This window comes from Cedecea selenatireducens (genome assembly GCF_042138895.1).
GTDB lineage: Bacteria > Pseudomonadota > Gammaproteobacteria > Enterobacterales > Enterobacteriaceae > Cedecea > Cedecea selenatireducens.
Genome location: NZ_JBHIKW010000008.1, coordinates 1 through 56,969, shown reverse-complemented (window position 1 = coordinate 56,969; position 56,969 = coordinate 1). Strand labels below are relative to the sequence as shown.

Genomic DNA, 56,969 nt, shown 5'->3' with positions numbered 1-56,969 from the left:
GCGTCGCGCAGGAAATCAATGATGTTCAAAGGCTGCCGGAAAATACCCGGCTGAAAATCAAACGCCCGGTCAAGGTCCAGCCCGTGGCGCGCGTCTGGTACCAGGCGCAGCAAAAACAGGTGCAGTATGCCTGCCCTACTCCGCTGATCGTGTTATGCCGACAGGAAAGCGGTGAAACACCGCCCGATTTAGGGGAACTGCTGAATTATGACGCGGAAAATATTCGCCATCGCTACAAGCCGGAAGCGCAGCCGCTGAGACTGATTATCCCGCGGCTGCACCTTTACAGTGAAAGGTAAAACTTACGACTTCATGCTGCCGACCATATCCTCCGGGCGAACCCAGGCATCGAACTCTTCTTCGGTCAGGTAACCGAGCTTGAGCGCCGATGCCTTAAGGGTCAGTCCCTCTTTATGGGCTTTTTTGGCAATTTCTGCCGCTTTGTCATAGCCGATATGGGTGTTGAGCGCGGTCACCAACATCAGCGACTCGTTCAGCAACTGGCTGATGCGGTCACGGTTAGGCTCGATGCCCACCGCACAATGTTCGTTGAAGCTTTCCATGCCATCGGCCAGCAGGCGAACGGACTGCAGGAAGTTATGGATAACCATCGGGCGGTAAACGTTCAGCTCGAAGTTACCGGACGCGCCGCCGATGTTCACCGCCACGTCATTGCCCAGCACCTGGCAGCACAGCATGGTCACGGCTTCGCACTGGGTCGGGTTCACTTTCCCCGGCATGATGGAGCTGCCCGGCTCGTTCTCAGGGATAGATAGCTCGCCGATACCGCAGCGCGGCCCGGAAGCCAGCCAGCGAACGTCGTTTGCGATTTTCATCATCGAAGAGGCCAGCCCCTTCAGCGCGCCATGCGCGTGTACCAGCGCATCGCAGGTGGCGAGCGCTTCAAACTTGTTTGGCGCAGTGACGAACGGCTGCTTCGTGAAGTCAGCCAGCTCTTTTGCCACGCGAACGGCATACTCAGGATGGGTGTTCAGCCCGGTCCCCACCGCCGTGCCGCCCAGCGCCAGCTCCGCCAGATGCGGCAGGCTGTGGTCGATATGCTTCAGGTTATGCTCAAGCATCGCCACCCAGCCGGAGATCTCTTGCCCAAGCGTCAGCGGCGTGGCGTCCTGCAGGTGGGTACGGCCGATTTTGACGATATCCTTAAAGGCATCCGCCTTTTTCGCCAGCGTTTGTTTGAGCACGTTTAGCTGCGGCAGCAGATGCTCGCGTACCGCGATAATGGCCGCCACGTGCATGGCGGTCGGGAAAACGTCGTTCGAACTCTGACTTTTGTTAACGTCGTCGTTCGGGTGCACCAGTCGCTCCATCCCACGCACGCCGCCCAGAATTTCACTGGCACGGTTCGCCAGCACCTCATTCATGTTCATGTTGCTTTGGGTGCCAGAGCCGGTCTGCCAGATAGCCAGCGGGAACTCACCGGGATGCTTCCCGGCCAGCACTTCATCGGCGGCGGCGATAATGGCCGTGCCGCGCTCTGCGGGCAGCAGGCCAAGGTCAACGTTGACTTTGGCCGCCGCACGCTTGGTGAGCGCCAGCGCCCGAATCAGCTCGGTCGGCATTTTCTCGGTAGAGATGCGGAAGTGCTCAAGTGAACGCTGAGTCTGCGCCCCCCACAGTTTATCTGCAGGTACGTCGATCGGGCCCATTGAGTCTTTTTCACTGCGACTGGATGTCATGCCTTTCTCCTTTGCGATAAAAAAAGCCGCCGTTTTACGGCGGCTCGAGTATTACTTAACGCATCGAGAACACTGTGAGAGCTGAATTTTCTGGAAGAAGTCGTTGCCTTTGTCATCCACCAGGATAAACGCCGGGAAATCTTCCACTTCAATTTTCCAGATGGCTTCCATACCCAGTTCCGGGTACTCCACACACTCCAGGCTCTTGATGCTGTTTTGCGCCAGCACCGCCGCCGGCCCCCCAATACTGCCCAGGTAGAAACCACCGTGTTTGTGACAGGCGTCCGTCACCTGCTGGCTGCGGTTGCCTTTTGCCAGCATTACCATGCTGCCGCCGTTGGCCTGCAGCTGATCCACGTAGGAGTCCATGCGGCCCGCGGTCGTCGGCCCTAAGGAGCCGGAAGCGTAACCGTCCGGCGTTTTGGCCGGGCCTGCGTAATAAATAGGGTGGTCTTTCACGTACTGCGGCAGATCTTCCCCGTTATCGAGACGTTCTTTCAGTTTAGCGTGAGCGATGTCACGCGCCACAATAATGGTGCCGGTTAACGACAGACGGGTGGACACCGGGAAGTCGGACAGCTGGGCGAGGATCTCTTTCATCGGGCGGTTCAGGTTAACCTTAACGGCTTCCCCTTCCCCCGCCTGACGCAGCTCTTCCGGAATGTATTTGCCCGGGTTGTGCTCCAGCTTCTCAAGCCAGATGCCGTCTTTGTTGATTTTTGCCTTGATGTTGCGGTCTGCAGAGCATGACACGCCCATGCCGACCGGGCAGGACGCTCCGTGGCGCGGCAGGCGAACGACACGGATATCGTGCGCGAAGTATTTGCCGCCGAACTGCGCACCCAGGCCAAGGTTCTGGGCTTCTTTCAGCAACTCTTCTTCCAACTGCACATCGCGGAACGCCTGGCCGTATTCGTTACCTTCGGTTGGCAGACCGTCGTAGTACTTGGTTGAGGCCAGTTTCACTGTTTTCAGCGTGGCTTCGGCAGACGTACCGCCGATAACAAACGCCACGTGGTACGGCGGACAGGCCGCGGTGCCCAGAGTGCGCATCTTCTCAACCAGGTAGTCTTTCAGCTTCGCCGGCGTTATCAGCGCCTTGGTTTCCTGATAGAGGTAGGTTTTGTTGGCCGAACCGCCGCCTTTGGCGATGCACAGGAACTTATATTCATCCCCGTCCACGCTGTAGAGGTCAATCTGTGCCGGCAGATTGGTGCCGGTGTTCACCTCTTTATACATATCCAGCGCAGCGTTCTGGGAATAGCGCAGGTTATCTTCAATAAAGGTGTTGTAAACGCCGCGAGACAGCGCTTCTTCGTCGCCGCCGCCGGTCCAGACTCGCTGGCCTTTTTTGCCCATGATGATGGCGGTGCCGGTGTCCTGGCAGGTTGGCAGAATGCCTTTGGCGGCAATGTCGGAGTTACGCAGGAACTGCAGCGCAACATACTTATCGTTTTCGCTGGCCTCCGGATCGCTCAGAATGTCCGCCACCTGCTGTTGATGCGCCGGGCGCAGCATAAACGAAGCGTCGTGGAAGGCGTGCTGGGCGAGCAGCGTCAGGGCCTGAGGGTCAACCTTGAGGATTTGCTGGCCGTCAAACTCGGCGACGGAAACATGGTCGGAGCTCAGGAGGTAATATTCGGTCGGGTCTTTCTGGAGCGGGAAAGGCTCCTGGTAATGGAAGGGTTTATTCGACATATTTTTCTCACTTGCGACAACAGTAACGTTAATTTTTATATTTCAGCGCAGGATCTTACGCTGCATTCCAAAAACAATTCATAACATGCTACACAATTTTTTAACAGAAACTGAGACTAATACGACTTTTTGTTGCCCTGGTTACTTCACGGCGGATAATTGGTTTAATAACTGAAACTTCGACTCAATGATGACAGGGACCTGAGATGCAAAAATTGATCAATGCGGTACAAAATTATGCCTGGGGAAGTGAAACGGCGTTAACGGAACTGTACGGCATCGCCAACCCGCAGCATAAGCCCATGGCCGAACTGTGGATGGGCGCTCACCCAAAGAGTAGCTCAAAAGTGCTCGATGCTAACGGGCAACAGCACGCATTGCGCGATGTAATTGACGCTGACCAGCCAGCATTGCTGGGGAAAGCCGTTGCCGGGCGTTTTGGCGAGCTGCCTTTCCTGTTCAAAGTGCTTTGCGCCGCCCAGCCGCTATCGATTCAGGTTCACCCGAATAAAAAAGCTTCTGAAATCGGTTTTGCTAAAGAAAACGCCGCCGGTATTCCGTTAGATGCCGCAGAGCGCAACTACAAAGACCCCAACCACAAGCCCGAGCTGGTGTTTGCCCTTACGCCATTCCTCGCGATGAACGCCTTCCGCGAGTTCTCCGACATTATGTCGCTGCTGCAGCCGGTTTCCGGTGCGCATCCGCTGATTGCTCATTTCCTGCAGAAGCCCGGCGCAGAAAGCCTGGCACAGCTGTTCGCCGGCCTGCTGAATATGCAGGGTGAAGAGAAATCCCTGGCACTTGGCGTACTGAAAGCTGCCCTGAATAACCAGCAGGGTGAGCCGTGGGAAACCATTCGCGTGATTTCCGAATTTTACCCGGACGACAGCGGCCTCTTCTCTCCGCTGCTGCTGAATGTAGTTAAGCTTGAACCCGGCGAAGCGATGTTCCTGTTCGCCGAAACGCCACATGCCTATCTGAACGGCGTGGCGCTGGAAGTAATGGCCAACTCTGACAACGTGCTGCGTGCCGGGTTAACGCCGAAGTACATTGATATTCCTGAGCTGGTTGCCAACGTTAAATTTGAGCCAAAACCGGCCAGCCAGCTGCTGACTCAGCCACAGAAAAACGGCAGCGAGCTGGACTTCCCTATCCCTGTGGACGACTTTGCCTTCTCGCTGCATGACCTGAGCACGCAGGAAGCCACGCTCGCTCAGCAAAGCGCGGCCATTGTGTTCTGCGTTGAAGGTGAAGCCGTGCTAACCAAAGACGCCCAGCGTCTGGTGTTGAAGCCGGGTGAGTCAGCCTTTATTAGCGCCGCAGAATCCCCGATTGCCGTCAGCGGCGTAGGCCGGGTAGCGCGAGTGTTTAATAAACTTTAACTTACTGATCTTTTTAGCGCGTATTGCTAAGCTAGTAAGCACGTTAACGAAAGCGCCTGTTATCAGGCGTTTTTCTTTCGCCCGGTGGGGGACGGCTACCGGCTTCTAAACATGGATAATGACACGATGAAAAAATCTCTGGTTGCGGTTGGGGTAATTGTTGCGCTGGGCGTGGTGTGGACCGGCGGAGCCTGGTTTACGGGCAAACAGCTCGAAGGCCGTATGGCCGAAATGATTGATAACGCCAATGCGGAAATCAAAAATTCTGCGCCGGAATCAGGCCTGGTCCTCAGCTATCAGGACTATAAGCGTGGGCTTTTCCACAGTACGGTGCAGCTGGTTGTTAAGCAGGTAGCCGGCACGAAAAATGCGCTGCTCACGCCGGAACAAAGCGTGTTGTTCAACGAAACCATCGACCATGGTCCTTTCCCGTTCGCCCAGTTGAAGAAATTCAACCCGATCCCGAGCATGGCGTCTATCCACACCGAGCTTGTGAATAACGAGACGACCAAACATCTCTTTACGCTGACCAAAGATAAGCCGCTGATTAGCGTGGACACCCGTGTAGGCTACGGCGGCGCAACCTCCTCCGACATCGCGCTGGCGGCCATTGACGCCACGGAAGGGGAAAACAAACTCAGCTTCAGCGGCGGCAAATTGACGGCCGACGTTGACGGTTCAGGCAATGAAATCGCGATTTCTGGCACCGCAGACAGCGGGTTGGTTAATACCGTTAACGAATACGGCCAGCGCGTACAAATCTCCTTCAACGGCATTAAAACCGACGGCGACAGCAAACGCAGCCTGTTTGACCAGCGCGTTGGCTCGCAAAAAGCAACCGTTGATAAGCTCTCAATGGTGGTTGACGGTAAAGAGATTGCCGTCGTGGAAGGCTTCAACCTGAACGCAAAATCTGACGTTCAGGACGATAAAAAGCACTTTGCCGGGCAGTTCGACTACAGCCTGGACGCGCTGAAAGTGCAGAACCAGAACATGGGCAGCGGCAAGCTGACGCTTAAGCTCGGCAATATTGATGCCGCCGCGCTGCGCGAGTTTACGCAGAAATATAACGCCGGCGTACAACAGCTGATGGCAGACCCCGCCCTGCAGCAAAACCCTGAGCTCTACCAGCAGAAATCGGTCGAGCTTATCAGCGCCAACCTGCCGCTGCTGCTGAAGGGCAATCCGACCATTACCGTCGCCCCGCTAAGCTGGAAGAACGCGAAAGGTGAATCAACCTTCAACCTGTCGCTGTTCATGAAAGATCCGCAGGGCGTCACCGGCCCGGCCAATACGCCGGAAGAGCAACTGGACCGCTATGTGAAGTCTCTCGATGCGAAGCTGACGATCCCGATGCCGATGGCAACGGAAATGATGTCTCAGGTGGCGCAGCTTGAGGGCTATAACGCCGAAGAGTCACAGAAACTCGCCAGCCAGCAGATCAAAGGCCTGGCCGCGATGGGCCAGATGTTCCGCGTCACCAAAGTGGACGGCGATAACATCACCACCAGCCTGCAGTATGGTAATGGCAAAGCCGCCCTGAACGGCGAGCAGATGTCGCTGGGTGAGCTGTTCAGCATGTTCGCTCTGCCGGCAGGTATGGGTGGCCCGGCGCTGCAGGATAACGACAGTGATGCCGTGCCCCAGCCGCAGGACGACGCGCCTGGGGATGATGCTTCTCCGGACGCCGAACCGGCTCCTCAGCAGTAACTCTTGCAAAAACCCCGCCAGCAGGCGGGGTTTTTAGTTTCTGGCGGCCATCAGGCACGATCCGCTCAAGCTGTTCCTGAAAAGTTAGTTTTTAATGGTAATCAGGCGCGCGGGCATAATCTGGTTGCTGAAAACGATGTCGCTTTCCTGGACCCGCTGAAGAATCCGCTGCGCCGCGCTGCGGCCAATTTCCCGCGCGGGCGTTGTCACCCAGGTCATCGGCACGTCGTCTAACTCATCTTCGGTGACCTCGGCAAAGGCCGCCAGCGCGATATGCCTGTCGTAATAGCTGTCGACGCTGCCGCCCCCCATCTGCCAGCCTGCTCTGGTGAGGCCGAACCACGCCCCCATGGCCACGGTGCTGTTGTGGCAGACAACCGCGCTGAGGGTCGGGAAATTATGCAGCAGCTCGGTAATCGCGTCCGCCGCCTGCTTCTGGCTCGGCTCGCACTCGAGGATCCAGTCGCTATGAAAAGGCAGTCCGTGCTGCATCAGCGTGGCGCAGAAACCGCCCAGCCGTTCAGCACGAGTCAGAGAGGAGCTGCGCCCGCCTAGCCAGGCAATACGCTGATGCCCGCGCTTAATCAGATGCTCGGTCACCAGCTGCGCCGCCTGCATATTATCCGGCCGGATAATATCCACTTCATCCAGATAGCTCGCCCGTGAGGCAAACACCAGCGGCAGTTTATTCTGCGCCGCCATTTCCCGCAGGTCGGCACCCTGTCCTGCTGCCCCGGCAATAATAATACCGTCCACGCCCTGCGATACCAGCATGTCAAAACAGCGCTGCATATGCTGGCCGTTGCTTCCGCTTTGGGTCAGAAATAAAAGCTGCCCCTGCTGCTCCAGCGCTTCCGTCAGCCCGGCGGTGAGCTCCGCGTAAAAAGGATTGCAAAGGTCGCGCACGATAAGGCCAATCACGCCGCTCTGCCCGCCGCGAAGCGACACGGCCTGGCGATTACGCACAAACCCTAACTTTTCGATGGCCTCATTTACCCGCTGACCGGTGGCGGTTGAAATTCTGCCCTTGCCGCTGAGCACCAGCGATACCGTGGTCACCGATACGCCTGCAGCCTCGGCAACCTCGTTGATAGTGATTCTTTTGGTCAGCGTCGACATCGTCAGGTCAGATCCTCCGTGAATCGATAAATATAAAGATAAAACGTTTTACTTATGCTGGCATATTCAACTTCATTATGCGCGGTAATTCTGAGATCGTCCTCACGATAAAATTGGGTAAAACGTTTTATCATCACCAAACTTTAGTTACTCAACATCTCATTTTAACCGGGTTAAGGAGTCGTGATGGCGGCTAATACACCACAAAAAAAATCGCTGTGGGAATTTTTTCAAAACCTTGGCAAAACCTTTATGTTGCCGGTGGCGCTGCTCTCTTTCTGCGGCATCATGCTGGGGATCGGCAGCTCGCTGAGCAGCCATGACGTCGTCACGGAGATCCCGTGGCTGGGTAATCCGGTGCTGCAGCTGATCTTCACCTGGATGAGCAAAATGGGCTCGTTCGCCTTCAGCTTCCTGCCGGTGATGTTCTGTATTGCGATTCCGCTGGGCCTGGCGCGTGAGAACAAAGGCGTTGCGGCCTTTGCCGGTTTTGTCGGCTATATGGTGATGAACCTGGCGGTTAACTTCTGGCTCACCGCTAAAGGCATCCTGCCCACAACCGACGCCGCCATCCTGAAAGCCAACAATATTCAAAGCGTGCTCGGCGTTCAGTCAATTGATACCGGTATTCTCGGTGCGGTCATTGCCGGGATCATCGTTTATCTGCTGCACGAGCGTTTCCACAACATTCGCCTGCCGGACGCGCTGGCCTTCTTCGGCGGCACCCGCTTTGTGCCGATCGTTACGACCCTGGTGATGGGGCTGGTTGGCCTGGTCATCCCGCTGATTTGGCCAATTTTTGCCGCCGGGATCAACGCCCTGGGCTACATGATCCACAGCGCAGGCATCTTTGGCCCGATGATCTTCGGCACCGGCGAACGCCTGCTGCTGCCTTTTGGCCTGCAGCACATTCTGGTGGCCCTGATTCGCTTCACCGAGGCGGGCGGCACCATGGACGTTTGCGGCCATACCGTGAGCGGCGCGCTGACCATCTTCCAGGCGCAGCTTAGCTGCCCGACCACCCACGGTTTCTCTGAGAGCGCAACGCAGTTCCTGTCACAGGGTAAAATGCCGGCGTTCCTCGGCGGCCTGCCTGGCGCTGCGCTGGCGATGTACCACTGCGCCCGTCCAGAAAACCGTCATAAAATTAAAGGGCTGCTGATCTCCGGCGTGATTGCCTGCGTCGTGGGCGGTACCACAGAGCCGATCGAGTTCCTGTTCCTGTTCGTGGCACCTGTGCTGTACCTCATCCATGCAGTGCTGACGGGTATTGGCTTTACCATGATGTCCGTGCTGGGCGTCACCATCGGTAACACCGACGGCAACATTATCGACTTCTTCGTCTTCGGCGTGCTGCACGGCCTGTCCACCAAATGGTATATGGTGCCGGTTGTGGCCGCGGTGTGGTTTGCTGGCTACTATGCTATCTTCCGCTTCGCCATCACCCGCTTCAATATCAAAACCCCTGGTCGTGATATTGAAACCACCACCGCAGAAAAACCCGTTGGCGGCCACACGGGCAAATCCGGCTATAACGTGCCGGCTATTCTGGCGGCGCTGGGCGGCAGCGACAACATTTCGACGCTGGATAACTGCATCACCCGTCTGCGCCTGTCGGTCAAAGATATGTCGCTGGTGGATACCGCAGCCCTGAAGGCCAACCGCGCCATCGGCGTCGTCAAGCTTAACGAGCACAACCTGCAGGTGGTCATCGGGCCACAGGTTCAGTCGGTCAAAGATGAGATGGTCGGCCTGATGCGAACCGTCGAGGCTTAATTCACAAACGGGCGCTGCGGCGCCCTTTTTGCCGTGAGGTTTTATGTTTGATTTTTCTGTTCCGGTAGACCGCCACGGGACCTGGTGCACCCAGTGGGATTACGTGGCCGATCGCTTCGGCGCCGCCGACCTGCTGCCCTTTACTATCTCCGATATGGACTTCCCTACCGCGCCCTGCATCCTTGAAGCCCTGCAAAAACGGCTGGCTCACGGCGTGCTCGGCTACAGCCGCTGGAAGAACGACGATTTTCTCTCCGCTATCGCCCACTGGTATCAGCAACGCTTCGGCTGCACCATCGACCCTGAAAGCGTAGTCTACGGGCCTTCCGTGATTTACATGGTTTCACAGCTCATTCGCCAGTGGTCACAGCCGGGCGACGGCGTACTTATTCATACCCCGGCCTACGATGCGTTCTACAAGGCAATTGAAGGCAACAAGCGTCAGGTATTGAGCGCTTCGCTGCAAAAAACGGCGGACGGCTGGCAGTGTGATATGGCGGAGCTGGAGGCGTTGCTCGCCCGCCCTGAATGCAAAGTTATGCTGCTGTGCAGCCCGCACAACCCAACCGGCAAGGTCTGGACTCGCGCAGAGCTGGAGCTGATGGCTGAACTCTGCGAACGCCACGGCGTGCGCGTTATCAGCGACGAAATCCATATGGATATGGTGTGGGGCGAAAATCAGCATATTCCGTGGTGCGACATCGGCCGCGGCGGCTGGGCGCTGTTCACTTCGGGCTCTAAAAGCTTCAACATCCCGGCGCTCACCGGCGCCTACGGGCTGATAAATGATGCAGAAGATCGCCAGCAGTATCTGAGCGTGCTCAAAGGGCAGGACGGCCTCTCTTCTCCGGCGGTGCTGGCAATCGTCGCCCATATTGCCGCCTACCGCGAAGGCGAATCCTGGCTTGATGCGCTGCGAGACTATCTGCAGGATAATTTGCAGTTCGTGGCCGACAGGTTGAACCAGGCATTCCCGGCGCTTAACTGGCAGCCGCCGCAGTCCACCTATCTGGCCTGGGTCGATTTACGCCCGCTGGGGCTGGACGATCGCGCCCTGCAGAAAGCGCTTATTGAGCAGCAAAAAGTCGCCATCATGCCCGGCTACACCTACGGCGTTGAAGGCAATGGCTTTATTCGCCTGAACGCCGGGTGCCCGCGCGTCAAGCTTGAGGCCGGCGTCGAGCGGCTTATCGCCGGGATCCAGTCCCTGCTGTAGCCATTAAGGGGAGCCTGCTCCCCTTCTCCACCCTGCTCATTCATCCTTTCGTCATCTTTCCGACACCTAACCGACACACTATCTTCACCCGCTCACCTTAAGCTCTTGTCCATTAAAAACAGGAGCAAATCATGCACGTTTTTTCCGGTGAAATTCCCTTCGGTCATGCTGTCCATTCCTTCCATGTTGCCCCAAATACTCCGGCGATTAGCCTGACGGGCACCACGCTGCGTACCGGGCATCTTTATTGTTATCTGTACGACAGCCGCCAGCAGCTGCGGGCCTCCGTGATGCTGCAAAAGCCTGAAAAAGTGCTGACGGTTTGCCCTGACCGGGCCTCCGTGGGCGCGCTGCCAGGGGAACTCCCGCCGGGAGAGTGGCAGCTGCATGTCTATAACGTCATCGGGGAAAGCCGCTCGCCGCAGCCGATGAGCTACCGGCTGGACGTCAGCTTTGACGCGCTGGCCGCCCCGGTAGACTTTGACAAGCTGGGCGTGCTGCGCCCCGATCATCAGGTGATTTTTGACTACCAGCGCACGCTGAGCGACCGCCCGGGCTGGTACCGTGGCGACCTCCACGGCCATACCACTTTGTCCGACGGCAACAATACGCTGCTGCAGGCGCTGGACATCATGGCCGAACAGGGCCTGGATTTCTTCTTCCTGACCGAACACAACCTGTCGCACGCCTGCCTGCCGCGCCATGACAGCGTGCTGATGCTGCCGGGCATTGAGGTCACCGCCGACAAAGGCCACCTGAACGTGCACGGCCCGGCCGCCACGCTGAATATGTTCAATGCTGATTACAGCAGCCGCGGTCTGATTACTCAGGGCATTGCGCTCAAGCGCCCGGAAAGCGTCCTGAGCGTGAACCACGCCATGCTGCATCCGTGGAGCTGGCTGTACGACGAGATGCCGCTGGCAGACGTTGACGTGCTGGAAGTGCTCAACGATCCGACCTGGAAAAACGCTACCACCGCCAACGAACAGGTCGTGGAGATTTTCAATACGCTGTGGAACGCCGGGCACCGTATTTATGCCGTAGGAGGCAGCGACTGCCATATGCAGCCTCACGAGCGTTACCCGCAGGCTACGGAGCCGTCAATTTACGGCGATCCGGCAACCTGGGTTTATGCTCAGGCGCTCAGCGGGGAGGCCATTCTTGCGGCCATCAAAAAGGGACATTGTTATTTTGAACGCCGCTGTGGCCTGAACTTCAGCCTGAACGACGGGGCGCTGCTGCCCGGCGATGCCGCCGATGGTAGACAGGTCGTGCTGACCGTTGCGGTAAAAGATACCGGGCAGCGCTACACGCTTCAGGTGGTGTCCGACACGGGTATTCTGGCGGAACACGCGCTGGAAACCACGCCGCAGGATATCCGCTGCGACATGGCTGAGCATGCCTGGATTCGCTGGGATATTCGCCGCAGCAACGGAACGCTAGAGGGGATGATCAATCCGGTTTACTGCGCGCAGCACCCGCTGTTCCTGTCGCCCATTGGCACCACCTGGGGCGACGTTACCGGCCATCTTGAGTTCCCTCGCAGCACGGATGAAGAATAATTTCCTGGCAGTTTTGTCTGGTTATTTCTTTGGTTTGTAAAATTTTGAAATTATTTAATATGAATATTTAGTCGTTGTGCTTTGCATAAATCCGCTAAAAACGACGAAAATGCTCTCTCATCATAGTCATAGAAATCAGACCCGGTGACGCGCTGCCTCCCGGGTCTTTTGTTGTACAGAGAGAGACAATATGAGTTTATCTTCCGGCCATGCTTCTCATCAGGCGATCCCCCCCGGCTCGGGCGCACTGTTCTTCATTCAGATGTTCGCCACGCTTGGTTTTGCGGTGCTGTATTCAACTCTGGTGCTCTACGTCACTAAGCGGCTGGGCTTTAGCGAAGGCCAGGCCGACGCCATGATGGGTATTTTCGGGGCGTTCAACTACGGGCTGCACCTGTTCGGAGGCTGTCTCGGGGGCCGCTATCTTAGCAACCGTAATCTGTTTGTGCTGGGGATGCTGCTGCAGGTTGCGGGCTGCTATCTTATTGCCGAGGCGGGCCTGACCGGCCTGTGGTGGGGGCTGGCCATGTTCCTGAGCGGCAGCGGGCTGAACGTCACCTGCCTGAACATGATGCTGACCCAGCGTTTTGCGCCGGATGACGATCGCCGCGAGGCCGCCTTCCTGTGGAACTACGCCGGGATGAACCTGGGCTTCTTCATCGGCTTTACCGTGGCGGGCTACTACCAGCTGACCGAAAGCTATCGGGCGCTGTTCCTTTTTGCCACCCTCGGTAACGTTGCCGCCGTGGTGATAACCCTGCTCCGCTGGCCGGTGCTGGCCGACATCAGCACGCCGCTGCAGCACGTCAAGGGCAAAGGCTTTTATCTGCGCATGGCTTTTGGCCTGCTGGTGCTGATTCTTCTGGTGCCCGTCCTGCGCCTCCTGCTCGGCCATACCGAATTTAGCGGCACGTTCGTCATCGTGCTGGGCGCGCTGATCTTCCTGATGCTCTGCGTGATGACCGTTCGCCGACCTAATAAACATGAACGTCGCCGCATGGCGGCCTACCTGCTGCTGGCCGTGGGTTCACTGGTCTTCTGGTCGCTGTACCAGCTGGCACCGATGGGGCTGACGCTGTTCGCCGAACATAACGTGACCCTGAGCGCTTTCGGCTGGCAGGTTTCGCCGCAGTGGCTGCAAAACATCAACACCATGGTGATTGTGATTGGTGGCCCGCTGATGGCCTGGCTGTTCAAGCGCCTGCGCGATCGCGGCGTGCGTATCGATATTCCGGCGCAGTTTGCCTCCTCGTTATTCTGCATGGGCGTTGGCATGCTGGTGCTGCCTTTGGGGATTACCATGGCCGGCGCGGACGGCATGGTTGCCCTGAAATGGATCGTGCTTAGCTACATTCTGCAAAGCATCGGTGAGCTGCTGATTTCCCCGGTCGGCTACTCGATGATCGGTAAACTGGCCCCCGCCAACCTGCAGGGGCTGATGATGGGCTGCTGGATGATGGTGACCGGCGTAGCCTCCGTGCTGGCGGGCTATGTTTCAGGCCGTATGCCGCAAAATAGCGGCAGCACGCCGGTATTGACCGACCCGGGCTACAGCAAGGTCTTTAGCCAACTGGGCTGGGGCTCCGTCGCGACCGGCGTCATTTTGCTACTGCTTATCCCGCTGCTTCGCCGCCTGATAGAGCAAAAAAATACCGCTCAGGCCTGATTCACAGGGCGCGGCCAGATTGAGGCGGTGCAAATTGCGCGATCGCAGAGAGGGACCGGGTTTGGCAAACAGATGTTTACGTGGGCTGTAGAACAGTGCAAAGCGCGAGGCTGCCATTTCGTCCAGCTGACGACAGATAAAACGCGAACTGATGCGCACCGCTTTTACGACAGGCTGGGCTTTGAGGCCAGCCACCTCGGCTACAAGCTGACGCTGCAGTAGTTTTTCATCCGTGAGCGCACGACAGGGACGTTTGCGCAACAAAGTTTTCACGGCCGTAGCAATTGCCCCCGATTTCTTTTTATAATACGCCGCACTTTAATCAAAAAAGAGTGCGACCATGATTGATACCACCCTGCCGTTAACCGATTTGCACCGCCACCTTGATGGCAATATTCGTGCGCAAACCATCCTCGATCTCGGCCGCCAGTTTAATTTATCTTTGCCTGCCAATACTCTCGATACCCTGCGCCCACACGTTCAGGTCGTGGAAACCGCGCCGGACCTCGTCAGCTTCCTGCAGAAACTGGACTGGGGCGTGAAGGTACTGGGCGATCTCGATGCCTGCCGTCGCGTAGCCTGGGAAAACATTGAAGATGCCGCCCGCAACGGCCTGCACTATGTCGAACTGCGCTTCTCTCCGGGCTATATGGCGATGAGCCATAACCTGCCGGTGGCGGGCGTAGTCGAGGCGGTTATCGAAGGCGTTCGCCAGGGCTGCCGTGACTTTGGCGTTGAAGCGCGCCTGATTGGCATCATGAGCCGTACTTTTGGTGAAGCCGCCTGTGAGGCCGAGCTGAACGCCCTGCTCGCCCACCGCGACAGCATTACCGCGCTGGACTTAGCCGGCGACGAACTCGGCTTTCCGGGAAGTCTGTTCCTGAATCACTTTAACCGCGCGCGCGATGCGGGCTGGCGCATTACCGTTCACGCAGGCGAAGCCGCGGGGCCAGAAAGCATCTGGCAGGCGATTCGTGAGCTGGGCGCGGAGCGTATCGGGCACGGCGTGAAGGCGGTAGAGGATCCGGCGCTGATGGATTTCCTGGCCGAACATAAAATCGGGATCGAATCCTGCCTGACGTCAAACATCCAGACCAGCACCGTAGCCGCGCTGGACAAGCACCCGCTGATAACCTTCCTGGATCACGGCGTGCTGGCGACCATTAATACCGATGACCCGGCGGTTCAGGGCATCGATATTATTCACGAGTACACCGTGGCCGCACCTCAGGCCGGCCTCAGCGCGGCGCATATTCGCACCGCGCAGGAGAATGGCCTGAAGATAGCCTTCCTGAGCGAAGCCGAAAAACAGGCGCTTATCGCTAAGGTTCAGGCCGCGTAACGAGTACCGGCAGCCGGCGTCAGGACGCTGATTCCAGCTGCCGTTTTTCTTCCGCCGTTTTGCGGGCATAGCGCTGGGCCAGGACCGCACAAACCATCAGCTGGATCTGGTGGAAAATCATCAGCGGCAGCACCATCATCCCCACCGCGCTGGCCGGGAAGAGCACGTTTGCCATCGGCACGCCGTTGGCCAGGCTTTTCTTCGAGCCACAGAAAACGATGGTTATCTCATCGGCCGTATTAAACCCTAACAGCCGGGCCGCCAGGGTATTCACCACCAGCACAATCGCCAGCAGTACCAGCGAGCAAACCAGAACCATCAGCAGCGAGAAGCCGTTCACCTGGTGCCAAATTCCCTCGACTACCGCTTCGCTGAACGCCACGTAAACCACCAGCAGAATGGACGAGCGATCGGTCAGGCCAATCAGCTTTTTATGACGATCCACCCATTTGCCGATCAGCGGGCGGGAGAGATGGCCGATAACAAACGGCACCATCAGCTGCATGATAATTTTGCCAATGGCGTGCAGCGTATCGGTAGAGCCTTCCTGAGTCTGCATAAGCGCGCCGACCAGGACTGGCGAGAGGAAAATACCCAGGATGCTCGAGGCAGACGCGCTACACACCGCTGCGGCCACATTGCCCCCGGCAACGGAGGTAAAGGCAATGGCCGATTGCACCGTGGCTGGTAACGCACAAAGATACAGGAAGCCCATATAAAGCGGCTGACTGAGGATCGCAGGCGAGAGAAAGCCCATCGCCAGCCCCAGCAGCGGGAACAGCGCAAAGGTACTGAGGAAAACCACTAAATGGAGTTTCCAGTGCCCCATCCCCGCCATGATGGCATCGCGGGAGAGCTTTGCCCCATGCATAAAGAAGAGAAGCGCAATCGCAAAGGTCGTCAGGTATTCAAACCCGGTCTTCACAATCCCCTCACAGGGGAATAGCGACGCCACGATCACCACGCCAATCATTACCAGTAAAAAGTTATCAATTTTTAGTTTTTGCAGCCAACCCATCCTGTCCTCTGTCTGTGTAACGTCATTTTGGCTTTTACTTTGCAACAAATTGGCCGCGCTGGCGAGCTAACAATTCTGCAACGTGCCAAAAAATAAGCTGAAGCCGCGTGATTATTTATCAAAAAGCGAAACGCCGGAGATGTAGCACAACTAAAACTAAATTAAGAATGCAGTCACGCTTAATTTAAAACTATTTAAAGAAGACAAAACAGCGTAAATCAAGGTGAATTTATTATTTATATTTTTACCTGATGGTAAAAATATAAATAATTGATAAACATCAGCTTAACCCTTTTAATATTAGCCAGCAAAGCATAAAAATAAGACGAAACTCTCATTTGGAAATTTAAATTCATATTAAATGACCAGTGATGTGGCAGCGATTCAAATACGCCATACACTTATTAATACGCCGTCCGGCGTGCTAATAGTGGAGTATTGCTATGCGCTCAAATAACATTGGCCGCCTCAGCGCAATTGCGATGGCGGTACTTCTCGCATTCTCCCTGTCCGCCTGTAGCGGCGGCGGCGGCAGTTCGCACAATACGGCGAAAACGGCCGGGTCTGCCGGTACCACTGGCACCGACACTGCAAACAACGGCGGTGGCGGTTCTGGTTCTGGCGGTAACGGTGGCGGTTCAGGCTCCGGTGGAGGAACCGGAACTGGCGGTGGGGGCTCTGGCGGCGGTACTGGCGGTGGCGGTACCGGCGGCGGAGGAACTGGCGGCGGCACAACCGTTTCTAACAGCGCCGGGAATAACGTCGTCAAAGACGTGGGCGGTGCAGTAGGCGGCGTAGGCAGCACGGTCAGCGGCGTAGCGTCTCAGCTACCGGTTAATAATCCAGTAACCTCAACGGTTGCCGTGGCCGTCGGCGGCACGGGAACCGCAATTTCAACCGTCGGTAGTGGCGTAGCCAACGGACTTGGCAATGCGAACAACCCTAACGGACTGGGCACTACGCTGACGGGTTCTACCACCGCCGTGTCAGGGCTTGGCACCACGGTTTCCGCAATAGGATCAAACCTGGCAAGCTCAACCGCCAATACGCCGGCGGGTGGATTGACCGGCGCGGCAGGCGGGCTGGTTAATACCACAGGACAGGTTGTCACCGGCGCGGGCAACGCCCTTACCCAAACGGTACAGAGTCCAGGAGTTTCTAATTTGACAACCGGCGCGACGGGTCTGGTTAACACCACGCTCGCCGACACCCAGAAAGCGACTCAGGCCGTTGGCGGCGCAACCGGTTTAGGCACGCCGGTGAGCAACCTGCTGACTTCCGCTGGCGGTACAGTGAGCGGACTGGGGAGTAACATCAGCGGCAGTAACCCTTCTCTCGGCGGCCTGGGTCAGGTGGTGCAAAACACCGGACAGGCAGTCACGGATAGCGGCGCATTGGTGAAACCGGTGCAAACCGGCGGCAGCGGTAGCTCAGGCTCCGTTTCGGCGGGCGCATCCGGTTCGCTCGGGATCGGCGGTAATGGTCTGGTGACTAACCTCGGCACCACCGTTAACGGCCTGACCTCTTCGTTAACCACCAACGTTAGCGCCAGCGCGACAGGGAGCAACACAAGTTCAGGCCAGCAGGCCGGGATTACCGGCGCGGTCGGCGGCCTTCTGAAAACTAAATAGTGCTTTCCAGGGCACACGTGCTCCCGCGTTAACGGCGGGAGCACTTTTTTCACAGCAATTTCTTCGCTGCGCAGTTAAGGGAGCTCACTATGGACAATCGTCTGGGTATACTGCTGCTGTACGGAGCAACTCTGAGTATCAGCTACGCTGATATGTCCCCCACGCTAATCGACCCTAATAACCCTGCTAAAGCCGCTCGCTCGCTTGCCGTCCCGGTTGCTCAACAAAAGCAGCCCGAGGTGAAAACCGCCCTGCCGGTGCCACAGCTCACTCCACAGACGCCAATTACGGTGAAACATCTGCAATTTATTGGCGGGACGCGCTACAAGCTTGACTCGCTGGTTCAGCCGTTTATGCCGCTGGTAGGTAAAACAGTGCCGCTGTCGCAGCTGGTGGCATTAACCAACGGCATTACCCAACGCTATCAGCAGGACGGCCTGCCGCTTTCCTACGCTTACCTGCCGAGCGATAACTTCCACGATGGCACGGTGCGTATTGTGCTGGTTGAGGGATACATCGCGCACAGCAATATCAACAGCGACAACGCCAGTACCAGCGAGCGCTTAAGCCGCCTGTCGGCTTTAATGATGAACGAAAAGCCGCTCAGCCAGGCGACGTTCGATCGCTACAGCCTGCTAATGCAGCGCACGCCGGCCACCAAAGTCGAGGCTAACGTCGCGTTGCCAGATAACATTTATGGCGCGGCCGATATGAAAGTTGACGCCACGCAGCCTCATATCTGGGATATCTCCTCCACGATAGATACCCGTAAAGGTTCAAATCTGGCGCTGATTAACGGCACGCTCAGCAACCTCACCAGCCACGGCGATCAGTTGGGGCTTGCCACGCTTGTTCCGTTGGATAGCGGCACCAAAAAAACCTACTTTGGCGCCAACTATCAGCAATATCTCACCGATAACGGGTTACTCATGCAGCTAAAAGGCAGCTTCTATCGCGAAGATCCACGCGATTACACCCCGCTGCTTTATCTGCCGCAGAACATTTCTATCGATGCAAAGGAAAAAACCACCCAGTACACCGGGGGGATAGCCTTCAGCTACCCGCTGCTGCTTGAGCGCAAGAAGCAATTTTCGGTCAGCGGCGGGCTGGATTATGTCGATAAGCGCGACGATTATGCGCTGCGCGCCAGCGGCTTCGGCAACACAATTGATTTGCCTACCGTCACCCAGCGTGCACGCTACCCGGCAGCAGAGTTTTCGGCCTGGGGCTACCGCGAATACGAGAAAGCTAACTGGAGCGCGCGTCTGACCCTGCGCAAAGGTATTGACTCCCTGGGGGCAAGCGTGACCCAGGGTTCTAATACCAATCTTAACTTCACCCGCTGGAAGGCGAATACCGATGCGGCATGGATGGTGGCCGAACGCTGGAAATTAAGCACCTCGCTTGAGGGGGACTGGTCTAATAATAATTTGCCCGAAGCCGAGCGGGTTAGCTTTGGCGCCCAGCGTTATGGCCGGGGCTACCCTGACGGTGAGGCAAGCGGGGATTATGGCTACGGCGGGCAGATTGAAATGCGCTATCTCCATAGCCTCGATAAGGGCGTCTGGATTAACACGGTGCAGCCTTATGTCGTCGCCGACACCGCCCAGACCTGGTTCAATCAGCGAGGTTTCCGCCACCAGCGCCTGGCTTCTATCGCCACCGGGGTAATGGTGGGCGACAGCCGACACTACTCCGTGTCCGTTGAGGCGGCCAGGCCGCTGGCGGATTTACCCAGCGACAGCAGCCGCCGGGACGTTCGCTTTAGCCTGACCTTTACCTACAACTTTAATAATCTGCATTAAAGATAAAACCCTCACCTCTACGGTGAGGGTTATTTTCAGGCAAGGTTAAGCGTCGCGCGCTTTTTCGCGGACTCCATGCCCAGTTCAATTAGCTCCATGACCTGAATCGCCTGGGCCGCCGGGACAGGGTTTTCCCCTTTGCCGGTGAGCGCATCGCGGATGCCCGCGTAGTAAGCCGGATAGTTGCCGGGAACCGTCAGCAGCGTTTGCTCGTCCATAAGTTCGCCCTGTGCCAGGGTCAGCACGCCGTCGCGCATGTCGTAGCCCCAGTCCTCCTGTGGCAGACGCTCTCCGGCCTTCAGGCGATCCTCCTGCGGATCGAGGCCGTACTTAATGTAGCTGCCGCGAGTGCCGTGCACGATATAGCGTGCGGTTTCCGCCGCCGCCAGCAACGTGCCGTGCAACACCACACGACGCTGCGGGTAAGCCAGCACGGCATGGAAGTAGTCGGTCGCCTGCGCCCCGGCCCGGAGCTGAGCGAGGTCAACGGTCAGGCTGACGGGAAGCCCAAACAGGTTGATGGCCTGGTCCAGCAGGTGCGGCCCTAGATCGTACCAGATGCCGCTGCCGACGCCCGCCTGCTCGCGCCAGCGGTTACGGACCTGCGGGCGGTAGCGGTCAAAGTGGGATTCAAAATAAGCCACTTCGCCAAGCGTTCCTTCGGTCAGCAGATTTTTCACCGTCAGGAAATCGCTATCCCAGCGGCGATTGTGGAACACGGAGAGCAGCAGGCCTGTTTTTTTGGCCAGCGCGTCCAGCTCCCTTGCCTGCGAAAGCGTCACGGTAAACGGCTTGTCGACAACCACATGCTTCCCGGCTTCAAGCGCCGCTTTGGCTAGCGGAAAGTGGGTATCATTCGGGGTAGGAATGACAATGAGATCGATAGAGGGGTCCTTAAACAGGTGCTGAGGATCGGAAACGACCGTCATACCCGGCCAGTCAGCGTGCACCTTTTCGGCATCGCTGCTGGATACTGCTGCGAGGATCATTCCTGGCGTACCGGAAATCAGCGGCGCATGAAAAGTCTTACTGGCATAACCGTAACCGATAAGCCCGACGCGGATGGTATCACTCATTTGTCTTCCTCTCTGTAATGAACTCCGGCATTTCACCTTATCCCCCGCCCGGCGACAACCGCAAGTTTCTGGATTGCGTATTTGCCAGGCAAAAGACCGCCATTATTGCTAATTAGCCTGATATTTATTGTGGCTTTAAATAAAGCATTTATTTAAACTAGTAAATTAAAAGCAAGGAGGATTTATGTGTTCCCTGCCGTGATATTCCTGGCAAATGCAAAGAAAACTCCTAATTATTCCGTCGGTTAATAATAGCGCTAAGCCGCTGCCTCATTTGCGCTTATCATCGCTTCTCCCTTACCCGAACATTATTTATTATTTATACACTCTATGGAAAATGTATCCCCGCTCAGTGCCCTGGATTACCTGATGAAATTCCGCAAAATCAGCTCTCAGGAAAATCTGGAAAAGCTGTTTGACCACCTGAATTACACCCTCACGGACAGCCATGAGATCATGAATATGTACCGGGCGGCGGATCACCGCAGGGCTGAACTGGCCTCCGGCGGAAGACTTTTCGACCTGGGATGCGTGCCTAAAACGGTCTGGCGTTACGTTCAATAGCCGCTGCGAGTAGCATTAGCGGCAAAATCCCTTATAATCCCCCCGCTTTATTCACCATATTCTTAAATCGGGAGGAAACATGACGACGACCCAACCCCCGCGTATTGCTGGCTGGCTGCTTGCCCCGCTGGCCTGGCTGCTGATGTCGTTGCTCAGCAGCTCCGTGGCGCTGCTAAGTTTCCTGATGATGATTCTTTCCCCGGAAGCCCGTCAGGCTCTGGGCAGCGCGGACGCCAAAACAACGCTGTTGTTCAGCCTGTCCGTTGGCTGCGCGATGGCGATGTGGGCCTACACGCTCTGGCTGACCATCGCCTTCTTTAAACGCCGCAAAAACGTAGTGCGCCATTATATTCTCTGGCTGCTGCTTACCGTCCTGCTGGCGATTAAATCTTTTGCGTTTTCACCGGTCAGTGACAAGGTTGCCGTACAGCTGCTGCTGCCTTCCCTGCTCGCCGCCGCATTACTGGTGCCTTATTTGAAGCGTTCTAAGCGAGTGAAGCAGACCTTCATTAACCCGTAATAACCCTATAGATAGCCCGTTGTCGCCGCCCGCCGATTAGTCGATAATAGGCGGCTTTTTTTGTTTCAGGTCGAATCATGTCAGATTACTTGCTGCTCTTCGTTGGTACCGTCCTCGTCAATAACTTCGTGTTAGTGAAGTTCCTTGGCCTGTGTCCGTTTATGGGAGTTTCCAAAAAGCTGGAAAGTGCCATCGGGATGGGGCTTGCCACGACCTTCGTGATGACGCTCGCCTCTATTTTTGCCTGGATCATTGACGAACTTATCCTCGTGCCGCTGGACTTGATTTATCTGCGCACGCTGGCCTTTATTCTGGTTATCGCGGTCGTCGTTCAGTTCACCGAGATGGTGGTACGCAAGACCAGCCCGGCGCTTTATCGCCTGCTGGGTATCTTCCTGCCGCTGATTACCACCAACTGCGCCGTGCTCGGCGTGGCGCTGCTTAATATTAACCTCGGCCATAACTTCCTGCAGTCTGCGGTGTACGGCTTTTCCGCCGCGCTGGGCTTCTCGCTGGTGATGGTGCTGTTTGCCGCTATTCGCGAGCGTATGGTCGTGGCCGATATTCCGGCGCCGTTTCGCGGTAACGCTATCGCGCTGGTCACCGCAGGCCTGATGGCCCTCGCCTTTATGGGCTTTAGCGGGCTGGTGAAGTTCTGATGACAACGTTGTGGATGGCTATTATCTCGGTCACGCTGATGGGGCTGCTGTTCGGCCTGATCCTTGGCTATGCCTCTCGCCGCTTCGAAGTGGAAGAAGACCCCATTGTCGACCGCATTGACGAACTGCTGCCGCAAAGCCAGTGCGGCCAGTGCGGCTATCCCGGCTGCCGCCCTTATGCGGAAGCCGTAGGTAATCAGGGCGCGAAAATCAATTTATGCGCGCCCGGCGGCGAAGCCGTGATGCTGAAAATTGCTACCGCCCTGAACGTAGAACCTCAGCCGATTGACGGCGACGCCACCGCCGCAGAGCCGGTGCGAATGCTGGCCGTGATTGACGAAGCGAACTGCATCGGCTGCACAAAATGCATTCAGGCCTGCCCCGTTGACGCCATCGTCGGCGCGACCCGCGCCATGCACACCGTGATTAGCGACCAGTGCACGGGCTGTAACCTCTGTGTCGATCCTTGCCCTACCCGCTGCATCGAACTGATTCCCGTCAGCCCCACGACCGAAAGCTGGAAATGGGATTTGCAGACCATCCCGGTGCGTATGATCCCGGCGGACAATCATGCTTAATATCTTCAATCGTTTTAAAAAAGACAGGATTTGGGACTTTGACGGCGGCATTCATCCGCCAGAGATGAAGACCCAGTCTAACGGCACGCCTTTGCGCCAGGTACCGCTGCCGTCCCAGCTCGTGATCCCGCTGAAGCAGCATATCGGTGCGGAAGGCGAACTGTGCGTGAAGCCCGGTGATTATGTGCTGCGCGGCCAGCCGCTGACTCGCGGTCGCGGGCGTATGCTGCCGGTGCATGCCCCAACCTCCGGCACCATTAAAGATATTGCGCCGCATTCCACCGCGCACCCTTCTGCCCTTGCAGAACTTAGCATTATTCTCGATGCAGACGGCGAGGACCGCTGGATAGAGCGGGACGGCTGGAGCGATTACCGCTGCCAGACGCGTGAAGCGCTTATCGAACGTATTCACCAGTTCGGCGTAGCCGGGCTCGGCGGCGCAGGCTTCCCTACCGGCAGTAAACTGCAGGGCGGCGGCGACAAAATAGATACGCTCATTATTAACGCCGCAGAGTGCGAGCCTTACATCACCGCCGACGATCGCCTGATGCAGGATTGTGCCGCTCAAATCGTCGAAGGCGTTCGCATTCTGGCCCATATTCTTAAGCCGCAGCGCATTCTTATCGGCATCGAGGACAACAAGCCCCAGGCCATCTCGATGATGCGTGCGGTGCTGGCAGACAGCCACGATATGCAACTGCGGGTGATCCCGACGAAATATCCGTCCGGTGGCGCCAAGCAGCTCACGCAAATTCTGACCGGCAAGCAGGTTCCTCACGGCGGCCGTTCGTCCGACATCGGTATTCTGATGCAAAACGTCGGCACCGCATATGCTATCAAGCGCGCGGTGATAGACGGTGAACCTCTGACCGAGCGCGTTGTGACCTTAACCGGTGAATCTATTACCCAACCGGGTAACGTCTGGGCGCGTCTGGGTACGCCGGTAAGCCACCTGCTGACTTTTGCAGGCTTCCGCCCGAGCCAGGATCAGAAGGTCATTATGGGCGGCCCGCTGATGGGCTTCACCCTGCCGTGGCTGGACGTGCCGGTGGTAAAAATCACCAACTGCCTGCTGGCGCCTTCTCCGAGTGAGATGGGCGAGCAGGAAGAAGAACAAGGCTGTATTCGCTGCAGCGCCTGCGCGGACTCCTGCCCGGCGGACCTGCTGCCGCAGCAGCTTTACTGGTATAGCAAAGGCCAGCAGCACGACAAAGCTACCGCGCATAACCTGGCGGACTGCATCGAATGCGGCGCCTGCGCTTACGTTTGCCCGAGTAATATCCCGCTGGTGCAGTATTTCCGTCAGGAAAAAGCCGAGATCCGTGAGATAGAACTGGAAGCAAAACGCACTCTTGAAGCCAAAGCTCGTTTTGAAGCTCGTCAAGAAAGGCTGGAGCGCGAGAAAGCCGCCCGCCTTGAACGCCACAAAAATGCGGCAGTTCAGCCGACGGCGAAGGACAATGACGCTATTCAGGCCGCCCTTGCCCGCGTGAAGAGCAAAAAAGCCCAGGCCAGCGAAGAACCTATTATCGTTCAAGCCGGCAGCGTGCCGGACAACAGCGAAGTAATTGCTGCTCGCGAAGCCCGTAAGGCTGAAGCGCGTGCTCGCCAGGCGGAGAAAGCACAACAGGCAGAATCGACGGTCAGCGCAGAGGTGGACCCGCGCAAGGCCGCCGTTGAAGCCGCTATCGCCCGTGCTAAGGCCCGCAAAGCTGCGCAGAATGCCGAAAGCGCGGAGCCTGTGGCCGCTGAGCAGGAAGCCGTTGATCCGCGTAAAGCCGCTGTCGAAGCCGCCATCGCTCGCGCAAAAGCTCGTAAAGCAGCGCAGAAGGCAGAAAGCGAACAACCTGCACCACAAGAAGAACAAGATCCACGCAAAGCTGCAGTGGCTGCGGCAATTGCCCGCGTTCAGGCACGTAAAGCCGCTCAGATGTCTCCAGAGGAATAAATGGTTTTTAAAATCGCAAGCTCCCCGTTCACCCATAACCAGCGCAGCACCGCGCGGATTATGATGCTGGTTTCTCTCGCGGCCCTGCCCGGCATTGCGATGCAGTGGTACTGGTTTGGCTGGGGAACGCTGATTCAGGTTGTGCTGGGGATCGTCAGCGCGATGGCCGCAGAGGCGCTGGTATTACGCCTGCGCAAAAGACCGGTGCAAACCTATCTGGGGGATAACTCTGCGCTGCTGACCGGCCTGCTGCTGGGGATCAGTATTCCCCCTCTCGCGCCGTGGTGGATGGTGGTGCTCGGGATGGTGTTTGCCATCATCATTGCCAAGCAGCTTTACGGCGGTCTCGGCAATAACCCGTTCAACCCGGCCATGATTGGCTATGTTGTGCTGCTCATTGCTTTCCCGGTGCAGATGACTTCGTGGCTGCCTCCGCAGTCCATCGCCGCCACCGTGCCTGGTTTTGTAGACAGCCTGCAAATAATTTTCCACGGCGCAACCACCGCGGGCGGCACCATGGATACGCTACGCATGGGCGTAGACGGCATCAGCCAGGCGACGCCGCTGGACACGTTTAAAACCGGCCTGCATGCGGGCCACTCCGCTGAGCAACTGCTGAGCGCGCCAATCTACGGCGGTGCGCTGGCGGGTCTCGGCTGGCAGTGGGTTAACCTGGCTTATCTGGCCGGCGGCCTGTTCCTGCTGTGGCGCGGCACCATTCGCTGGCATATCCCGGCGGGCTTCCTGGTTGCTTTAGCCGTCTGCTCCACGCTCGGCTGGCTTATCTCCCCGGAAAAATGCCTGTCGCCGATGGTGCACCTGTTCTCAGGCGCGACCATGCTTGGCGCGTTCTTTATCCTGACCGATCCGGTCACCGCCTCGACCACCAATCGCGGTCGGCTGATTTTTGGGGCGCTGGTTGGCCTGCTGGTTTGGCTGATTCGTACCTACGGCGGCTATCCGGACGGCGTGGCGTTTGCCGTGCTGCTGGGCAACATCACCGTGCCGCTGATTGACTACTACACGCGCCCTCGCGCTTACGGCCATCGCTAAGGAGACGCTATGTTTAAAACAATGCAAAAGCATGGCATCGCCCTGGCGCTGTTTGCCGCCCTGTTTACCGGACTTACGGCACTGGTCAACGAACTCACCAAACCCACCATCGCGCAGCAGTCTGCGCTGCAGCAAAAGATGTTGTTCGATCAGGTGATTTCAGATGACGTTTACGATAACCGCATTCAGGACAGCTGCCTGCTGGTAAAGGACTCCCCTCTCGGCAAGGGCACACGGCACATCTACGTGGCGCGCAAAGGCGATAAGCCGGTTGCCGTGGTCATGGAAGCTACCGCGCCGGACGGCTATTCTGGTGCTATACAAATTCTGGTTGCCGCTGATTTTAACGGCACCATACTCGGCACACGCGTCACCGAGCACCATGAAACGCCGGGCCTTGGCGACAAGATTGAACTGCGTCTGAGCGACTGGATAACGCATTTTGCCAACAAGCGCATTCAGGGCAGCAATGACCCGACCTGGGCGGTGCAAAAAGACGGCGGTCAGTTTACCCAATTTACCGGGGCGACCATTACCCCGCGCGCGGTGGTCAACGCCGTTAAGCGTGCAGGCCTGTTCGCACAGACCCTGCCAGCGCAGCTCAACGAACTGCCTGCCTGTGGAGATCAACAATGAGCGAAACAAAACGTGTCCTGATAAACGGGCTATGGAAAAACAACTCGGCGCTGGTTCAGCTTCTGGGCCTTTGTCCACTGCTTGCCGTCACCTCCACGGCAACCAATGCCCTGGGCCTTGGGCTTGCCACAACGCTGGTGCTGACGCTAACTAACGGCACAATCTCCGCGCTGCGTCGCTGGGTGCCCGCTGAGATTCGTATTCCGGTTTATGTGCTGATCATCGCCTCGGTGGTGAGCATCGTGCAGATGCTGATTAACGCCTACGCGTTTGGGCTCTACCAGTCGCTGGGGATCTTTATCCCGCTTATCGTGACCAACTGTATCGTCGTAGGGCGAGCCGAAGCTTATGCGGCAAAAGCCAGCGTGCCTTATGCCGCTCTGGACGGCTTTGCTACCGGCCTTGGCGCCACCAGCGCGATGTTCGTGCTGGGCTCTCTGCGCGAAATCATTGGCAACGGCACGCTGTTTGACGGCGCAGACGGCCTGCTTGGCAACTGGGCAAAAGTGCTGCGCATTGAAGTCTTCCACACCGACACGCCTTTCCTGCTCGCCATGTTACCGCCGGGCGCCTTTATTGGCCTTGGCATGCTGTTGGCGATAAAATACCTCATTGATGAAAAAATGAAGGCCCGCCGCGCTCGTGAAAGCGCCGCCGTGGAAGGCACTGCAGAGAAGGCTTAATGAACAACAGCAAGCGCGTTGAGATCCTCACCCGCCTGAGAGATAACAATCCTCACCCCACGACAGAACTCAACTTCAGCAGCCCCTTTGAGCTGCTGATTGCCGTTCTGCTCTCCGCTCAGGCCACCGACGTCAGCGTCAATAAAGCGACGGCAAAGCTTTACCCTGTCGCCAATACTCCGGCCGCCATGCTGGCGCTTGGCGTGGACGGCGTGAAGGAGTACATCAAAACCATCGGCCTGTTTAACAGCAAAGCGGAAAACGTCATCAAAACCTGCCGGATGCTGTTGGAGCTGCACGGCGGAGAAGTGCCGGAAGACAGAGCGGCGCTGGAAGCCCTGCCCGGCGTGGGCCGTAAAACGGCAAACGTGGTGCTTAATACCGCCTTTGGCTGGCCGACTATTGCCGTTGATACCCATATCTTCCGGGTTTGTAACCGCACCCAGTTCGCCGCAGGGAAAAACGTCGAGCAGGTAGAGGAAAAGCTGCTTAAGGTCGTTCCCGCAGAATTTAAGGTCGATTGCCACCACTGGCTTATCCTTCACGGGCGCTACACCTGCATTGCCCGCAAGCCTCGCTGTGGCTCATGCATTATCGAAGACCTCTGCGAATTCAAAGAGAAAGTAGACGTCTGAACTCAGGCGCTCGCGTTACCGCCGGGCGCTTTATAACCCCCCTGCCTGTTAAAAACCCCGAAAGCACACTTTTATTCCGTTAAATCCGCCGGCAGATTTTATATTGTGCGCTCTATAATCGGCTCACCAGGTTAATCGTTTTTTTGCGATAAGAAATTTCTATAAATTTGTGATCTATATCACTTTGATAACTCAAGGTTGCGAAAAGGTAATCAAAACATCTCTAAGGCCTTGCTATCGTTAGGATTAATGGATCTATTGCAATACAATAGGCCATGCATATTGAATAATATGGTTATTAACACTGCATTTAAGGCGAAAAAGCAGAACATATAACTGCAATGTTAAAAAATCGCTTTTAAAAAAGACAAAAAATCGTTAATAAATGAATTGGTAAAATTTAACGCTGAATAACAATTCACCTTATGGCGTATTATCTTGTCATGGATATATGTAACAAATTATTACAAACCCCTTGCCTGAGCCCCCTGGATAGTGAACATTACCTCCCGTTTTTCCTTCCTTATAACAAGAAAAATGCTTACCAATGCGGTAAGGCATGAGCAAGCCCCTTATTAAAGCGGGATGTAAAAAAAGAGGTATATGTGTCGACTGCAAACAAAGAACCAGCAGAAAACGTGAGTCTTAACGCGTTCAAGCAACCTAAATCGTTCTACCTGATTTTCTCCATCGAGCTCTGGGAGCGTTTCGGCTATTACGGCCTGCAGGGCATCATGGCCGTTTACCTGGTCAAAATGCTGGGCATGTCCGAAGCGGACTCCATCACGCTGTTCTCCTCCTTTAGCGCCCTGGTCTATGGCCTGGTTGCCATTGGCGGCTGGCTGGGTGACAAAGTACTCGGCACAAAACGCGTCATCATGCTCGGTACTGTCGTACTGGCTATCGGTTACGCCCTTGTTGCCTACTCCGGCCACGACGTAAGCGTGGTGTATATCGGTATGGCCACCATCGCGGTAGGTAACGGCCTGTTCAAGGCTAACCCTTCCTCGCTGCTTTCTACCTGCTATGAGAAAGACGACCCGCGTCTGGACGGTGCATTCACCATGTACTACATGTCCATCAACATCGGTTCCTTCTTCTCTATGCTCGCCACCCCGTGGCTGGCTGCGCAGTACGGCTGGAGCACCGCGTTCTCCCTGAGCTTCGTGGGTATGCTGATTACCCTCGTGAACTTCATCTTCTGCAAAAAGTGGGTGAAGAACTACGGCTCCAAACCTGACTTCGCGCCGGTACACTTCGGTAAGCTGATGGCGACCATCGCCGGCGTCGTGGTGCTGGTTGCGGTTGCTACCTGGCTGCTGCACAACCAGGGCATTGCTCGCGCCGTACTGGGCGTTGTTGCCCTGGGTATCGTCCTTATCTTCGCTAAAGAAGCCTTTGCGATGAAAGGCGCAGCTCGCCGCAAGATGATCGTGGCCTTCATCCTGATGGTTGAAGCTATCGTCTTCTTCGTGCTGTACAGCCAGATGCCGACTTCCCTGAACTTCTTCGCTATTCGTAACGTGGGCCATGAAATTCTCGGCATCACCTTCGAGGCAGAGCAGTTCCAGGCGCTGAACCCGTTCTGGATCATGATTGGTAGCCCGATTCTGGCCGCAATCTACAACAAGATGGGTGACCGCCTGCCTATGCCGCACAAGTTTGCTATCGGTATGGTGCTGTGCTCCTTCGCCTTCCTGGTGCTGCCGGTCGGCACGAAGTTTGCCAGCGACGCGGGTATGGTTTCCGTGAACTGGCTGATTCTGAGCTACGCGCTGCAGAGTATCGGTGAGCTGATGATTTCCGGCCTGGGCCTTGCCATGGTTGCACAGCTGGTACCACAGCGCCTGATGGGCTTCATTATGGGTAGCTGGTTCCTGACGACCGCAGGTGCGGCCATCATCGCCGGTAAAGTTGCTGGCCTGATGGCGGTACCGGAAAACGTTACCGACCCGCTGCTGTCTCTGGAAGTGTACGGTCGTGTCTTCATGCAGATTGGTATCGTCACCGGCGTGATTGCCGTGCTGATGCTGCTGACAGCGCCTAAGCTGAACCGCATGACGCTGAGTGAAGACAAAGCGGAAAAGGCTAACGAAACCGCTACGGCGTAACTTTCCCCGGAAAAATGATAATTTAGCCGCCGGCCTCACAGCCGGCGGCTTTTTTTTTCACCGAGTCCGCACTACCATAGGTTATCTTAGCGCCCTAAAGGAGTTAGTCATGAAACTGTATTTCAAGCCCGGTGCCTGTTCCCTCTCCCCGCACATTATCCTGCGTGAGTCAGGTCTGGACTTTTCACTGGTAAAAGTTGACCTGGCGACCAAACGCACCGAAAACGGTGACGATTTCCTCGCCATTAACCCGAAAGGCCAGGTGCCTGCGCTGGTGCTGGATGACGGCTCTTTGCTGACCGAGGGCGTGGCTATCGTCCAGTATCTGGCAGATAAGGTTCCCGACCGCCAGCTGCTGGCACCGGCGGGCAGCATGACCCGCTATCACACGCTGGAGTGGCTGAACTATGTGGCGACCGAGCTGCATAAAGGCTTTTCTCCGCTGTTCAACCCGGCTACGCCAGAAGAGTTCAAGGCCGTGGTTCGCAAACAGCTGGAGAAGAAATTCCAGTACGTGAACGAAGAGCTGAAGGACAAACAGTGGCTGATGGGCTCGCGCTTCACGGTGGTAGATGCCTACCTGTTCACCGTGCTGCGCTGGGCGTACGGCCTGAAGCTGGATCTGGCTGGCCTGACGAATATCGAAGCCTATGTTGAACGCATGAAGGCGCGCCCGGCAGTTTCTGCGGCGCTGACCGCCGAAGGGATTTAAGTCATCCCTTAAAAGCAAAACGCCCTCTATTGAGGGCGTTGAGACTGCTGACAAAGTTCATTGACCTTAAAAGATCCGAACTTCGGTCTAATAAAAACAATGAATGATGTTCTCTGGTTTGCCCCAAACACCCGAAAACCACGTTTTTCGGGTGTTTGTCATCAATCTGAACGCCCTCAGCTGAGGGCGTTTCTGTTTCAGAGCTTCACCGCGGTGAAGTAATGCTCAGGTTTGGCGATGCCGTCCTGAGCGGCAACGAGCTGCAGCTCGTATTCCGCCATGCGTTTGGTGACGATCATGATGTCGTACACCGCCGCCGTGACGTGCTCCAGCGCTTCACGCAGCGTCGCACCCTGCAGCAGCTTAACCAGCAGCAGGCCGCTGGTCACATCGCCCACGCCAACCGGCTGACGTTCGCCGAAGTCCACCAGCGGGCGATGAATGTGCCACGCCTCTTCAGCCGTCACCAGCAGCATTTCAAAACGATCCTGCTGATAGCCCGCCCGGGCCAGGTGTTTCACCAGCACGATTTCTGGCCCCTGAGCGATAAGCTCGCGGGCCGTCGCGACGGCCTCGGCCACGTTGTTCACGCTGTGGCCGCTCAGAATTTCCAGCTCAATCAGGTTCGGCGCGATGATATCGCTGGCAGGCATGGCGTAGCGCGTGTGGTATTCCGCCACGCCAGGCGCCACGATGCAGCCTTTTTCCGGATGGCCCATCACCGGGTCACAGAAGTATTTGGCGTTCGGGTTAGCCGCCTTCACCTGACGCACGATAGAAAGAATATGTTCGCCCTGCTCCGCCGAGCCCAGATAACCGCTCAGCACCGCGTCACAACGCTGCAGCTGCCCTATATCCGCAATCCCCTGCACAATCTCGCTCAGGTGGCTGGCGGGCATTACGCTGCCGGTCCATTTCCCGTACTGAGTGTGGTTAGAGAACTGCACCGTGTTCAGCGGCCAGACGTTAGCGCCCAGGCGGCGCATCGGGAATTCGGCGGCGCTGTTGCCGGCATGACCAAATACCACATGGGACTGGATAGCAAGAATGTTTTTCATTTTTCTACTCGGGTATCGCCAGGTGTTGTGCTTGCTAAAAAAAAACACGGCGTAAGCCGTGCTTTTCTATTCCGATAACTTATTTCCAGCAGACGAGGCAGTAGTTCTTTTTACCGCGACGCAGCAGGGTGTAACGGTTAAAGAGAATATCGCCTTCGGTGAAGGTGTATTCCGGGTCAGACTGTTTTTCACCGTTAATGGTAATCGCATTCTGAGAGATGGTTTTACGGGCCTGGCCACGGGATGGCTGCAGCTCGGAGTCCACCAGCGCCTGTTGCAGGTCGGCACCGCGTTCAATTTCAACCATCGGGACGCCGTCCTGAGCCAGCTGTTCGAAGTCTGCTTCGCTCAGGTCGCTCAGGTTGCCGTTAAACAGGCTGGCGGTAATACGTTTGGCGGCGGTCAGGCCTTCTTCGCCGTGAACCAGACGAGTCACCTGCTCTGCCAGCACGTACTGAGCACGAGGCGCAGCGCCGCTGTTCTTGTCTTCTTCTTCCAGGGCATTGATTTCCGCAATGTCCATAAAGGTGAAGAACTTCAGGAAGCGATAAACGTCGGCGTCCGCGGTGTTTATCCAGAACTGGTAGAATTTGTACGGGCTGGTTTTCTTCGGATCGAGCCAGACCGCGCCACCTTCGGTTTTTCCGAACTTGGTGCCGTCAGATTTAGTGATCAGCGGCACGGTCAGGCCGAAAGCCTGCTGCTGGTGCAGACGACGGGTCAGGTCGATACCGGAGGTAATGTTGCCCCACTGATCGGAACCGCCAATCTGCAGCACCACGCCGTGCAGTTTATTCAGGCAGGCAAAATCGTAGCCCTGCAGCAGGTTGTAGGAGAACTCGGTAAAGGAAATCCCCACATCATCACGGTTCAGGCGCTGTTTGACGGCCTCTTTGTTAATCATCTGGTTAACAGAGAAGTGTTTGCCGATGTCGCGCAGGAAGGTCAGCACGTTCATGCCGCCAAACCAGTCATAGTTGTTAGCCGCGACGGCGGAGTTTTCACCGCAGTCAAAGTCGAGGAACGGCGCAACCTGGCGGCGAATTTTTTCCACCCACTCCTGCACGGTATCTTCGGTGTTCAGTTTGCGCTCAACGGCTTTAAAGCTTGGATCGCCGATAAGACCGGTCGCGCCGCCCACGAGGGCAACCGGCTTATGGCCTGCTTCCTGAAAGCGTTTCAGGCACAGCAGCGGAACCAGATGGCCCAAATGCAAGCTGTCGGCGGTAGGATCGAAGCCGCAATAGAGTGCAATTGGCCCCTGCGCCAGTCGCTCTGCTAACGCATCCTCATCCGTCACCTGGGCCACCAGGCCCCGCTCTTGCAATTGTTTTATCAAATTGATGTTCGACATCAAATTCTCCATCTCTATACGACTGCACCTTTGCCGGTACACGGCTTTTCGCCCACTGGCGAAAGAATTCATTTTTAGGGCACATAGAATAAAGGGCTGGCGCAGTTAGCACCAGCCCTTAAGCTGAAAATCCTGGCTTTACGGCGCGAGGCGGTCTATTTTCCAGGCAGCTCCGTCGCGCTGGTAAAGGAAGCGGTCGTGCAGGCGGTGTTCGCCCCCCTGCCAGAACTCCATCTGTTCGATGCTGACGCGGTAGCCGCCCCAAAAACTCGGCAGCGGCACTTCGCCCTGCTGGAATTTCTGCTTCAGCTCAAGGAATTTGCTTTCAAGCACGCCGCGCGCGGAAATACGGCTCGACTGCTTCGACACCCAGGCGCCTATCTGGCTGTCCTTCGGGCGGCTGTGGAAGTATTTCAGTACCTCAAGCGTGGAAAGACGCTCGGCGGTGCCCTGTACCATCACCTGCCTGTCCAGCATATGCCACGGGAAGTGCAGGCTAATGCGCGGGTTCGTTTCAAGGTGATGCGCCTTACGCGAGCCAAGGTTGGTGTAAAACACCAGGCCTTTTTCATCAAAATGTTTCAGCAGCACGATGCGTTGATACGGCTGGCCGTTTTCATCGACCGTCGCGACAACCATCGCGGTAGGGTCAACGAGCTTCGCCTCACAGGTCTGGGCCAGCCAGCGTTCAAACAGCGGCAGCGGCGTGTCGGTGAGATCGTGGCGTCGCAGGCCACCTTTGGTGTATTCGCGGCGCAAATGTGCAATCTGTTGCAAAGAGTCGTTATCAGACATGGCGTTACGTCAGGCTATCCTCGGGTGGAGCTATTGTGCTCTCCACCCTAAGAAATCTCAACGTTTGGCCGTTTGCAACTGGCAATTATTCAGCACGATGTTGTCTTTACGATAGACCGTCGCGCCTTCACCCTTGGACCAGAAAACGTAAACGCCGTCGGTATAACGCGCCCCGGAGGCGGAAAGTCCCTGAGTCAGGGTCAATAGCTGGTTGTCGTAGACAAAGCTCACCTGCTGTTTGTCGTTATTCAGCTTCACGGTCAACGGCTTTTCGTCGCACTGGTAGACCAGCGTATCGGTATGCATTTTTTCGAGAAAGGCGTTGTAGTAGCTGCAGCCGGCGAGCAGCAGTGGAAGGGTGACAGCAAGCAGTTTTTTCATCTGAGTATCCTGAAGATCTTCTTATCCCTGGAGGGCCTGCGCCCTCCTTTACGCCTTCAGTTTAGCGGCTACGGGAAGAAGATAATTTCAGTTAACTCTGATTATGGCGAGGATTTGCCGGATAAATGGCGCCAAGTATCGTTGGCTCAGAGGCGCCGGTCACCGAAGGAAGATTCCCCGGCAGGCCGGACATCGTGCGATACGCCAGCCAGGCAAAGGCCAGAGCTTCCATATCGTCCCCGCTGATCCCTGCCTCGTCGGTTGTCGTGACTTCAATTCCCGGCAACAGCGCGGCAAGACGGGCCATCAGCAGCGGGTTACGGCTGCCACCGCCGCACACCATTACGCGCTCACAGCCGCCGCTCAATAACACCTGCTCGGCGATGGTTGTGGCGGTCAATTCAGTGAGCGTGGCCTGCACATCTTCCCCGGCAAGCGCGGGGAACCTGGCCAGCTGGCGCTCAAGCCAGCCATAGTTAAAGTATTCACGTCCGGTGCTTTTAGGCGCGGGGGCAGAGAAATAAGGGTCGCTGAGCATCTGCTGCAGTAACGGAATGATGACTTTTCCGCTGCTCGCCCACTCGGCGTCTTTATCGTAGCCTTTCCCCCGCTGCCGCCAGATCCAGGCATCCATCAGCATGTTGCCAGGGCCCGTATCGTAACCTCTGACCGGTTGGTCGGGGATCAGCAACGAGAGGTTGGCAATGCCGCCAATATTGAGCACCATCCGGCGTTCTACCGGATGAGCCAGCAGCGCCTGATGGAACGCGGGCACCAGCGGCGCACCCTGCCCGCCCAGCGCCATGTCGCGACGGCGGAAATCCCCCACCACGGTGATGCCGGTCAACGCGGCGATTTGGTTATTATCGCCAATCTGCAGCGTGTGGGCAGCTTCGCCGTGCGGTTCGTGCCAGACGGTTTGCCCGTGACAGCCAATGGCCGTCACGTCTTCAGGCCTGAGCCCTTCGCGTTTTACCAGGATTTGTACCGCCTCGGCGAACAATTTTCCAAGCCGATTGTCCAATTGCCCGAACTGGGACAGCGTGTGCTGCTGCCCCTGGCACACGGCAAGAACGGCGTTTTTGATGGCCAGCGGCATCGGGTGACTGTAGCTCGCCTGCTGGACGACCAGGTGTTCGTCGATAGCGGCCAGCACCACATCGATGCCATCCAGACTGGTGCCTGACATCACGCCAATATAGCGACCTGATTTCATCGTCACTCCTTATTCTCGTCGGGGCGGTAAATTAATGCGCTTAAATTAGCACGCAATATCATGATTTATTAATAATTTTTATTAATAATCTGTGTCAGCTGCCGTAACAGGCGGGCTGCGCCTTAAGCCAAATTAGCAAAGCGCAGCGGTTTAATTGTTGTTAAAGACGTTTGATTTACTATTTTTACAGGATTGTTGTAGAACAAACATGAACTATGGCCAGGAATTGCCATATAATTTAGCCATAACGGATGCTCACCGAGCGTTGATGGGTTCACAGGAGAGGTACAAATGATTTCACGTATTTTGGCAGTTTCACTGGTTGCTCTGACCCTGGCTGGCTGTGCCAACGAAGGGCTGTCCGGCGATGTTTACGACGCGTCCGAAGCTAAACAGGTAAGAACCGTGACTTACGGTACCATTACCCACGTTCGCGCCGTCACCATTAAAGGCAGCGACGGCAACAGCACTATCGGTGCCATCGGTGGTGCAGTACTGGGCGGTCTGTTGGGTAACACCGTCGGCGGCGGCACCGGGCGCACCCTGGCTACCGCTGGCGGCGCCGTAGCAGGCGGCCTGGCTGGCGACGCCATCGGCGGCGCAGCGGGCAACAGCAAAGGCGTTGAGCTGGAAATCCGTAAAGATGATGGTCAAACCATCATGGCCGTGCAGAAACAGGGTGATACCCGTTACTCCGTTGGCCAGCGTGTTGCCATCTCCGGCAGCGGCAACAGCATCACCGTTGCACCACGCTAAGATAACGCAAAATGATTTAAGGCCCGCATAGCGGGCCTTTTCTGTTAGTAAGTAATGCCGGGTGGATTCACCTCCGACTGAACAACGGCTTCTCCCTGCTCTCCCCACCTCGCCAGAACCTGCTGATATTCCCCACGTTGAATTGCGCCATCCAGCGCCGCCTGCAGCGCATATACCAGCCCGTTTCCCTTCTTCGTTGTTGTCGCCACATAAGCCTTTTTCGGCCCCAGCCCAACCACCCGCGTTGTCCCGGTTAGGGCCGCTTTATACGCCGTAATGGACTGCGGGCCAAAAAACACATCGGCCCGGCCAGATTGAATATAAAGGTTCGCGGAAGCGTCGTCGGTAACGTAGACGGGCAAGGCAGGTTCACGCCCGGCGCGTTCGTTTTCCGCATTCCAGCCGAGCAGAATGCGCTCCTGATTGGTTCCAGCGCCCACGATGACTTTGCGCCCGGCGAGATCTTCTGCCTTACCAATCGCCTGAATCGGGCTGCTGGCCTTCACCGCAAAAGAGAGCGAGTCCACGCGATAGGTCGCAAAATCAAATTTCTCTTTACGCTGCTCGGTTACGGCAATATTCACCAGCGCTACGTCATAACGTCCGGAGGTAATGCCCAGCGGCCAGTCCTCCCACGCGGTGGGCACCAGCTTTAGCTTCAGGCCCAGGCTATTCGCCAGCAGGCGGGCAATATCCGGGTCGCTGCCTATACGCGTGCGGTTATCGCTTGCCAGCAGCGCCAGCGGCGGAGAGTTAAGTGCGGAAATAGCCACCGTCAGCGTACCCGGCTCAACAAAATGATAGCCAGCAGGAATTTTGGCGATGGCCTGCTCGTCCCGTGCGACGCTGAGCGGTTTTTCATTGGCGGCCAGGTTGATATCCGCCTGCGCCGATGTCACTGAAGCACAGGCTAACAGCGCAATTAATCGATATTTCATGTCACAGCACCTTCGATAAAAACTGCCGGGTACGTGGATGCTGCGGGCGATTCAACACTTCGTCGCTGCTGCCCTGCTCAACAATTTTGCCGTCCACCATAAACACCACCTGGTCGGCCACCTCGCGCGCAAACCCTATTTCGTGGGTGACCACCACCAGCGTGGTGCCCGAACTCGCCAGCCTTTTAATCACGTCCAGTACTTCGCCTACCAGCTCGGGATCGAGCGCGGAGGTGGGTTCATCAAACAGCATTACGCGCGGGCTAAGCGCCAGAGCGCGGGCAATGGCAATACGCTGTTGCTGGCCGCCGGATAAATGCCGCGACCACGCGTCAGCTTTATTACGCAGCCCGACCACGTCGAGCAGCTCATACGCGCGCTCAACCGCCTCTTTGCGGCTCAGCTGTTTATGGGCCACCGGCGCTTCAATCAGGTTTTCCAGCACCGTCATATGGGGGAAAAGGTTGAAGTTCTGAAAGACATAGCCCACGTTGGCTCGCTGGCGCAGGATCTCCTTTTCTTTAAGCTCATACAGCTTGTCTCCTTTAAGGCGATAGCCAATGTAATCGCCGTCAATCTGGATAAAGCCCTCATCCACGCGCTCAAGGTGGTTGATGGTGCGCAGCAGCGTAGATTTCCCGGAGCCCGATGGGCCGAGAATGACGGTTACCGTGCCCGGCGGTATCTCCAGCGAAACATCGTCCAGCGCCTTATGGCGTCCAAAGTATTTGCTGACGCCGGTAATAGAGATGTGGCCATTATGAGAGGTTGGCATGAATCGGCTCCTGCGATACGACGGCTGTGGACGGTGCCGCGCTGCGGGCGGAACGCGTTTGGTTGATGGCCGAACGACGCTCGCTGCGGGCCAGGGAACGCTCCACCAGATACTGAATGAGCGACAGCACGCTGGTAATCACCAGGTACCAGACGGCCGCCACCATCAGCAGCGGGATAACCTGCTGGGTGCGGTTGTAGATCATCTGGATGGTATAAAACAGCTCAGGCATCGCCAGCACGTAAACCATCGCCGTGCCTTTGGCCAGGCTGATGATTTCATTGAACCCGGCGGGCAGGATCGTACGCAGCGCCTGGGGCAGAATAATCCTCACGGTACGCCGCCAGGCGGGCAACCCCAGCGCGGCAGCAGCTTCATATTGCCCGTGGTCCACGCCCAAAAAACCGCCGCGGACTATCTCTGCCGTGTAGGCGCTTTGTACCAGCGTCAGCCCGACAACCGCCGTCGAAAATTGCCCCAGCACGTTAATCGTGTCGTAGCTCCCCCAGACAATGCTGGTGAAGGGAATGCCAAGCGAAAGCTTGTCGTACAGATAGGAGAAGTTGTAGAGCACGATCAGCACCACAATCAACGGCAGCGAGCGGAACAGCCAGATGTAGCTCCAGGCCAGGCTGTTCAGCAGCCAGGAAGACGAAAGCCTGGCCAGCGCGAGCAGGCCGCCAAGTATGACGCTCAGTACCGTGCCCAGCAGCGTCAGCAGTAAGGTTTGCCCCAGCCCCTCAAGGATAACCGGGTTAAAAAACCATTGCGCAAAAACGCCCCATTCCCAGCGAGGATTGAACGCGACGGATTGCACCACCACCGCCAGCACGAACAGCGCTATTAAAGCGCCCACGGTACGTAACGGGTAACGCGCGGGCACCACTTTGATGGTTTCAGAAGGTTTCATCGTTATTCCTCATGCCGTTTTGCTCAGGCTTTCCAGCGATAAAATTTTGGTGAACCGCAGCCGTCCGTCGTGGGGAGGCTGGCTGAACGTTTCCGGGTCAACCTGCAGGCTAAACTGCGGATCGTAGCCTTCACTCAGGTAAAGCCTGACCGCCTCCGGCTGGCGAAAACCGGTGGTCAGATAGATGCGACCATAGCCCGCCTGAAGCGCAAAGCGTTCCAGCTCTCGCACGACACGCCCGGCCAGCCCCTGCTTTCGCAGCGTGCTTTTTGTCCAGATGCGCTTAATCTCTGCGGTTTGCGGGTCGTAAGGCTTGTAGGCGCCGGTGGCAATAATTTCGCCTTCCCGCTCAAGCACGATAAAAATGCCCTGCGGGGGGAGATACCACTCGGTAAGCTCGACCTCCGCATCGCGCGAGAAAAAATCGCCGTAGCGGGCAGCGTATTCGCCAAACAGCCCGCTAATAATGGGCTGCAGCTCAGGCGCTTCCGGGGACAAAACGCGAAAACGTTCGCTCATATCTGCCTCCTCAGTCGCCTAAACCGGCGGGATTAATTTCTGAGGCAGGAATACTTTCCACGCCCTCGCCCCAGCGGTTCAGCACCCTGGCGTAGTCGCCCTGCTGAATAGCGCCGTTGAGCGCCGTTTGTACTGGCTCAACCAGGCCGCTGCCTTTTTTCAGCGTCACCGCAATGTGCGCAGCCTTCGGCCAGCCGCCGTCGACGCTGCCCACCAGCTTCGTCTGCCCGGTCAGCGCCGCTTTCCAGGCCCCGGTGACGTTTGGCCCAAACCAGGCATCCGCCCGGCCGGACTGCAGTGCAAGCGTTAGTGCCGCATCATCTTTGGTGTACACCGGGGTAAAAGGCTTCAGGCCTTTCTTCTGGTTTTCAGCGTTCCATGCCAGCAGGATAGCTTCCTGATTGGTGCCTGAACCCACGACGATGCGCAGCCCGGCAATCTCTTGCGCACGGCTGATGGATTTTATCGGGCTGTTGGCTTTGACGTAAAAGCCCAGGGAGTCTTTGCGATAGGTAGCGAAATCGAACTTCTCTTTGCGATCTTTGGTGACGGTAATATTGCTGATCGCGGCATCATATTTCCCGGAAACCACGCCCAGCGGCCAGTCTTCCCAGGACGTGGGCACCACGTTAAGCTCAAGTCCGAGGCTGTCGGCCACCAGGCGTGCAATATCCACCTCGCTGCCGAGCAGGGTTTTATTATCATCAGAAAAAACCGTCAGCGGCGGCGAGTTCAGCGCCGCCACTGCCACGGTAAACTTACCGGGAACGGCAAAATGGTAGTCTTTGGGTAACTGCGCGATGGCCTGCGGGTTTTTAGCGGTATTTACCGGCGCTTTGTTCGCCTCAAGGCTAACGCCGGTTCCGTTGATGGTGACGTCGTTCGCCCAGGCAAGCGGAGTCCATGCCAGCGCAATGGCCAGCAACAGCGATGATTTTTGCATAGTCGTTTCTCTTTATTTGCCGTAGCGATTGTCGGGCAGCGCTAAGCCGAAGCTCTCGCGCAGCGTGGTGCCGGGGTATTCCGTGCGGAAAAGGCCTCGCGCCTGCAGCACAGGCACAACCTGTTCAACAAAGCGGGGGAAGGTATCAGGCGTGCCGCCCTGGATGATAAAACCGTCGGCCGCGCGGGCTTCAAACCATTGCTGCAGGCCGTCCGCCACCTGTTCCGGCGAACCGGAAAAACGCGGTCTTGGGCTGGCGGATTCAAGCGCGACCTGCCGCAGGGTCAGCCCACGCTCGCGGGCATTACGTTTGATTTCGTCGGTGGTACTGCGGAAGCTGTTCTGCCCCAGGTCACCGATGTCGGGGAAAGGTTCGTCCAGCGGGTACTGGCTGAAGTCATGATGCTCAAAGTAGCGGCCAAGGTAGTTCAGGGCATCGGGCACCGACACCAGCGCGGCGGTGGTTTGGTACTGCTGTTCGGCGTCTGCTTCATCCTTGCCGACAATGACGCTGACGCCCTGGAAGATGTGCAAGGAGTCTGCCTCACGGCCTTGCCCTTCGAGCTGGGTTTTCACGTCACGGTAAAAAGCTTTCGCTTCGGCGAGCGTTTCATGGTGGGTAAAAATGGCATCCGCATGTTTAGCCGCCAGCTTTTTGCCATCTTCTGAGGCACCGGCCTGGAACACAATCGGCCGCCCCTGCGGCGTACGGCCAATATTCAGCGGCCCGGCCACCTGGAAGAAATCCCCTTGATGGTTTAGCGCATGCAGTTTTTCAGGCGCAAAAAACTGCCCGCTCTCTTTGTTGCGCACGAAAGCGTCCTCTTCCCACGAATCCCATAGCCCCTTCACGACGTCCAGATACTCATCGGCGATGCGGTAGCGCAGCGCATGCTCGGGGTGCTGCGTTCTGGAGAAATTTTTGGCAGAGCCTTCAAGCGGGGAAGTGACCACGTTCCAGCCCGCACGGCCATTACTCAGGTGATCGAGGCTGGCAAACTGGCGTGCCGTGGTAAAAGGATCGCTGTAAGAGGTGGATAAGGTCCCCACCAGGCCTAAATGTTGGGTCAAGGCTGCGAGCGCGGATAATACCGTCAGCGGTTCAAACCGATTTAAAAAGTGTGGGATAGATTTTTCGTTAATATACAGCCCATCGGCAACAAATATAAAATCCAGCTTCCCTTCTTCCGCTTTCAAAGCCGTTTGTGTGACAAACTCAAAATTAATGCTGGCATCTGCTATCGCGGCAGGATGACGCCAGGCCGACATATTTCCCGAAGCGCCATGTAATATCGTACCCAGTCGTAACTGTCGTTTTTCAGACATGCCTCATCCTTATGCGGATCGTTAAAATCCGCCATCGCTGATTAGAATTAAAGTTGTTGTAGCGCCGATTGTGCTAAGCGGGCGAAATAGCGAGCCGCAGGTTCAATCAATCGTTCATCAGGGTCGAAGCCCGGATGATGAAGTCCGTAGCGGCTATCGCTGCCGATGCTGACAAAAGCGCCGGGAATATGCTGGAGATAAACCGCAAAATCTTCGCCGCCCATGTGCAACTCCGCAGGGTGGGTTGCATAACCTTCCACCGCGGCCACCTCGCTGGAAAACGCCGCCCAGCGCTCATCGTTAACCAGCGCGTCCGGCCCCAGATGCCAGGTGACCTCTATTTCTGCCCCAAAGGCGCTGGCAAGACCGGCAGCAATCTCCAGAACCCGCTTTTTTACCGCTTCCCGCACGCTGGCGCTGTGGGTCCGCAGGGTGCCTTCCAGCTCGACGTTTTCCGGCAGCACGTTCCAGGTATTGCCGCCCGCAATTCGCGTTATGCTCAGCACCGCCGACTCAAGCGTATTGACCTCCCGGCTGGTGATGCTTTGCAGCAGGCTAACCAACTGGCTGGCAAGCAAAATCGCGTCTTTGCCCTCATGGGGACGGGCGGCATGCGCGCCTTTGCCGCGCACCTGAATAACCAGGCGATCGACGTTGGCATAAAACGCACCGCCGCGAGTGGCAAATGCCCCCACCGGCAGGTTAGGCTCATTGTGCATGCCAAAAATAGCCGAAATCCCCTGCAGAACGCCGGCTTTTACCAGCGTGGTTGCGCCGCCAAAACGTTCTTCTGCGGGCTGAAACAGAATACGTACTCGTCCGTTAAGCTGCGCTTCGTTCTGCTTAAGCAGCAGCGCCGCCCCTAGCATCACGCTGCTGTGAACGTCATGTCCGCAGGCGTGCATTACGCCAGCATTTTGCGAGCTAAAGGCCACGCCGCTGGTTTCTTCAATCGGCAATGCGTCGATGTCGGCCCGCAGGGCAACGGCCTTTTCACCATCGCCAATCTCTGCCACTACGCCGGTTTTTAGCGAATAAGGCAGCAGGCGAATGCCGGCACTTTGCAGCCAGTCACGGATGCGCGAGGTTGTTTCCACTTCCTCGAGTGAAAGCTCCGGGAAGCGATGCAGTTCTCGCCGCCAGTCGATCAGTTGCTGAGCGAAAGTCATAGTGCCGCCTCCGTAATCGCGTGGGCTTCGGCCAACAAACGCAGTGAAGCGATGCGTTCAGCGCCCTCGGCAATTGGCGTATCAATGATGAATTCATCAATACCGTAAGCTTCGTGCAGCGCCTGCAGCCCTTCCCTGACCGTTTCTGGCGTGCCTTTTAGCAGCGAAGGTTCACGGCGCGTCAGGCTTCGGAGCGCACTGCCTGACTGGCGGGCAAAGCTGTGCGCCTGCTGTTCGCTGGCCACGCTCACCCGCTGGCCGTTTTCCAGCTCCACGCCCCAAATCTCAACCTGCCCGGCAAGCTCGTCCGCACGTTCAGCGTCCTGCGCCACGATAACCTGCACGGCCACCAGCACGTCGCGTCGGCTGTTTGCCCGCCAGTCGTTCAGCACGTCACGCAGCAGCGTTTTGTCGCCGTTCAGATGGGCAGCAAAAACAAAATTCCAGTCAAGGCTTGCGGCCAGCCTCGCACTTTGCAGGCTCGCACCCAGCAAAAAACCGTCCGGGCGCTGGGCCGGCAGCGGCGTGGCGCGAATCCCTTCTTCTTCCGCCGGATCGTTCAGTGAAAGCCAGCCGTCGAGCTGGGTCAGTTGCTCATCAAACGTGCCTTTTGCGGCCGGCGAGACCCCTTGCTGCAGCGCCTGCGTCGAAAGAGGTAAGCCGCCGGGCGCTTTCCCCACGCCCAGATCGATGCGCCCCGGCGCAAGGGAAGACAGCAGGTGAAAGTTCTCGGCGACTTTATAGGGGCTGTAATGCTGCAGCATGACGCCGCCGGAGCCCACGCGAATACGGCTGGTTTGCCCGACAATCCAGGCAATCAGCACTTCCGGCGAGGGGCTGGCAAGCTGGGGCGTGTTGTGGTGCTCCGCCAGCCAGAAACGGTGATAGCCCCAGGCTTCCGCCTGCTGCGCAAGGTGCAGCGTGCGCGTCAGGGCATCCGTCGCGCTGTCGTTTGGCGCAAGCGGGCTTTTATCCAGGATACTGATGCGATAAGACATAATGCAGGCTCGTTTTTAAAAACATGCCTGCATTATTAAAAGCGGGAGACGGCGGAGAGAAACAATTAATTTACATTTAGTCTTCTGAAAAAGAGATAAACAAAGTTCAGCGTTATTCTCACTGTTTGCTACCGGAGCAAAAAATCGCCGATTGATTCACCTTCGGGCATAAAAAAAGCCCCGCCGTATAACCCGCGAGGCTTTTTCTCAACCGCCAATATTAATCGCGATTTTGCAGTTCAATAATATTTTGCTCGAGCCGGCTAATCAGGTTGCTTAACAGCGCCTGCTCTTCGCGAGTAATCCCCGTCAGGATCTCTCCCCGCGTTTCGTTTATCACACCTTCCATCTTTTCGATGATAGGCGTGGCTTGCTCGGTCAATTTAATCCGTTTTGCCCGACGGTCGTTTGCACAGGTTTTACGCGAGATTAACCCTTTTTCTTCGAGTTGATCGAGCGTACGAACCAGTGACGGCTGCTCAATGCCGATCGCTTTAGCCAACTGAATCTGTGACTGATCTGGCGGCAGCTGATGAATATTATGCAGCGTTACCCAGTGTGTCTGTGTCAATTCCAGAGGTTTCAGGCGATGGTCAATTAGCGCACGCCAGATGCGTACCAGGCGGGCCAGATCCGAACCTAATGGCGATGGCGATTCCAATTTCATCTCCTTATAATTAGCTTGCTAACTTATTATACTGATTTTAGACTATTGTGCAGGCATTAATTGTTAAAAACAAATCCCTTACTTTCACTGAAGTTATGCAACCAGCTATACTTTTATTCTACATCTAAGTGAGGGGAAACGGCAGTCATCCCCGTGTTTTAAAGGATTATCACTACGTGCGTCTCACTTTTAGCCCGTCCGGCTTCCCGCTTCAGGATCTTGTGGTTGGAGCGTCGATTTACTTTCCTCCACTGTTTAAGGCCGTGTTTGTCGGTTTTTTCATTTGGCTAGTCGTCCATCGCCTGCTGCGGGACTGGATCTATTCTGGTGAAATCTGGCACCCCACGTTGATGGATTTATCCCTTTTCGCGCTGTCCGTCAGCGCCGGCATGGCTCTTTTGGTGATGTGGTAACACAATGAATCTCAAAACAATAAAATACTTTTCCACCCTCATTGTTCTTGCCGCTGCACTGCTGGCGGGCTGGCTGTTATGGAACTACTACATGCAGTCTCCCTGGACGCGGGACGGCAAAGTGCGTGCCGAACAGGTGAGCATTACGCCGCAGGTTTCCGGCACCATCGTTAGCCTGAACGTGAAGGATAATCAGTTTGTCAGTAAAGGCACTCCGCTGTTTACCCTGGATGCAACGCCCTATCACATTGCGGTGCTGAACGCAGAGGCGCAGTTGGCAAAGGCACAGTCCGACCTGGCCAAAGCCAGCAACGAAGCGAACCGCCGCCATAATCTGCCGCGCAACTACATTTCCGCCGAGGATATGGATACCGCCAATATCAACGTCAAAGCTATGCAGGCGGCGGTTAAGGTCGCTCAGGCAACGCTCGAACAGGCCCAGTGGCAGCTTTCACAAACCACGGTGACCGCGCCGGTCGACGGCTGGGTCACCAATCTCACCTCCCGTACCGGCAACTATGCCACCGAAGGCAAGCCGGTCTTTGCGCTGGTCGACAGCCACTCGTTTTACGTTGTCGGCTACTTCGAAGAAACCAAGCTGCGCCGCATTCAGCCAGGCAATACCGTGCAGATTGTGCTGTACAACGGTAACCAAAAGTTGAGCGGTAAAGTAGAAAGTATCGGCCGAGCCATTTACGACCAAAGCATTGAAAGCGATAGCGATTTGGTGCCTGACATCAAGCCTAACGTGCCGTGGGTTCGCCTGGCGCAACGCGTGCCGGTGCGCATTAGCCTGGACGCCATTCCCAAGGACGTGACGCTGGTTTCCGGCACCACCTGCACCGTTAGCGTTCAGCCTTGATGAACCTCAGTTTTCTGGAGTGGCGCAACACGCCGTGGGGAAAAGCCACCGGCGGGCAATGGCGCTATGCCTTGCGCAACGCTATCGCCATGGGCATGGCGCTGGCTATCGCCTATGGCCTGAATCTGGACGAACCCTACTGGGCGATGACTTCAGCGGCGGTGGTGAGCTTCCCTACCGTCGGCGGGGTGATCAGCAAGAGCCTGGGCCGCATCGCGGGCAGTTTTATCGGTGCGGCAGCGTCGTTAATGATTGCCGGCAACGCGCTGAACGATCCCTGGCTGTTTACCTTCGCCATGGCAAGCTGGCTGGCGCTTTGTACGTGGGCCTCCAGCCATTTTCAGAATAACGTTGCCTACGCTTTTATGCTGGCAGGCTATACCGCCGCGATTATCGCCTTCCCGATGGTCAATACCGTAGAGTCGACGGAGCTGTGGGACATCGCCCAGGCCCGCGTGTGCGAAGTTGTCGTCGGGATCTTGTGCGGCGGCTTCATGATGATGGTATTGCCCAGCACCTCGGACGGCAGCGCGCTGGTCACCGCGCTGAAAAACATGCATGCCCGGCTGCTCGAGCACGCCAGCCTGCTTTGGCAGCCGGAAACTACCGACGCCATTCGCACCGCGCACGAAGGCATTATCGGCCAGATCCTGACCATGAACCTGCTGCGCATTCAGGCTTTCTGGAGCCACTACCGCTTTCGCCGTCAAAACAACCTGCTGAACTACCTGCTCCACCAGCAATTGCGCCTGACCAGCGTTATATCCAGCCTGCGGCGGATGCTGCTTAACTGGCCCGAAGCCCCCGCCAATATCTGGTCAGTGCTCGACAGCCTGCTTCGGGAGCTGGCAAAACCGGATGCCGATAAATACACCGTCGCCCGACTGCTGCAGCAGATCGCGCCCCGTTCACAGGATGACTACCGCCACCGGGCATTCTGGCAACGCCTGCGCTATTTCAGCTGGCTATACCTCAACAGCAGCCGCTGGCTGAAAGAGCTGGAAAACGCCACGCCCGTGTCGGTGATTACGCCGCCGGAGGCCCCGCCGCTCGCTCGTCACACCGACAGTGCTGAAGCGCTGTGGAGCGCCCTGCGTACCTTTGCCACCATCACCCTGACCGGGGCATGGTGCATCGGCACCCAATGGGAGTCAGGCGGCGGCGCGCTTTCGCTGGCCGCTATTAGCTGCGTGCTTTACTCCTCGGTCGCCTCCCCGCTCGGCTCGCTAACCCTGCTAATGCGCACCTTGCTGTGGCTCTCACTCTTCAGCTTCCTGGTGAAGTTCGGCCTGATGATTCAGGTCACCCAGCTGTGGCAGTTCCTGCTTTTCCTGCTGCCGCTGCTGCTCACCATGCAGTTGCTGAAGCTCCAGCAGCCTAAACGAGCCGCGCTCTGGGGGCAGCTCATCGTGTTTATGGGATCGTTTCTCGCGGTGAGTAACCCGCCGGTTTACGACTTCGCCGGATTTATGAATGACAACCTGGCCAAAGTGCTCGGGGTGGGGATTTCATGGCTGGCTTTTTCGGTGCTGCGCCCAAGCTCGGACACCCGGCGCAGCCGGCGGCATATCCGGGCGCTGCGGCGCGGATTTATCGACCAGCTAAGCCGCAAACCGCAGCACAGCGAAAGCCAGTTTGAGTCGCTGGTTTATCATCACATCAGCCAGCTTAGTAACAGCAAAGAAGAAGCGGCCCGCCGCTGGCTACTGCGCTGGGGCGTGGTGCTGCTCAACTGCTCGCACGTTGTCTGGCAGCTTCGCGGCTGGGAAACCCGCTCCGACCCGTTGTCGATGGTCAGGGATGTTTGCCTGCATACGCTGCGTGACGTGATGAGCGAGCGCGGCGTGCTGCAAAGACCGCTGGCGGAATCACTAAAAGAACTGCAAAGAATGTGCGACACGCTGGCGCATCATCATGACCCGGCGGCACGGGAACTGGCGGGGATTATCTGGCGACTTTATTGCTCGCTGTCGCAGCTGGAACAGGCACCGCCTGCCGGAACGCTGGCAGGCGGTCGGTAACGATTAAGGCACGTCGTAACCGAGCGCGGCCTTACGAATGCGGAACCACTGCTGGCGAGTCATGTTCAGCGACAGCGAGTGGATGGCAGAGCGTACGCGCTCGATTTTACCCGAGCCGATGATTGGCAGCGGCGAGGACGGCAGGCGCATGACCCAGGCATAAACCACCTGCTCGATGGTTTCGGCGCCGATCTCTTCCGCTACTTTCTGCAGCTCGGCGCGCAGAGGCTGGAATTCATCGTCATTGAACAGACGACCGCCGCCGAGGCAGGACCACGCCATCGGGCGAATGCGCAGCTGCTGGAGCTGATCCAGCGTGCCGTCCAGCAGCAGCGGCTGGTGCACCGGCGAAAGCTCAACCTGGTTGGTCGCCAGGGTAAACGGCAGACGAGACTGCAGCAGCGCAAACTGCGCCGGGGTGAAGTTAGACACGCCAAAATGACGAACCTTGCCGCTGTGGTGCAGCGCGGTAAACGCTTCAGCCACTTCATCGGCATCCATCAGCGGATCCGGGCGGTGGATAAGCAGCAGGTCAATGTAGTCAGTCGCCAGTTTTTTCAGCGAGCCTTCCGCACTGCTGATGATGTAGTCGCGGTCGGTAATGTAATGGCCGATGGCGTTTTCTGCTTTAGCGGTGGTGGCGATGCCGCACTTGGTGACAATCTCCATTTTGCCGCGCAGATGAGGCACCAGGCGCATGGCATCACCGAAAGCAGCTTCACAGGCATAGCCACCGTAAATATCCGCATGATCCGCCGTGGTAATACCCAGCTCAACGTGTTCTTCAATAAAGCTCGCCAGCTCGCGCGGCGACATATTCCATTCCATCAAACGCCAGTAGCCCATCACCAGGCGTGAAAATTCCGGTCCCTGCGGGGCAATCGTAATGCGTTGTACCATAAAAAATGACCTCAAATAAGGAAAGAAACTGCCCCGAGTATAACGGCCCTGAATGATTAAAACAGTGAGGGCTGCTCGGGTTCTTCAGGAGAATTTGGCTTGTTTGCTCGTAACTTGCGCAATAAGCGTTGACGGCAGAGGCGCAGCACGTCCTGTTTTTGCACGTCGCTCATTTGCTGCCACTGGAAGCGTTCATCGCGGCTGCGCATACAGCCACGACAAAACCCGCGTTCATCCGACTGGCAGATACCGCGACAGGGACTTTGAATGGGGAAGAACTCTAACTGCTCAGACACCAGCCCACCTCATTAACGACTTTGCATCAATTGAAGCCTGACTCCGTTCGGGATGCAAGCGGGACGGCTAAAAAATCGCCTGCCGGCGAAAAGCTTTCGAAAATTAAGGTTCAGCTAATCTTCTCTCTCCAGAATAGCGGATATTCTGTTTAGTATTCACGGCTTATATGAACTTCTTAAAAAAGTTACAGTGTAACGATGCGCAATTTAACCTGTGCTGCGCTTTCTTCTTTACGCTGATCAACTCTCTCTTTATTCACCGCAGCTGGCAGCTGATTGCCCCGGACTCTTTCCATAGCTGGCTGTTTGCCGCCTCAGTGCCGGTGGTGCTGTTCTGCGCGTGGCTGACCATTTTCAGCGTGGTTAATCTGCCCTGGCTGCGTAAGCCCGTGCTGGTGCTGCTGGTTATCGGCTGCGCGGCCAGCAACTATTTTATGTTTACCTACGGGGCCGTCATCGATAAAAACATGATGGTCAACGTGTTTGAAACTGACTCACAGGAAGCCGCCGCGCTGGTCACGCCTCAGCTGGTTAGCTGGCTGGCTCTGGCGGGGATCGTACCCGCCCTGCTGCTTGCGCTGGTGAAAGTCCAGCCCGCGCGCTGGTGGCATACCGTGCTGACTCGCCTGGTTAGCGTGCTGGCCGGGCTGCTGGTCATCATCCTCGTCGCCGCCGTGTTTTATAAGGACTATGCTTCGCTGTTCCGCAACAACAAAGGCGTGGTGAAAATGGTCACGCCGGCAAACTACATCAGCGCCCTCAGCCGCTACAGCAAAGAACGCTGGTTTGCCGGGGACCAGACGCTGATCAAAATTGGTACGGACGCGCAAAAAGGCCCATTAATTAAGCAGCAGCCAAAGAAAACGCTGGTGGTGCTGGTGGTTGGCGAAGCCTCAAGAGCCGAGAACTACTCGCTGGGGGGCTATGCCCGTGAAACGAACCCACAGCTGAAAAAACAGGATGTGATTTACTTCCAGAACGCGTCCTCCTGCGGGACGGAAACCGCGGTTTCTGTGCCCTGTATGTTCTCCAACATGCCGCGCAAATCTTACGATGCCGATCTTACCCATCATCAGGAAGGGCTGCTTGACGTGCTGGCCCACGGCGGGGTTAACGTGCTGTGGCGGGATAACGACGGCGGCTGCAAAGGTGCCTGCGACCGAATGCCGCATACGGACATGACGCAGTGGAAGCTGGACGTTTACTGTAAAGACGGCGCCTGTCTTGATGATGTTCTGCTCCATCGCCTGGATAACGTGATTGACGGCCTGCAGCAGGATACGGTGATCGTGCTGCACCTGATGGGCAGCCACGGCCCGGCTTACTATCAGCGCTACCCGGACGCTTTCCGCCGCTTCACGCCAACCTGCGACAGCAACCAGATTCAGGACTGCGATCGCCAGGCGTTGATCAACACCTATGACAACACCATCCTGCACACGGACGATGTGCTAAGCCGCACAATCGACAAGCTGAAGCAGCATCAGGCCAGGCTCAATACCGCGCTGGTCTATCTGGCCGATCACGGCGAGTCGCTGGGCGAAAGCGGCATCTACCTGCACGGCACGCCGTATATGCTGGCACCTGGTCAGCAAACGCATATTCCGCTGCTGTTCTGGCTGTCGCAGGATTACCAGCAAAACTTTGCCCTGGACAGAGATTGCCTGGCGCACAAAGCCGACAGTGACCCTGTATCACAGGATAATCTCTTCTCGACGGTGCTGGGCATGATGAACATCAATAGCCAGGTTTATCAGAAAGATATGGATATTCTGGCGGAGTGCCGGAAGCGTTAATCGTGTGGCGGCCATTAAAATTTGGCCGCCCTCTCTTGCATTAGACCGACTGGTCTACTACATTGAGCGCATGAATCGACATCCTGAACACGACACTCGCGAACACCTTCTCGCCACCGGCGAGCGGCTGTGCCTTGCCCGGGGGTTTACCGGCATGGGCTTAAGCGAATTGTTACGCACCGCAGAAGTGCCCAAAGGCTCTTTCTACCACTACTTTCGCTCTAAAGAAGCGTTTGGCGTGGCCATGCTTGAGCGCTATTACGAGGCCTCCAATCTGCGCGTAGCGGATCACTTTTTACGCGGTGAAGGCAATTTTCGCCAACGCCTGCTGAAGTGGTACCAGGATATGCTGAGCTACTTCTGCCAGAGCGGGAATTTGAGCAACTGCCTGATAGTGAAGCTTTCGGCAGAGGTCTGTGACCTTTCGGAAGATATGCGCGGGGCGCTGAACAACGGTGGCTCACAGCTTGTCTCCCTGCTTGCAGATGCGCTTGAGAAAGGACGCAGTGAAAAAAGCCTGCGCTTTGACGGCGAAGCGTTCGATCAGGCCATGGTGCTATACGCACTCTGGCTGGGCGCCAGCCTGCAGGCAAAGATTTCCCGCAGCGCGCTGCCCCTTGAAAGCGCGTTAGCACACGTACAAACCCTATTGGCAGAACCTGTCGCCTGACGGGTTTTTTATTTACTGAATTACTAGACGACCGGTCTACTTGAGGAAACACCATGTCAGCAGATAAACTGTTTACGCCGCTCAAAGTTGGCGCAATCACCGTTCCAAACCGTATCTTTATGGCTCCGCTGACGCGCCTGCGCAGCATCGAGCCGGGTGATATCCCAACGCCGCTGATGGGGGAATATTACCGTCAGCGTGCCAGCGCCGGGCTTATCATCAGCGAAGCAACTCAGATTTCTGCCCAGGCCAAAGGCTATGCGGGCGCGCCAGGCCTGCACAGCGAAGAGCAAATCGCCGCGTGGAAAAAAATCACCGCGGGCGTTCATGCAGAAAAAGGCCATATCGCCGTTCAGCTGTGGCACACTGGCCGTATCTCCCACTTCACGCTTCAGCCAGGCCAGCAGGCTCCGGTCGCGCCTTCCGCGCTGAGCGCCGGGACTCGTACCTCGCTGCGTGACGAAAACGGTCACGCCGTTCGTGAAGATACCTCTATGCCGCGCGCGCTGGAACTCAGCGAGATTCCGGGCATCGTAAACGATTTCCGTCAGGCTATCGGTAACGCTCGCGACGCAGGGTTTGACCTGGTTGAGCTGCACTCCGCGCACGGCTACCTGCTGCACCAGTTCCTGTCTCCGTCTTCTAACCACCGCACCGACGAATACGGCGGCAGCCGCGAGAACCGCGCTCGCCTGGTGCTGGAAGTGGTTGATGCCGGGATCAAAGAATGGGGTGCCGATCGCATCGGGATCCGCGTTTCGCCGATTGGCTCGTTCCAGAACGTAGACAACGGCCCGAACGAAGAGTCTGACGCGCTGTACCTGATTGAAGAGCTGGGTAAACGCGGCATTGCCTATCTGCACATGTCCGAGCCGGACTGGGCCGGTGGCGAACCGTACACCGAAGCATTCCGTGAAAAAGTTCGCGAGCGTTTCAGCGGCGTTATCGTTGGCGCAGGGGCATATACCCCGGAGAAAGCGGAAGATCTGATCGGCAAAGGCCTGATTGACGCGGTAGCTTTTGGCCGTTCGTTCATCGCGAACCCTGACCTGGTCGCTCGTCTGCATAAAAATGCCGAGCTGAACCCTCAGCGCCCTGAATCCTTCTACGGCGGCGGCGCGGAAGGTTATACCGACTACCCAAGCCTGTAACTCCGCAGTACCTTTCATTGATAGCGGCGCGTAAACGCCGCTATACTCAACGACTCCAGAAATAACTGTCTTATTCGACGAGGATTTTATGCGTCTACTTCATACCATGCTGCGCGTTGGCGACCTGCAACGCTCCATCGAGTTCTACACCAAAGTACTGGGCATGAAACTGCTGCGTACCAGCGAAAACACGGAGTACAAATACTCTCTGGCGTTTGTTGGCTATGGCGATGAAAGCGACACGGCGGTTATCGAGCTGACCTACAACTGGGGCGTGGACAGCTATGAGCTGGGTACCGCTTACGGCCACATCGCGCTGAGCGTGGATAACGCCGCAGACGCCTGTGAGCGTATTCGCCACAACGGCGGCAACGTGACTCGCGAAGCCGGCCCGGTAAAAGGCGGCACTACCGTTATCGCTTTCGTTGAAGATCCGGACGGTTACAAAATCGAACTGATCGAAGAAAAACACGCGGGCAAAGGCCTGGGTAACTGATTTTCAGACGATTAGCGTCAAACAAGGGGCGTGTTGTACGCCCCTTACTGCAACACTCCCCGAAATTTGCCATAATGCGCGCTGCATTTTCCCCGTATTAAGAGAAGCTGATGTCAGACAACACGCAATTGAATGGCCTGTGCGACCGTTTTCGTGGTTTTTATCCGGTAGTTATCGATGTTGAAACCGCAGGTTTTAACGCAAAAACCGATGCGTTACTGGAAATCGCCGCCGTTACCCTGAAGATGGATGAAGACGGCTGGTTATCCCTCGACGAAACGCTGCACTTCCATGTCGATCCGTTTGAGGGCGCGAACCTTCAGCCAGAAGCTCTGGCATTCAACGGTATTGACCCGCATAACCCACTGCGTGGTGCCGTCAGCGAATATGATGCGCTGCACGCCATTTTCAAAACCGTGCGTAAAGGCATTAAAGACAGCGGCTGTAGCCGGGCGATTATGGTGGCGCACAACGCCACGTTCGATCACAGCTTTATGATGGCAGCGGCAGAGCGAGCTTCTTTGAAGCGCAATCCGTTCCATCCGTTTGTGACGTTTGATACTGCGGCCCTGAGCGGCCTGGTGCTGGGGCAAACGGTGCTGGCCAAAGCCTGCATCGCCGCTGGCCAGAAGTTTGACAGCTCGCAGGCCCACTCCGCCCTGTATGATACCGAGCAGACCGCCCTGCTGTTTTGCGAAATAGTGAACCGCTGGAAGCGCCTCGGCGGCTGGCCGCTGCCTCCGGCCGATGAGCCAGAATCTGAAGCATAAAAAAAACGACCCTCGGGTTAATGCCGGTCACTTAAGATGACCGGCATTGTTTTTTAAGGGATATTTTGACCTTTTCTCCCTCGCTTCTCTCGCATACTCCCGCTCCTGTCTTGAGGGCAATTTCAGCATCGCTGCATTGCTGTAAAAGTGTTTCAGATGACCCGGGATCGCTCCCGGAGATGACCACGGCAATCCGATTAATAAACGTAATAACTTCGCGATACCCCAACTCGGTTTCCCAGCGATGCTTATAAAGCTCCGCCACGCTGGCGGGTGCAGTAAGATTGATAATGCCGGGAGCGTGTGAAAGTTCCATTTAAAAAGGGTCCATGATGAACATGAACCCTTTTTACACCAGCCACCGGGTCGGTCAACCAATCCTTAAACGATCGGCATTAGGGCGGATGGCTGAATATTTTTCACGCGGGCAGAAGAAAATCTCTTCGATTAGCTAATGCAACCGTCATGTGAAAACATGTAGTTGCGGAGGATTTCTGGATGAGACGGACATTTACGGAGCAGGAAAAACATTGATTTTGGTACCGTGTAAGAATGGGAGATGTTTCATGTGAGTCAGCTGATATACAGGGATCGCAACTTGTTAATACTCTGAGTATTAAAACCCATGAAAATACATTATTAATTCAATAAGTCAGCCCAGGGATTGAAATAGTGCGGAATTAAAGCAACTTAAAGATGCCGCAGATTTTGAAGGTGCTGCGGCACTAACATTTCCGCACTATTAATTCATATGACATTTTGCCAACGCAGATGTGAAGTTGATGTAAAATCAGACTTGTATGATTTCAATGCAAACCTGATTTTTAGGGGAAAGGGTGTTTATCACACTCGCATAACGCCCCTCCATCATCATTAGCGCACAGCACCTTGCATACACACTCCTTCTCGACTTTCCCATCAATAACGCATTCTTTAGGGAAGCCGCTTAAGCTTTTGTTTAAATCTATTGCAAATGAATAAAATGGCAACGTGAACAACATTACAGAAATTAAATATCTCATATCTTCAGCCTTATAGTCATCATTGATTTAACAGCGTAAATGCCTGAAAACCATTTTAATTAAACCCTGGCTTCCTTGCCCAGGGCGCGACAGCCTGGTTAGCATTTCAGAAACATGCCCTCCTGGATAAGCGTAAGCTTTCCCGGGCGGGCACTCCGCGCCAGCCAGTCCTTTATCTCCATCATTCATTTTCCTCATCCCCCCGCAGGAACGCGGGGGGGATCAAAAACATAATTAAAAATAAAAAAACCAAAGGTTAAAGTCTGAAAAATAAACGCTAAAGACTCCGATGACACACCACAGCGTACCGTCCGGAGTCCCTGCCGCTGTAGACAGCGCCATTTCCCAGGCCGACGTCGTAGTGCTCGTCGAGGCTTTTCCGCTCCGACGACTGGACGTAAAAGTCGTAGAAAAGGTTGCCCCACTCGTTCCACAGCGCGTACTTGCCGCGCCTTTGGGTTGCTTTGTAATTTATGTGCTCGCTCATATCTGCGACGATTGGCAAACTGTACCCCTGCGATACGCAGTAGCTGTTCGCATCGGGCCAGGTCATCGTGGTTAAATTAATTATGAACCAGTTCCAAAGGGTGAAACTGTACTTAATGATTTTTCCATAACCGTTGGATGGAGTCCCCGTGATGGTCACTTTGTCTCCCGTCCCCGTGCCGGTGAACTTCACCACCCCGTCCGTCACTGTTACCCAACTGGCATCAGACGTCCAGGTAAAGTACGAAGCTGAACCATTCGTTACATTCAGAGTAAAGGTTGCGCCTGTGAATCCCGTGGTCGGGAATCCGGCGTCTTTTGCAAACGTGTAGTTATTTACGGTGACATCCTTCAGAACGACCGCCATGATTTCAAACGGAGCAGACTCCACTGTACCGTCAGACACCGTCATCGTGGCCTTCAGGCCCGGAGCGGCGGTGGTGGCGGTGAACACGCCGCTGTAGGTACCGTCCTGATTGTCGGTCCAGCTCCCCTTCAGCGTCGCCCCGGGCATCGCGGTGGTCTGCACCACGGCGGCCTGCCCGGCCACCGGATTATGCTGCGCGTCCTGCAGCGTCGCTACCACCTGTATGTCGTCGCCGGTCACGTAGCTGGCCTTGTCCAGCACAAGGGTGGAGTTCGCCTTCGCCGGCGCAGCGGCCGTGATGGCGTAGGCGGTGGAGGTCACATCCCCGTCAGACACCGTCATTGTGGCCTGCAGGCCGGTGCCGGCGGTGGTGGCGGTGAACACGCCGCGGTAAGTGCCATCCTGATTGTCAGTCCAGCTACCTTTGATGACTGCCCCGGCTACCACGGTGGTCTGCACCACGGCGGCCTGCCCGGGCACCGGGTTATGCTGCGCATCCTGCAGCGTCGCCGTCACCTGCATGTCCGACCCGGCCACGTAGCTGGCCTTGTCCAGGGTGAGGCCCGAGTTCGCCTTCACCGGCGCGGCGGCCGTGATGTCAAACGGAGCAGACTCTACTTTGCCGTCAGACACCGTCATCGTGGCCTTCAGACCCGGGCCGGCGGTTTTAGCTGTAAACGTAGCGGTGGCGGTGCCGTCACCAGGATAGACCCAGTTGCTCTTCCTCGTGGCATTCGGCACCGTCAGGCTCACGTCTGGCGCCGGGTTACCGTACGCGTCCTTCAGTGTCGTCGTCACCTGCATGTCGTCTCCGGCCACGTAGCTGGCCTTGTCCAGCACAATCGAGGAGTTCGCCTTCACCGCCGCGGCGGCCGTGATGCCGTAGGCTGTGGAGGTCACATCCCCGTCAGACACCGTCATCGTGGCCTGCAGGCCAGTGCCGACTGCTGTGGCGGTTCTATGCTTGGTGTATGTTCCATCGCCATGGTCCTTCCAGTTACCTATCGGCGACGTGTTTGGTACCGTGAACGTTACCCCTGTCAGTCCGCCACCAAGCCCGACTACCGGGTTACCGTACGCGTCCTTCAGCGTCACCGTCACCTGCATGTCGTCG

Annotated in this window: 53 protein-coding genes and 1 pseudogene (1 of these 54 running past the window's edge); 31 read left to right on the top strand and 23 right to left on the bottom strand. The window is 56.6% G+C overall.

Annotated elements, in window-relative coordinates; all coding sequences use genetic code 11:
• Positions 1-299: the final stretch of a DNA replication terminus site-binding protein gene (gene tus, locus ACE38U_RS14260; protein WP_038473108.1), read on the top strand. The gene continues 631 nt to the left of window position 1, outside the view; the window shows 299 of its 930 coding nt (coding positions 632-930); the start codon falls outside the window, past its left edge; the stop codon is at positions 297-299.
• Positions 300-302: 3 nt separating this feature from the next.
• On the opposite strand, the gene fumC is transcribed toward tus, so the two are convergent.
• Both fumC and fumA read right to left on the bottom strand, forming a co-directional pair.
• On the bottom strand, positions 303-1,700 hold the full coding sequence (fumC, locus tag ACE38U_RS14255) for a class II fumarate hydratase (RefSeq protein ID WP_038473110.1): 1,398 nt from the start codon (positions 1,698-1,700) through the stop codon (positions 303-305).
• A 51-nt stretch (positions 1,701-1,751) separates the two neighbouring features.
• Positions 1,752-3,398 carry a class I fumarate hydratase FumA gene (gene fumA, locus ACE38U_RS14250; protein ID WP_038473111.1) on the bottom strand — a complete coding sequence of 549 codons (1,647 nt, stop codon included), beginning with the start codon at positions 3,396-3,398 and terminating at the stop codon, positions 1,752-1,754.
• Between the two features lie 206 nt (positions 3,399-3,604).
• On the opposite strand from fumA, the gene manA reads away from it, so the two are divergent.
• The gene (manA, locus tag ACE38U_RS14245; RefSeq protein WP_375529979.1) at positions 3,605-4,780 is read left to right on the top strand and encodes a mannose-6-phosphate isomerase; all 1,176 of its coding nucleotides are present in this window, start codon (positions 3,605-3,607) and stop codon (positions 4,778-4,780) included.
• A 126-nt stretch (positions 4,781-4,906) separates the two neighbouring features.
• The gene (locus ACE38U_RS14240) at positions 4,907-6,490 is read left to right on the top strand and encodes a YdgA family protein (RefSeq protein WP_176981661.1); all 1,584 of its coding nucleotides are present in this window, start codon (positions 4,907-4,909) and stop codon (positions 6,488-6,490) included.
• Positions 6,491-6,574: 84 nt separating this feature from the next.
• On the opposite strand, the gene ACE38U_RS14235 is transcribed toward ACE38U_RS14240, so the two are convergent.
• Positions 6,575-7,609, bottom strand: coding sequence for a Mal regulon transcriptional regulator MalI (locus ACE38U_RS14235; RefSeq protein WP_375529978.1), 1,035 nt, complete (start codon positions 7,607-7,609; stop codon positions 6,575-6,577).
• A gap of 186 nt (positions 7,610-7,795) precedes the next feature.
• Here ACE38U_RS14235 and malX point away from each other — a divergent pair, with 186 nt between their 5' ends.
• The 6 genes from malX (at position 7,796) to add (ending at position 15,171) form a co-directional block, all read left to right on the top strand.
• The gene (malX, locus tag ACE38U_RS14230; protein WP_038473116.1) at positions 7,796-9,385 is read left to right on the top strand and encodes a maltose/glucose-specific PTS transporter subunit IIBC; all 1,590 of its coding nucleotides are present in this window, start codon (positions 7,796-7,798) and stop codon (positions 9,383-9,385) included.
• A gap of 43 nt (positions 9,386-9,428) precedes the next feature.
• On the top strand, positions 9,429-10,601 hold the full coding sequence (locus ACE38U_RS14225; protein WP_375529977.1) for a MalY/PatB family protein: 1,173 nt from the start codon (positions 9,429-9,431) through the stop codon (positions 10,599-10,601).
• A 131-nt stretch (positions 10,602-10,732) separates the two neighbouring features.
• A complete protein-coding gene (locus tag ACE38U_RS14220; RefSeq protein WP_375529976.1) occupies positions 10,733-12,163 on the top strand; it encodes a CehA/McbA family metallohydrolase in 1,431 nt (476 codons plus the stop codon).
• Positions 12,164-12,353: 190 nt separating this feature from the next.
• Positions 12,354-13,829, top strand: coding sequence for a peptide MFS transporter (locus ACE38U_RS14215; protein WP_038473121.1), 1,476 nt, complete (start codon positions 12,354-12,356; stop codon positions 13,827-13,829).
• An 18-nt stretch (positions 13,830-13,847) separates the two neighbouring features.
• Positions 13,848-14,051 carry a GNAT family N-acetyltransferase gene (locus ACE38U_RS14210; RefSeq protein WP_375530056.1) on the top strand — a complete coding sequence of 68 codons (204 nt, stop codon included), beginning with the start codon at positions 13,848-13,850 and terminating at the stop codon, positions 14,049-14,051.
• A gap of 118 nt (positions 14,052-14,169) precedes the next feature.
• A complete protein-coding gene (add, locus tag ACE38U_RS14205; protein WP_038473123.1) occupies positions 14,170-15,171 on the top strand; it encodes an adenosine deaminase in 1,002 nt (333 codons plus the stop codon).
• Positions 15,172-15,190: 19 nt separating this feature from the next.
• Here the strand turns inward: add and ACE38U_RS14200 are convergent, their stop codons facing one another.
• Complete coding sequence (locus ACE38U_RS14200) at positions 15,191-16,189, bottom strand: bile acid:sodium symporter family protein (protein ID WP_176981666.1); 999 nt, start codon at positions 16,187-16,189, stop codon at positions 15,191-15,193.
• Between the two features lie 443 nt (positions 16,190-16,632).
• On the opposite strand from ACE38U_RS14200, the gene ACE38U_RS14195 reads away from it, so the two are divergent.
• Entirely contained in the window at positions 16,633-17,820 is a 1,188-nt protein-coding gene (locus ACE38U_RS14195) for a collagen-like triple helix repeat-containing protein (protein ID WP_375529975.1), read from the top strand.
• Positions 17,821-17,909: 89 nt separating this feature from the next.
• Positions 17,910-19,625: a ShlB/FhaC/HecB family hemolysin secretion/activation protein gene (locus tag ACE38U_RS14190; protein ID WP_375529974.1), complete on the top strand. Its 1,716-nt coding sequence runs from the start codon at positions 17,910-17,912 to the stop codon at positions 19,623-19,625.
• A 35-nt stretch (positions 19,626-19,660) separates the two neighbouring features.
• On the opposite strand, the gene ACE38U_RS14185 is transcribed toward ACE38U_RS14190, so the two are convergent.
• Positions 19,661-20,701 carry an oxidoreductase gene (locus ACE38U_RS14185; RefSeq protein WP_038473131.1) on the bottom strand — a complete coding sequence of 347 codons (1,041 nt, stop codon included), beginning with the start codon at positions 20,699-20,701 and terminating at the stop codon, positions 19,661-19,663.
• Between the two features lie 330 nt (positions 20,702-21,031).
• Here ACE38U_RS14185 and ydgT point away from each other — a divergent pair, with 330 nt between their 5' ends.
• The 11 genes from ydgT (at position 21,032) to gstA (ending at position 30,800) form a co-directional block, all read left to right on the top strand.
• Complete coding sequence (gene ydgT, locus ACE38U_RS14180; protein WP_038473132.1) at positions 21,032-21,265, top strand: transcription modulator YdgT; 234 nt, start codon at positions 21,032-21,034, stop codon at positions 21,263-21,265.
• Positions 21,266-21,344: 79 nt separating this feature from the next.
• Positions 21,345-21,785 (top strand): DUF2569 family protein, encoded by a 441-nt coding sequence (locus ACE38U_RS14175; protein WP_038473135.1) that lies wholly within the window; start codon positions 21,345-21,347, stop codon positions 21,783-21,785.
• A 77-nt stretch (positions 21,786-21,862) separates the two neighbouring features.
• Entirely contained in the window at positions 21,863-22,444 is a 582-nt protein-coding gene (gene rsxA / locus ACE38U_RS14170; protein ID WP_008456422.1) for an electron transport complex subunit RsxA, read from the top strand.
• Positions 22,444-23,022 (top strand): electron transport complex subunit RsxB, encoded by a 579-nt coding sequence (gene rsxB / locus ACE38U_RS14165; RefSeq protein WP_038473139.1) that lies wholly within the window; start codon positions 22,444-22,446, stop codon positions 23,020-23,022. The genes rsxA and rsxB overlap by 1 nt, the downstream gene beginning before the upstream one ends.
• Positions 23,015-24,970: an electron transport complex subunit RsxC gene (gene rsxC / locus ACE38U_RS14160; protein ID WP_375529973.1), complete on the top strand. Its 1,956-nt coding sequence runs from the start codon at positions 23,015-23,017 to the stop codon at positions 24,968-24,970. Before rsxB ends, rsxC begins: the two co-directional genes overlap by 8 nt.
• Complete coding sequence (rsxD, locus tag ACE38U_RS14155) at positions 24,971-26,023, top strand: electron transport complex subunit RsxD (RefSeq protein WP_375529972.1); 1,053 nt, start codon at positions 24,971-24,973, stop codon at positions 26,021-26,023. It abuts the gene before it with no gap.
• Between the two features lie 9 nt (positions 26,024-26,032).
• Complete coding sequence (gene rsxG, locus ACE38U_RS14150) at positions 26,033-26,659, top strand: electron transport complex subunit RsxG (RefSeq protein ID WP_375529971.1); 627 nt, start codon at positions 26,033-26,035, stop codon at positions 26,657-26,659.
• The gene (locus ACE38U_RS14145) at positions 26,656-27,342 is read left to right on the top strand and encodes an electron transport complex subunit E (RefSeq protein ID WP_038473150.1); all 687 of its coding nucleotides are present in this window, start codon (positions 26,656-26,658) and stop codon (positions 27,340-27,342) included. Before rsxG ends, ACE38U_RS14145 begins: the two co-directional genes overlap by 4 nt.
• A complete protein-coding gene (nth, locus tag ACE38U_RS14140) occupies positions 27,342-27,977 on the top strand; it encodes an endonuclease III (RefSeq protein ID WP_038473152.1) in 636 nt (211 codons plus the stop codon). Before ACE38U_RS14145 ends, nth begins: the two co-directional genes overlap by 1 nt.
• A 605-nt stretch (positions 27,978-28,582) precedes the next feature.
• Positions 28,583-30,088: a dipeptide/tripeptide permease DtpA gene (gene dtpA / locus ACE38U_RS14135; RefSeq protein ID WP_038473155.1), complete on the top strand. Its 1,506-nt coding sequence runs from the start codon at positions 28,583-28,585 to the stop codon at positions 30,086-30,088.
• A 109-nt stretch (positions 30,089-30,197) separates the two neighbouring features.
• Positions 30,198-30,800, top strand: coding sequence for a glutathione transferase GstA (gene gstA, locus ACE38U_RS14130; RefSeq protein WP_038473158.1), 603 nt, complete (start codon positions 30,198-30,200; stop codon positions 30,798-30,800).
• Between the two features lie 197 nt (positions 30,801-30,997).
• Here gstA and pdxY read toward each other — a convergent pair whose 3' ends face one another.
• From pdxY to anmK, 5 genes are all read right to left on the bottom strand, one after another.
• A complete protein-coding gene (gene pdxY / locus ACE38U_RS14125; protein WP_038473161.1) occupies positions 30,998-31,858 on the bottom strand; it encodes a pyridoxal kinase PdxY in 861 nt (286 codons plus the stop codon).
• Between the two features lie 79 nt (positions 31,859-31,937).
• Positions 31,938-33,212 carry a tyrosine--tRNA ligase gene (tyrS, locus tag ACE38U_RS14120; RefSeq protein WP_038473162.1) on the bottom strand — a complete coding sequence of 425 codons (1,275 nt, stop codon included), beginning with the start codon at positions 33,210-33,212 and terminating at the stop codon, positions 31,938-31,940.
• 138 nt (positions 33,213-33,350) lie between these two features.
• Positions 33,351-34,007 carry a pyridoxamine 5'-phosphate oxidase gene (pdxH, locus tag ACE38U_RS14115; protein WP_375529970.1) on the bottom strand — a complete coding sequence of 219 codons (657 nt, stop codon included), beginning with the start codon at positions 34,005-34,007 and terminating at the stop codon, positions 33,351-33,353.
• 57 nt (positions 34,008-34,064) lie between these two features.
• Positions 34,065-34,388: a C-type lysozyme inhibitor gene (gene mliC, locus ACE38U_RS14110; RefSeq protein ID WP_038473167.1), complete on the bottom strand. Its 324-nt coding sequence runs from the start codon at positions 34,386-34,388 to the stop codon at positions 34,065-34,067.
• 91 nt (positions 34,389-34,479) lie between these two features.
• Positions 34,480-35,604: an anhydro-N-acetylmuramic acid kinase gene (gene anmK, locus ACE38U_RS14105; RefSeq protein ID WP_375529969.1), complete on the bottom strand. Its 1,125-nt coding sequence runs from the start codon at positions 35,602-35,604 to the stop codon at positions 34,480-34,482.
• 291 nt (positions 35,605-35,895) lie between these two features.
• Between anmK and ACE38U_RS14100 the strand changes: the two genes are divergently transcribed.
• Positions 35,896-36,360, top strand: a complete 465-nt coding sequence (locus ACE38U_RS14100) for an outer membrane lipoprotein (RefSeq protein WP_038473171.1) — start codon at positions 35,896-35,898, stop codon at positions 36,358-36,360.
• 44 nt (positions 36,361-36,404) lie between these two features.
• On the opposite strand, the gene ACE38U_RS14095 is transcribed toward ACE38U_RS14100, so the two are convergent.
• The 9 genes from ACE38U_RS14095 to slyA form a co-directional block, all read right to left on the bottom strand.
• Positions 36,405-37,298 (bottom strand): transporter substrate-binding domain-containing protein, encoded by an 894-nt coding sequence (locus ACE38U_RS14095; RefSeq protein ID WP_375529968.1) that lies wholly within the window; start codon positions 37,296-37,298, stop codon positions 36,405-36,407.
• A 1-nt stretch (position 37,299) separates the two neighbouring features.
• Positions 37,300-38,073, bottom strand: a complete 774-nt coding sequence (locus tag ACE38U_RS14090; RefSeq protein WP_375529967.1) for an amino acid ABC transporter ATP-binding protein — start codon at positions 38,071-38,073, stop codon at positions 37,300-37,302.
• The gene (locus ACE38U_RS14085; protein WP_375529966.1) at positions 38,057-38,983 is read right to left on the bottom strand and encodes an amino acid ABC transporter permease; all 927 of its coding nucleotides are present in this window, start codon (positions 38,981-38,983) and stop codon (positions 38,057-38,059) included. Before ACE38U_RS14085 ends, ACE38U_RS14090 begins: the two co-directional genes overlap by 17 nt.
• Positions 38,984-38,992: 9 nt before the next feature.
• The gene (locus ACE38U_RS14080) at positions 38,993-39,502 is read right to left on the bottom strand and encodes a GNAT family N-acetyltransferase (protein ID WP_375529965.1); all 510 of its coding nucleotides are present in this window, start codon (positions 39,500-39,502) and stop codon (positions 38,993-38,995) included.
• A gap of 10 nt (positions 39,503-39,512) precedes the next feature.
• Positions 39,513-40,445, bottom strand: a complete 933-nt coding sequence (locus ACE38U_RS22465; RefSeq protein WP_511161098.1) for an ABC transporter substrate-binding protein — start codon at positions 40,443-40,445, stop codon at positions 39,513-39,515.
• Between the two features lie 12 nt (positions 40,446-40,457).
• A complete protein-coding gene (locus tag ACE38U_RS22460; protein ID WP_511161097.1) occupies positions 40,458-41,771 on the bottom strand; it encodes an LLM class flavin-dependent oxidoreductase in 1,314 nt (437 codons plus the stop codon).
• A 47-nt stretch (positions 41,772-41,818) separates the two neighbouring features.
• Positions 41,819-42,940, bottom strand: a complete 1,122-nt coding sequence (locus tag ACE38U_RS14070) for an amidohydrolase (protein ID WP_375529964.1) — start codon at positions 42,938-42,940, stop codon at positions 41,819-41,821.
• Positions 42,937-43,938 carry an LLM class flavin-dependent oxidoreductase gene (locus tag ACE38U_RS14065; protein WP_375529963.1) on the bottom strand — a complete coding sequence of 334 codons (1,002 nt, stop codon included), beginning with the start codon at positions 43,936-43,938 and terminating at the stop codon, positions 42,937-42,939. Before ACE38U_RS14065 ends, ACE38U_RS14070 begins: the two co-directional genes overlap by 4 nt.
• 220 nt (positions 43,939-44,158) lie before the next feature.
• Complete coding sequence (gene slyA / locus ACE38U_RS14060; protein ID WP_038473191.1) at positions 44,159-44,605, bottom strand: transcriptional regulator SlyA; 447 nt, start codon at positions 44,603-44,605, stop codon at positions 44,159-44,161.
• 176 nt (positions 44,606-44,781) lie between these two features.
• On the opposite strand from slyA, the gene ACE38U_RS14055 reads away from it, so the two are divergent.
• Genes ACE38U_RS14055 through ACE38U_RS14045 form a run of 3 tightly spaced genes read left to right on the top strand, consistent with a single transcriptional unit; the run spans position 44,782 to position 47,901 of the window.
• Positions 44,782-45,018, top strand: coding sequence for a DUF1656 domain-containing protein (locus tag ACE38U_RS14055; RefSeq protein ID WP_038473194.1), 237 nt, complete (start codon positions 44,782-44,784; stop codon positions 45,016-45,018).
• 4 nt (positions 45,019-45,022) lie between these two features.
• Complete coding sequence (locus ACE38U_RS14050; protein ID WP_038473196.1) at positions 45,023-45,880, top strand: efflux RND transporter periplasmic adaptor subunit; 858 nt, start codon at positions 45,023-45,025, stop codon at positions 45,878-45,880.
• Entirely contained in the window at positions 45,880-47,901 is a 2,022-nt protein-coding gene (locus ACE38U_RS14045; RefSeq protein WP_375529962.1) for an FUSC family protein, read from the top strand. The genes ACE38U_RS14050 and ACE38U_RS14045 overlap by 1 nt, the downstream gene beginning before the upstream one ends.
• A gap of 3 nt (positions 47,902-47,904) precedes the next feature.
• Here ACE38U_RS14045 and ACE38U_RS14040 read toward each other — a convergent pair whose 3' ends face one another.
• Positions 47,905-48,801 (bottom strand): aldo/keto reductase, encoded by an 897-nt coding sequence (locus tag ACE38U_RS14040; RefSeq protein WP_375529961.1) that lies wholly within the window; start codon positions 48,799-48,801, stop codon positions 47,905-47,907.
• A gap of 56 nt (positions 48,802-48,857) precedes the next feature.
• Complete coding sequence (locus tag ACE38U_RS14035) at positions 48,858-49,097, bottom strand: DUF1289 domain-containing protein (protein ID WP_071842925.1); 240 nt, start codon at positions 49,095-49,097, stop codon at positions 48,858-48,860.
• Positions 49,098-49,264: 167 nt separating this feature from the next.
• On the opposite strand from ACE38U_RS14035, the gene eptA reads away from it, so the two are divergent.
• The 5 genes from eptA (at position 49,265) to rnt (ending at position 53,980) form a co-directional block, all read left to right on the top strand.
• Positions 49,265-50,893 (top strand): phosphoethanolamine transferase EptA, encoded by a 1,629-nt coding sequence (gene eptA, locus ACE38U_RS14030; RefSeq protein ID WP_375529960.1) that lies wholly within the window; start codon positions 49,265-49,267, stop codon positions 50,891-50,893.
• A 70-nt stretch (positions 50,894-50,963) separates the two neighbouring features.
• Positions 50,964-51,563 (top strand): TetR/AcrR family transcriptional regulator, encoded by a 600-nt coding sequence (locus ACE38U_RS14025; protein WP_375529959.1) that lies wholly within the window; start codon positions 50,964-50,966, stop codon positions 51,561-51,563.
• Between the two features lie 53 nt (positions 51,564-51,616).
• Complete coding sequence (locus ACE38U_RS14020) at positions 51,617-52,714, top strand: alkene reductase (RefSeq protein WP_038473205.1); 1,098 nt, start codon at positions 51,617-51,619, stop codon at positions 52,712-52,714.
• Between the two features lie 88 nt (positions 52,715-52,802).
• A complete protein-coding gene (gene gloA / locus ACE38U_RS14015; RefSeq protein ID WP_038473207.1) occupies positions 52,803-53,210 on the top strand; it encodes a lactoylglutathione lyase in 408 nt (135 codons plus the stop codon).
• A gap of 110 nt (positions 53,211-53,320) precedes the next feature.
• Positions 53,321-53,980 (top strand): ribonuclease T, encoded by a 660-nt coding sequence (gene rnt / locus ACE38U_RS14010; protein ID WP_038473210.1) that lies wholly within the window; start codon positions 53,321-53,323, stop codon positions 53,978-53,980.
• 27 nt (positions 53,981-54,007) lie between these two features.
• Here the strand turns inward: rnt and ACE38U_RS14005 are convergent.
• Together ACE38U_RS14005 and ACE38U_RS14000 are read right to left on the bottom strand one after the other, a co-directional pair.
• A pseudogene (locus ACE38U_RS14005) lies at positions 54,008-54,193 on the bottom strand (IS4 family transposase); the annotation flags it as partial.
• A gap of 1,086 nt (positions 54,194-55,279) precedes the next feature.
• The coding region (locus tag ACE38U_RS14000) for an invasin domain 3-containing protein (RefSeq protein WP_375529958.1) at positions 55,280-56,969 on the bottom strand (1,690 nt) is incomplete at its 5' end.

What these genes read in the sequence shown, in the direction of transcription:
- fumC (WP_038473110.1), bottom strand. Translation starts at nt 1,700, where the DNA reads ATGACATCCAGTCGCAGTGAAAAAGACTCAATGGGCCCGATCGACGTA.
- fumA (WP_038473111.1), bottom strand. Translation starts at nt 3,398, where the DNA reads ATGTCGAATAAACCCTTCCATTACCAGGAGCCTTTCCCGCTCCAGAAA.
- manA (WP_375529979.1), top strand. Translation starts at nt 3,605, where the DNA reads ATGCAAAAATTGATCAATGCGGTACAAAATTATGCCTGGGGAAGTGAA.
- ACE38U_RS14240 (WP_176981661.1), top strand. Translation starts at nt 4,907, where the DNA reads ATGAAAAAATCTCTGGTTGCGGTTGGGGTAATTGTTGCGCTGGGCGTG.
- ACE38U_RS14235 (WP_375529978.1), bottom strand. Translation starts at nt 7,609, where the DNA reads ATGTCGACGCTGACCAAAAGAATCACTATCAACGAGGTTGCCGAGGCT.
- malX (WP_038473116.1), top strand. Translation starts at nt 7,796, where the DNA reads ATGGCGGCTAATACACCACAAAAAAAATCGCTGTGGGAATTTTTTCAA.
- ACE38U_RS14225 (WP_375529977.1), top strand. Translation starts at nt 9,429, where the DNA reads ATGTTTGATTTTTCTGTTCCGGTAGACCGCCACGGGACCTGGTGCACC.
- ACE38U_RS14220 (WP_375529976.1), top strand. Translation starts at nt 10,733, where the DNA reads ATGCACGTTTTTTCCGGTGAAATTCCCTTCGGTCATGCTGTCCATTCC.
- ACE38U_RS14215 (WP_038473121.1), top strand. Translation starts at nt 12,354, where the DNA reads ATGAGTTTATCTTCCGGCCATGCTTCTCATCAGGCGATCCCCCCCGGC.
- add (WP_038473123.1), top strand. Translation starts at nt 14,170, where the DNA reads ATGATTGATACCACCCTGCCGTTAACCGATTTGCACCGCCACCTTGAT.
- ACE38U_RS14200 (WP_176981666.1), bottom strand. Translation starts at nt 16,189, where the DNA reads ATGGGTTGGCTGCAAAAACTAAAAATTGATAACTTTTTACTGGTAATG.
- ACE38U_RS14195 (WP_375529975.1), top strand. Translation starts at nt 16,633, where the DNA reads ATGCGCTCAAATAACATTGGCCGCCTCAGCGCAATTGCGATGGCGGTA.
- ACE38U_RS14190 (WP_375529974.1), top strand. Translation starts at nt 17,910, where the DNA reads ATGGACAATCGTCTGGGTATACTGCTGCTGTACGGAGCAACTCTGAGT.
- ACE38U_RS14185 (WP_038473131.1), bottom strand. Translation starts at nt 20,701, where the DNA reads ATGAGTGATACCATCCGCGTCGGGCTTATCGGTTACGGTTATGCCAGT.
- ydgT (WP_038473132.1), top strand. Translation starts at nt 21,032, where the DNA reads ATGGAAAATGTATCCCCGCTCAGTGCCCTGGATTACCTGATGAAATTC.
- ACE38U_RS14175 (WP_038473135.1), top strand. Translation starts at nt 21,345, where the DNA reads ATGACGACGACCCAACCCCCGCGTATTGCTGGCTGGCTGCTTGCCCCG.
- rsxA (WP_008456422.1), top strand. Translation starts at nt 21,863, where the DNA reads ATGTCAGATTACTTGCTGCTCTTCGTTGGTACCGTCCTCGTCAATAAC.
- rsxB (WP_038473139.1), top strand. Translation starts at nt 22,444, where the DNA reads ATGACAACGTTGTGGATGGCTATTATCTCGGTCACGCTGATGGGGCTG.
- rsxC (WP_375529973.1), top strand. Translation starts at nt 23,015, where the DNA reads ATGCTTAATATCTTCAATCGTTTTAAAAAAGACAGGATTTGGGACTTT.
- rsxD (WP_375529972.1), top strand. Translation starts at nt 24,971, where the DNA reads ATGGTTTTTAAAATCGCAAGCTCCCCGTTCACCCATAACCAGCGCAGC.
- rsxG (WP_375529971.1), top strand. Translation starts at nt 26,033, where the DNA reads ATGTTTAAAACAATGCAAAAGCATGGCATCGCCCTGGCGCTGTTTGCC.
- ACE38U_RS14145 (WP_038473150.1), top strand. Translation starts at nt 26,656, where the DNA reads ATGAGCGAAACAAAACGTGTCCTGATAAACGGGCTATGGAAAAACAAC.
- nth (WP_038473152.1), top strand. Translation starts at nt 27,342, where the DNA reads ATGAACAACAGCAAGCGCGTTGAGATCCTCACCCGCCTGAGAGATAAC.
- gstA (WP_038473158.1), top strand. Translation starts at nt 30,198, where the DNA reads ATGAAACTGTATTTCAAGCCCGGTGCCTGTTCCCTCTCCCCGCACATT.
- pdxY (WP_038473161.1), bottom strand. Translation starts at nt 31,858, where the DNA reads ATGAAAAACATTCTTGCTATCCAGTCCCATGTGGTATTTGGTCATGCC.
- tyrS (WP_038473162.1), bottom strand. Translation starts at nt 33,212, where the DNA reads ATGTCGAACATCAATTTGATAAAACAATTGCAAGAGCGGGGCCTGGTG.
- pdxH (WP_375529970.1), bottom strand. Translation starts at nt 34,007, where the DNA reads ATGTCTGATAACGACTCTTTGCAACAGATTGCACATTTGCGCCGCGAA.
- mliC (WP_038473167.1), bottom strand. Translation starts at nt 34,388, where the DNA reads ATGAAAAAACTGCTTGCTGTCACCCTTCCACTGCTGCTCGCCGGCTGC.
- anmK (WP_375529969.1), bottom strand. Translation starts at nt 35,604, where the DNA reads ATGAAATCAGGTCGCTATATTGGCGTGATGTCAGGCACCAGTCTGGAT.
- ACE38U_RS14100 (WP_038473171.1), top strand. Translation starts at nt 35,896, where the DNA reads ATGATTTCACGTATTTTGGCAGTTTCACTGGTTGCTCTGACCCTGGCT.
- ACE38U_RS14095 (WP_375529968.1), bottom strand. Translation starts at nt 37,298, where the DNA reads ATGAAATATCGATTAATTGCGCTGTTAGCCTGTGCTTCAGTGACATCG.
- ACE38U_RS14090 (WP_375529967.1), bottom strand. Translation starts at nt 38,073, where the DNA reads ATGCCAACCTCTCATAATGGCCACATCTCTATTACCGGCGTCAGCAAA.
- ACE38U_RS14085 (WP_375529966.1), bottom strand. Translation starts at nt 38,983, where the DNA reads ATGAAACCTTCTGAAACCATCAAAGTGGTGCCCGCGCGTTACCCGTTA.
- ACE38U_RS14080 (WP_375529965.1), bottom strand. Translation starts at nt 39,502, where the DNA reads ATGAGCGAACGTTTTCGCGTTTTGTCCCCGGAAGCGCCTGAGCTGCAG.
- ACE38U_RS22465 (WP_511161098.1), bottom strand. Translation starts at nt 40,445, where the DNA reads ATGCAAAAATCATCGCTGTTGCTGGCCATTGCGCTGGCATGGACTCCG.
- ACE38U_RS22460 (WP_511161097.1), bottom strand. Translation starts at nt 41,771, where the DNA reads ATGTCTGAAAAACGACAGTTACGACTGGGTACGATATTACATGGCGCT.
- ACE38U_RS14070 (WP_375529964.1), bottom strand. Translation starts at nt 42,940, where the DNA reads ATGACTTTCGCTCAGCAACTGATCGACTGGCGGCGAGAACTGCATCGC.
- ACE38U_RS14065 (WP_375529963.1), bottom strand. Translation starts at nt 43,938, where the DNA reads ATGTCTTATCGCATCAGTATCCTGGATAAAAGCCCGCTTGCGCCAAAC.
- slyA (WP_038473191.1), bottom strand. Translation starts at nt 44,605, where the DNA reads ATGAAATTGGAATCGCCATCGCCATTAGGTTCGGATCTGGCCCGCCTG.
- ACE38U_RS14050 (WP_038473196.1), top strand. Translation starts at nt 45,023, where the DNA reads ATGAATCTCAAAACAATAAAATACTTTTCCACCCTCATTGTTCTTGCC.
- ACE38U_RS14045 (WP_375529962.1), top strand. Translation starts at nt 45,880, where the DNA reads ATGAACCTCAGTTTTCTGGAGTGGCGCAACACGCCGTGGGGAAAAGCC.
- ACE38U_RS14040 (WP_375529961.1), bottom strand. Translation starts at nt 48,801, where the DNA reads ATGGTACAACGCATTACGATTGCCCCGCAGGGACCGGAATTTTCACGC.
- eptA (WP_375529960.1), top strand. Translation starts at nt 49,265, where the DNA reads ATGAACTTCTTAAAAAAGTTACAGTGTAACGATGCGCAATTTAACCTG.
- ACE38U_RS14025 (WP_375529959.1), top strand. Translation starts at nt 50,964, where the DNA reads ATGAATCGACATCCTGAACACGACACTCGCGAACACCTTCTCGCCACC.
- ACE38U_RS14020 (WP_038473205.1), top strand. Translation starts at nt 51,617, where the DNA reads ATGTCAGCAGATAAACTGTTTACGCCGCTCAAAGTTGGCGCAATCACC.
- gloA (WP_038473207.1), top strand. Translation starts at nt 52,803, where the DNA reads ATGCGTCTACTTCATACCATGCTGCGCGTTGGCGACCTGCAACGCTCC.
- rnt (WP_038473210.1), top strand. Translation starts at nt 53,321, where the DNA reads ATGTCAGACAACACGCAATTGAATGGCCTGTGCGACCGTTTTCGTGGT.